31 protein-coding genes and 1 pseudogene (2 of these 32 cut by a window edge) are annotated in these 57671 nt (G+C 67.2%); 14 read left to right on the top strand and 18 right to left on the bottom strand.

The window, feature by feature from the left end:
• The 4 genes from ACFMRZ_RS34450 to ACFMRZ_RS34435 all read right to left on the bottom strand — a co-directional run.
• On the bottom strand, positions 1-50 hold the start of the coding sequence (locus ACFMRZ_RS34450) for a glycosyltransferase family 4 protein (RefSeq protein WP_400182378.1). 1102 nt of this gene lie to the left of the window's left edge; the window shows 50 of its 1152 coding nt (coding positions 1-50); the start codon lies at positions 48-50; the stop codon falls past the left edge of the window.
• A gap of 230 nt (positions 51-280) precedes the next feature.
• Complete coding sequence (locus ACFMRZ_RS34445; RefSeq protein WP_400182377.1) at positions 281-1288, bottom strand: hypothetical protein; 1008 nt, start codon at positions 1286-1288, stop codon at positions 281-283.
• A gap of 129 nt (positions 1289-1417) precedes the next feature.
• Positions 1418-2428 carry an NlpC/P60 family protein gene (locus ACFMRZ_RS34440; RefSeq protein WP_280364340.1) on the bottom strand — a complete coding sequence of 337 codons (1011 nt, stop codon included), beginning with the start codon at positions 2426-2428 and terminating at the stop codon, positions 1418-1420.
• A gap of 219 nt (positions 2429-2647) precedes the next feature.
• A complete protein-coding gene (locus ACFMRZ_RS34435; protein ID WP_400182376.1) occupies positions 2648-3238 on the bottom strand; it encodes a C40 family peptidase in 591 nt (196 codons plus the stop codon).
• Positions 3239-3789: 551 nt separating this feature from the next.
• Here ACFMRZ_RS34435 and ACFMRZ_RS34430 point away from each other — a divergent pair.
• Positions 3790-5799, top strand: coding sequence for a DEDD exonuclease domain-containing protein (locus ACFMRZ_RS34430; RefSeq protein WP_400182375.1), 2010 nt, complete (start codon positions 3790-3792; stop codon positions 5797-5799).
• 204 nt (positions 5800-6003) lie between these two features.
• On the opposite strand, the gene ACFMRZ_RS34425 is transcribed toward ACFMRZ_RS34430, so the two are convergent.
• Complete coding sequence (locus ACFMRZ_RS34425; protein ID WP_400182374.1) at positions 6004-7131, bottom strand: helix-turn-helix transcriptional regulator; 1128 nt, start codon at positions 7129-7131, stop codon at positions 6004-6006.
• A gap of 559 nt (positions 7132-7690) precedes the next feature.
• On the opposite strand from ACFMRZ_RS34425, the gene ACFMRZ_RS34420 reads away from it, so the two are divergent.
• The gene (locus tag ACFMRZ_RS34420) at positions 7691-7966 is read left to right on the top strand and encodes an Lrp/AsnC family transcriptional regulator (RefSeq protein ID WP_195102862.1); all 276 of its coding nucleotides are present in this window, start codon (positions 7691-7693) and stop codon (positions 7964-7966) included.
• 117 nt (positions 7967-8083) lie between these two features.
• On the opposite strand, the gene ACFMRZ_RS34415 is transcribed toward ACFMRZ_RS34420, so the two are convergent.
• The 4 genes from ACFMRZ_RS34415 to ACFMRZ_RS34400 all read right to left on the bottom strand — a co-directional run bounded on the left by ACFMRZ_RS34415 (position 8084) and on the right by ACFMRZ_RS34400 (position 12451).
• Positions 8084-9712 (bottom strand): cytochrome bc complex cytochrome b subunit, encoded by a 1629-nt coding sequence (locus tag ACFMRZ_RS34415; protein ID WP_280364333.1) that lies wholly within the window; start codon positions 9710-9712, stop codon positions 8084-8086.
• Entirely contained in the window at positions 9709-10854 is a 1146-nt protein-coding gene (locus tag ACFMRZ_RS34410; protein WP_280274609.1) for a ubiquinol-cytochrome c reductase iron-sulfur subunit, read from the bottom strand. The genes ACFMRZ_RS34415 and ACFMRZ_RS34410 overlap by 4 nt, the downstream gene beginning before the upstream one ends.
• 35 nt (positions 10855-10889) lie before the next feature.
• Positions 10890-11771: a c-type cytochrome gene (locus tag ACFMRZ_RS34405; RefSeq protein ID WP_400182373.1), complete on the bottom strand. Its 882-nt coding sequence runs from the start codon at positions 11769-11771 to the stop codon at positions 10890-10892.
• Between the two features lie 68 nt (positions 11772-11839).
• Positions 11840-12451: a heme-copper oxidase subunit III gene (locus tag ACFMRZ_RS34400; protein WP_400182372.1), complete on the bottom strand. Its 612-nt coding sequence runs from the start codon at positions 12449-12451 to the stop codon at positions 11840-11842.
• Positions 12452-12712: 261 nt separating this feature from the next.
• Between ACFMRZ_RS34400 and trpD the strand changes: the two genes are divergently transcribed.
• Positions 12713-13768 (top strand): anthranilate phosphoribosyltransferase, encoded by a 1056-nt coding sequence (gene trpD / locus ACFMRZ_RS34395; RefSeq protein WP_280364329.1) that lies wholly within the window; start codon positions 12713-12715, stop codon positions 13766-13768.
• A 17-nt stretch (positions 13769-13785) separates the two neighbouring features.
• On the opposite strand, the gene ACFMRZ_RS34390 is transcribed toward trpD, so the two are convergent.
• Positions 13786-14238 carry a MaoC family dehydratase gene (locus tag ACFMRZ_RS34390; protein WP_400182371.1) on the bottom strand — a complete coding sequence of 151 codons (453 nt, stop codon included), beginning with the start codon at positions 14236-14238 and terminating at the stop codon, positions 13786-13788.
• A gap of 150 nt (positions 14239-14388) precedes the next feature.
• On the opposite strand from ACFMRZ_RS34390, the gene ACFMRZ_RS34385 reads away from it, so the two are divergent.
• Genes ACFMRZ_RS34385 through ACFMRZ_RS34375 form a run of 3 tightly spaced genes read left to right on the top strand, consistent with a single transcriptional unit; the run spans position 14389 to position 17190 of the window.
• Positions 14389-16071 carry an FUSC family protein gene (locus tag ACFMRZ_RS34385; protein ID WP_400182370.1) on the top strand — a complete coding sequence of 561 codons (1683 nt, stop codon included), beginning with the start codon at positions 14389-14391 and terminating at the stop codon, positions 16069-16071.
• On the top strand, positions 16068-16574 hold the full coding sequence (locus ACFMRZ_RS34380; protein ID WP_400182369.1) for a MarR family winged helix-turn-helix transcriptional regulator: 507 nt from the start codon (positions 16068-16070) through the stop codon (positions 16572-16574). Before ACFMRZ_RS34385 ends, ACFMRZ_RS34380 begins: the two co-directional genes overlap by 4 nt.
• Before the next feature lie 46 nt (positions 16575-16620).
• Positions 16621-17190, top strand: coding sequence for a dihydrofolate reductase family protein (locus ACFMRZ_RS34375; RefSeq protein ID WP_280360612.1), 570 nt, complete (start codon positions 16621-16623; stop codon positions 17188-17190).
• A 98-nt stretch (positions 17191-17288) separates the two neighbouring features.
• Here the strand turns inward: ACFMRZ_RS34375 and ACFMRZ_RS34370 are convergent, their stop codons facing one another.
• The gene (locus ACFMRZ_RS34370) at positions 17289-18131 is read right to left on the bottom strand and encodes a hypothetical protein (RefSeq protein WP_400182368.1); all 843 of its coding nucleotides are present in this window, start codon (positions 18129-18131) and stop codon (positions 17289-17291) included.
• A 134-nt stretch (positions 18132-18265) separates the two neighbouring features.
• Between ACFMRZ_RS34370 and ACFMRZ_RS34365 the strand changes: the two genes are divergently transcribed.
• Together ACFMRZ_RS34365 and ACFMRZ_RS34360 are read left to right on the top strand one after the other, a co-directional pair.
• Complete coding sequence (locus tag ACFMRZ_RS34365; RefSeq protein ID WP_400182367.1) at positions 18266-18796, top strand: VOC family protein; 531 nt, start codon at positions 18266-18268, stop codon at positions 18794-18796.
• On the top strand, positions 18789-19595 hold the full coding sequence (locus tag ACFMRZ_RS34360) for a MerR family transcriptional regulator (protein WP_400182366.1): 807 nt from the start codon (positions 18789-18791) through the stop codon (positions 19593-19595). The genes ACFMRZ_RS34365 and ACFMRZ_RS34360 overlap by 8 nt, the downstream gene beginning before the upstream one ends.
• 6 nt (positions 19596-19601) lie before the next feature.
• Here the strand turns inward: ACFMRZ_RS34360 and ACFMRZ_RS34355 are convergent, their stop codons facing one another.
• Positions 19602-20540 carry an AraC family transcriptional regulator gene (locus tag ACFMRZ_RS34355; RefSeq protein WP_400182365.1) on the bottom strand — a complete coding sequence of 313 codons (939 nt, stop codon included), beginning with the start codon at positions 20538-20540 and terminating at the stop codon, positions 19602-19604.
• A 100-nt stretch (positions 20541-20640) separates the two neighbouring features.
• Between ACFMRZ_RS34355 and ACFMRZ_RS34350 the strand changes: the two genes are divergently transcribed.
• Positions 20641-21642, top strand: a complete 1002-nt coding sequence (locus tag ACFMRZ_RS34350) for a zinc-dependent alcohol dehydrogenase family protein (RefSeq protein WP_400182364.1) — start codon at positions 20641-20643, stop codon at positions 21640-21642.
• A 172-nt stretch (positions 21643-21814) separates the two neighbouring features.
• Here ACFMRZ_RS34350 and ACFMRZ_RS34345 read toward each other — a convergent pair whose 3' ends face one another.
• From ACFMRZ_RS34345 to ACFMRZ_RS34335, 3 genes and pseudogenes are all read right to left on the bottom strand, one after another.
• Entirely contained in the window at positions 21815-26005 is a 4191-nt protein-coding gene (locus ACFMRZ_RS34345; RefSeq protein ID WP_400182362.1) for a winged helix-turn-helix domain-containing protein, read from the bottom strand.
• Positions 25932-43433 (bottom strand): PfkB family carbohydrate kinase, encoded by a 17502-nt coding sequence (locus ACFMRZ_RS34340; RefSeq protein ID WP_400183037.1) that lies wholly within the window; start codon positions 43431-43433, stop codon positions 25932-25934. The genes ACFMRZ_RS34345 and ACFMRZ_RS34340 overlap by 74 nt, the downstream gene beginning before the upstream one ends.
• A gap of 1647 nt (positions 43434-45080) precedes the next feature.
• Positions 45081-45338, bottom strand: a pseudogene (locus ACFMRZ_RS34335) (DUF1707 domain-containing protein); the annotation flags it as partial.
• 768 nt (positions 45339-46106) lie between these two features.
• On the opposite strand from ACFMRZ_RS34335, the gene ACFMRZ_RS34330 reads away from it, so the two are divergent.
• The 3 genes from ACFMRZ_RS34330 to ACFMRZ_RS34320 all read left to right on the top strand — a co-directional run bounded on the left by ACFMRZ_RS34330 (position 46107) and on the right by ACFMRZ_RS34320 (position 48434).
• Positions 46107-46904, top strand: coding sequence for a hypothetical protein (locus tag ACFMRZ_RS34330; protein ID WP_400183073.1), 798 nt, complete (start codon positions 46107-46109; stop codon positions 46902-46904).
• A 186-nt stretch (positions 46905-47090) separates the two neighbouring features.
• Entirely contained in the window at positions 47091-47678 is a 588-nt protein-coding gene (locus tag ACFMRZ_RS34325) for a hypothetical protein (protein WP_400183072.1), read from the top strand.
• Between the two features lie 225 nt (positions 47679-47903).
• Positions 47904-48434, top strand: coding sequence for a hypothetical protein (locus tag ACFMRZ_RS34320; RefSeq protein WP_400183071.1), 531 nt, complete (start codon positions 47904-47906; stop codon positions 48432-48434).
• 2581 nt (positions 48435-51015) lie between these two features.
• Here the strand turns inward: ACFMRZ_RS34320 and ACFMRZ_RS34315 are convergent.
• Entirely contained in the window at positions 51016-52590 is a 1575-nt protein-coding gene (locus ACFMRZ_RS34315; RefSeq protein WP_400182361.1) for a hypothetical protein, read from the bottom strand.
• A 6-nt stretch (positions 52591-52596) separates the two neighbouring features.
• Positions 52597-53961 (bottom strand): hypothetical protein, encoded by a 1365-nt coding sequence (locus tag ACFMRZ_RS34310; RefSeq protein ID WP_400182360.1) that lies wholly within the window; start codon positions 53959-53961, stop codon positions 52597-52599.
• 335 nt (positions 53962-54296) lie between these two features.
• Here ACFMRZ_RS34310 and ACFMRZ_RS34305 point away from each other — a divergent pair, with 335 nt between their 5' ends.
• Complete coding sequence (locus tag ACFMRZ_RS34305) at positions 54297-55793, top strand: hypothetical protein (RefSeq protein WP_400182359.1); 1497 nt, start codon at positions 54297-54299, stop codon at positions 55791-55793.
• A 257-nt stretch (positions 55794-56050) separates the two neighbouring features.
• A complete protein-coding gene (locus ACFMRZ_RS34300) occupies positions 56051-57076 on the top strand; it encodes an alpha/beta hydrolase (RefSeq protein ID WP_400182358.1) in 1026 nt (341 codons plus the stop codon).
• A 3-nt stretch (positions 57077-57079) separates the two neighbouring features.
• Here the strand turns inward: ACFMRZ_RS34300 and ACFMRZ_RS34295 are convergent, their stop codons facing one another.
• Positions 57080-57671: the 3' portion of a class I SAM-dependent methyltransferase gene (locus ACFMRZ_RS34295; RefSeq protein ID WP_400182357.1), read on the bottom strand. Its footprint extends 23 nt past the window's final position; 592 of the gene's 615 nt are visible here — the last part of the coding sequence; its start codon lies off the right edge, out of view; its stop codon occupies positions 57080-57082.

Here is a 57671-nt window from a genome sequence, read left to right as displayed (position 1 = left end):
CCCCCCGGCCGCGGCGGGAAGTCGTTGGTAACCAGCAGGGTGCGTGCCATGGGCCCCGAGTCTATTGCCGCACGACCGCCCCCCATCCCCGGGGTAGGCGACCACGAAAACGCCTCAGCTCCAACCACACTCACGCACCCGAGGGGCGAATCACCGAGCCCGAGAACAGCCACCGGACAGATCACCGATCCCCTCGGGCGCCATCGACACACCGACTACCAAGTCCCAGACACCACCTACTGGCAGACACCGCGCACCGAACACTCGATACCTGCGCTGGTCAGGAGGTGATGCGGGACTCGAGCCAGTCGCGCCAGCGGTCGACGAAATCGCGGTAGCCGAGGCCGAGGCAGGCGCGCAGGGTGCCGTCGAGGGCGTCGGCGTCCTTGGGGCCGGTCGCCATTCGGCGGTACAGCTCCACCAGCTTGGGTTCGCCGAATTCGCCCGCGGCGAAGGCATTCGCCGACCAAGCCTGCTCGTAGGCCAGGGCGGCATCGTTGCCCGCCGCGGGAGCGAAGGTCGCGTCGGCGGGCAACTCGGTGGGCAGTTCGCCGGATTTGGCGCGCGCGGCCAGCAACGGCGCCTGCTGGGTGAACGACGCGCGTTCACCACGGCGGGCCGAGTACTCGGCGAAACCCTCGAGCATCCACTGCGGCGACCCGTCGACGGTCCTTGCCCGAGCGGCGACGTGAGTCAGCTCGTGCCGCAACGTATCCCGCAACCCCTGCGGGCCGAGCCTGCGCGCGGCATCGGGTCCGAACACCACCCGCTGCCCGGTCGGCCGGGCGCCCGGCAGGAACGGGTCCGCCACCGAGGCCGCCGCCACGGCGGGCGACACCAGGCCCGTCGCATGGGTCAGCGCCGCGAATTCGGCCGGGCCGGACGCGATCGCCACCACCGCCGTCTGCGCCCAGTCCGGGCCCCACAACTCGGTGATCTCGCTGACGGCCGGACCGATCTCGCGGGCCAGCGTGTCGATGTCGCCGCGCTGACGCGGATGCCCGAGTACCGCGGACAGCCGACCGTCGTCACCCGAAACCTGCTGCGTCACAACGGGCCCGTAGGACTCCATCACCCGGCGCAGCTCCGCCAGTTGCGGATCCGGGTCGATCGGCGCGGCGGCCTCCGCGACCGCCGGCGCCGGCCGTATCCGCGACAGGGCCGCCTTCGGTAGCAGAATCAGCGCCCCTACCGCCGCGGTCAGGGCGACCACCATCGCGACGGTGGCGACGAACTCGAATCGCCGCCGCGCCCCGAACCAGCCACGGGCCCGCCCCCAGGCGGTCACCCCGCGGCCCCGACGGCGGCCGAGCGCACTACTCGCTCTCGCCCGCACGCGGCGCTGTTGTTCCGGCCGTGGCCGGTCCCCCGGTTACTCGCTCGCTCGCTACGCTCGCTCACGCTCACCTCGGTGTGATTACTGCATTCCCATCCAGTATCGACGCGCGGAGTGGTACGGGGTCGAGTCCATCGGAGCCACCGCGACCGGAACGCCGAAGGTCGAGGCGTGCAGCATCAGGCCGTTACCCGCGTAGATGCCCACATGCGAAGCGTCGGAATAGAAGAACACCACATCGCCGGGTTGCAGCTCCTGCCGCCCCACCGGTGTGCCCACTCCCGCCTGCGCCTGGCTGGTGCGCGGCAGGTTGATGCCCACCTGATGGAACGCCCACTGCACCAGGCCCGAGCAATCGAACTGATCGGGTCCGGTGGCGCCCCAGACGTACGGATCGCCGACCCGGGTGAGACCCGCGGCCAGCGCACTGGTGCCGCTGCCGGGAACCAGGCCGCTCAGCAGCCGGTCCCGGTCGAAGCCGGGCGGGAACAGCGTGCCCGACAGTGCCGACTTGTCGCCGGCGGACAACTGACCCCACGCCCCGATCACCTGCGCGATGGAACCCTGCAGGTCGGCACGCTTGCGTTCGAGCTCGGCGCGGACCGTGTCGGCCTGCTGCGCGGCGGCGCGGGCGGAGTCGGAAGCGGTGCGGGCCACCGATTGTGCGGCGGTGGCCGCGTCGGTCGCCTTCTTGTACTGCGCCACCTGTTCGGCGGTCTGGGTGGACATGACGTCGAGGGTCGACATCTGGTCCAGCAATTGCTGCGGCGAATCGCTGACCAGCACCGAGAACAGCCGGTTGGTGCGCGCGCCCTGATAGGCCGCGATGGCGGTGCGGTCGATCGCCGGTTGGTACTTGCGGACCTCGGCCAGCGCGGCGTCCACCGCACCGGTCGCGCCCGCCAGCTTCGTGTCGGCGTCGCGGGCGACGCCCTGCTTGACCTCGAGATCGGACTGCGCGGCCAGCGCCTGCTGGTTGAGCTGCTCGGCCTGGTGCGACAGCTCGATCAGCCGCTGCACGGCGTCGCTGGCACTGGCCGGCTGGGCCACCGGGTCGGCGCCTGCCCCGCCGCCGGAGCAGGTGCCGAACATCAGGACCCCTACCGCCAGCGACCCACCCACCAGGCGTCTGGTTCGGTTGTTGCGGTGCGCTGTCACTGCCTGCCGTGCCCCGTTCTCGCTGAAGTCGAATCCGCGGGTGACCTGCTACGCGGAGGTGGAACTCACGAAGGTCTCGGTAAGGTTACGGAACGGCGACCGTCTGTGTCCAGTAGGCCACAAAACGATCACAGGTTCCGGCCGCGCGAGAACTCAGTAGCGGCGGGCTCCGGCGTAGGGCATCGACGAGATCGGCGCGACGGACACCGGCTGGCCGTAGGTGGAGGCGTGCACCACGTTGCCGTCGCCGACGTACAGACCGGAATGGCTGCCGCCGTAGAACGACACCACGTCACCGGGCTCCAGGTCGCCCTCCGACACCGGCGATCCGGACTCGAGCTGGGCGTAGCTGGTACGCGGCAGATCGACACCGGCCTGCTGGTAGGACCACTGCACCAGGCCCGAGCAATCGAAAGCGTCCGGTCCGGTGGCGCCGTAGGAGTACGGGGTGCCGACCCGGGTCAGCGCGGCGTCGGCGGCGCGCTGGCCGACCGACTGCTGCGGCGCGGGCGCGGGGGCGAAACCGGGCAGTTCGATGCCCGGCGGAAGGACACCCGGCGGAATCTGGGCGAGAACCTCGTCCGGCACGTCGAAGCTTCCGACGCCCGGGACGGTGACCGGCGCGGCCGAGGCGGGCGCCGAGGGCAGCAGCAGTGCGCTGAGGGTTGCTGCGCCAAAGGCTCCGGCCGCAACGGCTCGCTGGGCCGTGCGAGGCAGCCCCTGAACCTGTCGCTTGATCGCCATGATGCGGTACTCCTCATCTGCCCCACGACGCCGCACCCGGTGGTGCGTCGGACTCCGTGAGGTCTCAGGAAGATTACGAGGACATAACGGTGCGTTGTAAAGCCGCGACCGGGCGGACCGAGTTCGATTCATGATTTCGACGCCCGCGCACTGTGACATATCTCGCACCAATCACGAAAAGATAACGCGATGCGGCTACCAGCGGCTTTGTCTCTACAGGCGAGTACGGTCACCGGCCGGTTCGATCTTGTGTTTACGCGGCGTTAATTAGTGGAATCGGCACGTCGACAGTGCCATTCGGCCAGTAAGACAACCGATCGGTTTGCCTAGCGTGATCTGCGCCGTCGACGCGCGGTGACACGCCCGAATCCGTGTCGGAACCTTGACGGCGGCGCGCCGATGATTTATTCGTTTTGTAAATCAATGTGACTCCGGTCACATTTCCGCATATCCCCGCAATCCGAACCTCGCACCTCGAAACCTCGAGGTTGGTCGAGACCATTCCGCGCACCGCGGCGTTCCTGTCGGACCCCCGCCTTACGCTGCACGCCGTGCCCCCGACCGCGTTCGATGCGACGCCCGGCGGTCCACGTCCGGCGCAGCTGGCCTTCGACGATCTGGATACGCCGCTGTTCGACGTCACCTTCGTCGTCGTCGACCTGGAGACCACCGGCACCAGCCCCGAACGCGACTCGATCACCGAGATCGGCGCGGTGAAGGTGCGCGGCGGCGAGGTGCTCGGCGAGTTCGCCACGCTGGTGAATCCGGGATGCGCGATCCCGCCGCAGATCATCCAGGTCACGGGGATCACGACCGCGATGGTGATGGACGCGCCGCGGATCGAGGCGGTGCTGCCCGGATTCCTCGAATTCGCCGCGGGCGCGGTCCTCGTCGCCCACAACGCCCGCTTCGACACCGGATTCCTGAAGGCGGCGGCCGCTCGCTGCGCGGCCGTGTGGCCCGCGTTCCAGGTGCTGTGCACGGTGCAACTGGCCCGGCGGATCCTGGCCCGCGACGAGGCGCCGACCGTTCGCCTGTCGGCGCTGGCGCAATTGCTCGGCGCGTCCACCCGACCGACCCACCGCGCGCTGGACGACGCTCGCGCGACCGTGGACGTGTTGCACGCGCTGATCGAGCGGGTCGGCAATCTCGGCGTGCACAGCCTGACCGAACTGGTCGACTATCTGCCCCAGGTGAGCCGCCGGCAACGGTCCAAGCGCTTCCTGGCCGCCGACCTGCCGGCGGTTCCCGGGGTGTATCTGTTCCGCGGGCCGTCGGACGAAGTCCTCTATATAGGGACAGCGGTGAATCTGCGGCGGCGCGTGCGCAGCTACTTCACCGGCTCCGAAACGCGCACGCGCATGCGGGAAATGGTGGCCCTGGCGACCCGGGTCGACCACGTGCCCTGTGCGCACGGCCTGGAGGCCGGGGTGCGGGAGCTGCGGCTGCTGGTCGCGCATACGCCGCCGTACAACCGGCGCTCGAAATTTCCCAAGCGGGCCTGGTGGCTGACGCTCACGGCCGAGTCCTTCCCCCGGTTCGCGATCACCCGCACGCCGACGTGGGATGCGCTGGGCCCGTTCAATTCCCGCGCCGACGCCGCGGAGATAGCGGCCATCGTGGCCGAATACTGCGGCCTGCGCACCTGCACCGCGCGTCTCCCCCGGCACGCCCGGCACGGCGGCGACTGCCCGCCCGCGGCGGTCGGGGGCTGCCCGGCGAGCGCCGACGGTCGACTGCGGGACGCCGAGGAGTACGCCATTGCACCGCGCGCGGCACGCGACCTCTTCGCCGGACGCAGTGACGCACCGTTGCGGTTGATCCGCGACCGGATCGAAAACTATGCCGCCGCCGAGCATTTCGAGGGTGCGGCCCGGCTACGCGATCACCTGGCCGCCCTCGTGCGCTCCCTGCGCCGGACGCAGCGCCTCGCCGCCCTGGCCCGCATCGCCGAGCTGATCGCCGCCCGCCCCGACGGCTCCGGCGGCTGGGAATTCGCGGTCGTCCGCTACGGCCGCCTGGCCGCCGCAGGCACCGCCGCCCGCGGCATCGCCCCCATGCCGGTCGTGGAGTCCTTGGTCGCGTCCGCCGAAACCGTCCTGCCCACCAGATCGGACGCGGCCACCGGTGATCCGGCAGGCCCGCGCCGCACACCGGACAGGTCGCCGGGGCCCTCACCTCTCCCCCAGTCGGACGCGGCCACCGGCGATCCGGCAAGCCCGCGCCGCACACCGGACAGGGGACAGGAGCCCTTACCTCTCCCCCAGGCTGAAGGCTCCCACCCACCCCTCCAACAACGTCGCGGGCCCGCCGGACTCGACCTCACTCCGCACTCCGACCAACTCGCCGACCCGCGCTACCCACCCCTGCGCGGCGCCTCACCGGAGGAAACAGCCCTCATCACCCGCTGGCTCGACCAACCCGGCACCCGCATAGTCCGCACCACCGACGGCTACCACGAGCCCCGCCTCGGCGCAGGCGCCTGGCTCTCCTGGCTCGACAGAGCCGAATCCGCCACCCGCACAGAATCCCTCGCCCACGACTACACCTCCCGCACCTGACAGGCCGCGTCACGATTCCGGTGCCTGACTCTTCCATTGCGACTCGGACCGCCGGCCCCTGCGGACACAAATCGACTCGAGACGGCATTTCTCGCCATCTCGAACGCGATCGTGACCGCCCAGGCCCGGCAAGTTCAGGCGGGGCCATCGGCCGACCGCCGTGGCGTCATCAGTGACCCCTCCGAGCGAGATAGCCCGTGCCACTCACCCCGTTCCGGAGCCCGAGACCTCCTCCATGAGCATCCGCAACGTAAGCGAGTGCTTCTCCGGGGGAAGAGCATTCAACGCGCCACGCGCCACCCGCACACCCTCAGAGCGATCTCCCGCCCGCACCAACATGAGCCCGCGGTGCATCTCCAGATGAGTCGCGAACCGCGGCAACTCCGAAGGCAGTTCAGCGCGCGCATCCTCCTGCGCCCGCACCGCCAACTTCTCCTCCCCGAGACGCGCCGCCAGCAGTGACAGGAAGACATTCACTCGCCACCACGGAACCGCGTAGTCCGACGTCTGCTCCTCGGAGTACGACCGATCGAATTCGCGACGCCCGGTATCGATCAGCTCCCGCGCCGTCGCTCGATCCCCGCGGATCGCCGCCACGTGCGCCTTTCCCCAAATCGAATTCAGCCGTCCGAGACTGTGCCGCTCCGAAATTCCCAGCGCCTGATCCGCGAAGGCATTCGCCACCGGCAACGACGCGCCTTCATACCCGAGCGCGATGGCGGCCCGCCCACGCACCCACACCCGAATGTCCGTCTCCTCGGACCGGTCGGCAGCATCAGCCGCCATCCGATACCAAGAAATCGCCTTGTTCCCATCGCTCCCCGGATACGTCTTGGCGAACAGAGTCATCAGCCGAGCGGCCACCGCCCACATGCGCGGAGTATCCAACTGCTGTTGCAGGACAACCAGATCAGCCGCCAGCCGCTGTCGAATCCGCGCCGCCCCTTGGCTCATATAGTCCGTCCCGTACTGCGCCAGCTTCGCTTCCCACTCCTCGACAGCCGGTCCCGTGGAATGCAGTCGCGTCGAAAAGCCTTGGGAGAGAAGCTCAGACGCGACAACCGGCGCTATCGACGTAGCCGCGAGATGCGATAGGAATTCACGACGATTCACGTCAGCCTCCAATAGCTCGAGCGGACAATCCAGCACCGTCGCGAGGTGACGCAACCAGAACGGTGAAGGCTCGGTCCTGCCCGACTCCCAATGCCGCGAGATGTATTCACGCGTCATGTTGTAGCCGGACACCTTGGTCAGCTCACCGGCCAGCCTCCCTTGGCTCCACCCTTTGGCAACGCGCAGTTGCTTGATGAGCCTTCCCATGTCCGCCGACATGCCATCCAGCCTGCCACCCTCGTGCCCTCTGTGCGGCGTTGCGGACGGTGATGCCACCCCCGATGCCACTAGCCCGTTCGCAGTGCTCGCACCACCGGGCGACGGGAACACATGCCACCCCACTGCCACTCCTGTGGACCGTGCCCAACGCCGAGTCTGGAGACGGCTCCGCTGTGGAGTTTGTAGCCGACAAGGAAGGCAGCATCATGCGCCACCAGCCGACTGCGTTGGGTTGGGTTGTTCCGGAAGTATCCGACGCGATGTTGTGGGACCGAGCCCAGGTGCAGCGCCTAGCGCGGCATCTCGGATATCTGGTGGTCTGGCCTGAACCATCGTTGATTCCGCTTGCCGACCAGGTGCGAGCAGCCGATGTAGATGTTGTGATCACGCCGTCCCCTCAGCATTTGAGTCCGCTTGCGCTGAACGCGGTGTTGTACGTGGCTGAGATCGAGACTTTGGACCTTGGTCGATGCGGGCCGGATCACGCCCGACTCGGGACGGATGCGCTGAGCGGCGGTGCCCCGGTCCACCTACCCCGGCGCGCAATAGACTCGGAGGCATGATTACCGCGATCGTGTTGATCCATGCCGAGGCTGCTCGGATTCCGGAGACGGCGCAGGCGCTGGCGAGTCTGGAGGGTGTGGCGGAGGTTTACTCGTGTGCGGGGGACGTTGATCTGATTGCGGTGGTGCGGGTGCGCGACCATGAGCAGATTGCGGAGGTGGTGACGGGGCGGATCAACAAGACGGGGGGTGTGTTGCGTACCGCGACGCATATCGCCTTCAAGTCCTATTCGCAGGCGGATGTCGAGGCGGGGTTCTCCATCGGCGAGTGAGTCGACGGCGCTCTCCTTCAGTGAGCAAGCCCGGCGCAGGACACCGTGCGAGAGTAGACCCGCAAAGAAGAACCGGCCCCGAGTCGAAGGACTCGGGGCCGGTTCTCGTTGCAAACCTCAGTGCCCGTGCTTGTCACCCTTGCCGCCGGCCTGCTCCTGGTACTCGGCCAGGATCTCCAGCTGCTTGTGGTGCTCGCCCTTCTCGTAGGCGGTCAGCTCCTCGGCCTGCTCGGCGGGGTCGGCGCGAAGGAACGAACCCAGGCCGGGCTTGCCGGCCGAACCGAGCTTGTTCATCTTCTTCGGCACCGGCGCGCCCTGGTACTCCAGCGGGATCGGGTGGCCGTGGCCGTCGACGGGGCCGAGCGGCTGGTGCACCTCGATGTACTCGCCGTGCGGCAGTCGCTTGATCACGCCCGTCTCGATGCCGTGCTCCAGCACCGCGCGGTCGCTGCGCTGCAGGCCCAGGCACATCCGGTAGGCCAGGAAGTAGGCCAGCGGCGGGGCGACCAGCAGCCCGATGCGGAAGATCCACGTCGTCGCGTTCAGCGAGATGTCGAACTTGAAGGCCACGATGTCGTTGACACAGGCCAGAGTCAGCACCAGGTAGAACGCGATGGCCATGGCGCCGATCGCGGTACGCACCGGCACGTCGCGGGGACGCTGCACGATGTTGTGGATGGCGTCGTCACCGGTCAGCCGCTTCTCGATCCACGGGTAGGCGATCAGCACGGTGAACACCAGACCCATGATCAGCGCCACCCAGAACACCGCCGGAATGGTGTAGCGACCCAGGTACAGCTCCCACGGCGGCATCAGGCGCGCCATGCCGTCGGTCCACATCATGTAGAAGTCCGGCTGCGAACCCGCCGACACCTGAGAGGGGTTGTAGGGACCCAGGTTCCAGATCGGGTTGATCTGCAGCACGCCACCCATGATCGCGACCACGCCCAGGGTGAACATGAAGAACGCGCCCTGGTCGGCGGCGAACACCGGCACGATGCGCGAGCCCACCACGTTCTTCTCGGTACGGCCGGGGCCGGGGAACTGGGTGTGCTTCTGGTACCACACCAGCGCCACGTGCGCCGCGATCAGCGCCAGGATGATGCCCGGGAACAGCAGCACGTGCGCGATGTACAGGCGCGGAATGATGATCTCGCCCGGGAAGTCGCCACCGAACATCAGCCAGTGCATCCAGGTGCCGATCAGCGGGATGCCGATCGTGATGCCCGAGAACGCCGCTCGCAGACCGGTACCCGAGAGCAGGTCGTCGGGCAGCGAGTAGCCGAAGAAGCCCTCGAACATCGCCAGGATCAGCAGCAGCGACCCGATCACCCAGTTCGCCTCGCGCGGCTTGCGGAACGCGCCGGTGAAGAAGATGCGGAACAGGTGGATGATGATCGACGCCGCGAACAGCAGCGCCGCCCAGTGGTGCACCTGCCGCACGAACAGCCCGCCGCGCACCTCGAAGGAGATGTCCAGCGCGGTCTCGAAGGCGCGCGACATGGTGACGCCGCGCAGCGGCTGATAAGCGCCGTCGTAGACGACCTCGCTCATCGACGGGTCGAAGAACAGCGTCAGGTACACACCCGACAGCAGCAGGATGATGAACGCGTACAGCGCGATCTCACCGAGCAGGAACGACCAGTGGGTCGGGAAGACCTTGTTGATCGACCGCTTGACGAACGCCGCCGCGCGGTAGCGCTCGTCCATCTCATTTGCCTGGGCGGCAATTTTGCTAGGACTCATGAACGACGCTCCCAGTAAGCCGGTCCGAGCGGCTCGATGAAGTCGCCGTTGGCGACCAGGTAGCCCTCGGAGTTGACGGTGATCGGCAGCTGCGGCAGCGCGCGGGCGGCGGGACCGAAGACCGGCTTACCCCACTCGGTGGCCGAGAACTGCGACTGGTGGCAGGGGCACAGGATGCGGTTGGTCTGCTGCTCGAACAGCGAGGTCGGGCAGCCCAGGTGGGTGCAGATCTTCGAGTAGGCGAAGTAGTCGCCGTAGTTGAAGCTCTCCTGGCCCTTGCGCTTGACCGCCTTCTGCGCGTCCTCGGTGCGCAGCCGGATCAGCATGACCGCGTTGCGAATTCCGCGCAGCGACTGCAGGGTCTCGTGCTCGTCGCCCCGCCACTCCTCTTTCCAGGGGAAGACGGTCTCCATGGCGCCCGCGTCGAGATCCTCCGGACGCACCAGCACGACGTCCTCGGGACGGCCGGTGTCCTTGCGGATGTAGATGGTCTGGCCCGGGTAGTCCGGCGTCCAGCCCGACACCCACAGCGGCGACTTGTCGCCCTTGGCCCACGGGTTCTTGATCATGCCGCCGACGAACAGGAACAGCGCGCCGACGCCGAGCACGCCCGCGCCCAGCCCCGCGGTGCGGGTGATCATCTTGCGGCGGCCCAGGGTCGAGGTCTCCCCCGCGTCCTTGAGCTGCGCGACCAGGGTGCGCCGCTCCACCTCGGGCGATTTGCCGTCGTGGCGGTCCTGGATCGAGATCTCCTGCGGGATGAACTTCTTGCGGATCAGCACGACCGCGACACCGATCGCCAGCACCGCCACACCCAGGGTGATGCCGTAGAGCGGAGTCGTGAGCGAGTAGATGCCCGCGCCGTCCTCGTGGCGACTCTTGTACTCCCAGGGCCAGAACAGGAACACCCCGATGAGCGCCAGCGCGGCGAGCGTGGACACCGCGAACCAGAACGCCACCTGCCGCTCGGCCCGCTTCTCCGCCTTGGTGCCCGGAACCGGCCAGCGCGGCGCGCGGTAGACGACGTCGACGCCGTCGCGCTTGGTGCCGAGTGCGACCAGCTCCTCCTGCGACATCGCGTCGAGCTGTTCCTCGGTGGGGTTCAGGTCGTCCCCAGGCTTGCCGTCCTCAGGCCGCCCCATGTCGTTTCGCTCCTGTTCGTTGGTCTCGCGCTCGCTCATGAGCGGGATCCGATCCACATCGCCGAGCCGACCAGGGCCACGATGCCGACGACCCAGATGGCCAGGCCCTCGGTCGCGGGGCCGAAGCCGCCGAGACCGTAGCCGCCCTCGGGCTTGGACTCGGTGCGGTCCTTGACATAGGCGACGATGTCGCGCTTCTCCTCCGGCGACAGCTGCCGGTCGGAGAACTTCGGCATGTTCTGCGGACCGGTCAGCATCGCGGCGTAGATCTGCTGCTCGCTGGCGGGACCGAGCGGCGGCGCGAACTTGCCGGACGACAGCGCGCCACCCTTGCCGGTGAAGTTGTGGCAGGACGCGCAGTTCATCCGGAACAGCTCACCGCCGCGGCCGAGGTCGGCGTTGTCGATCAGCGACTCCTGCGCGATCTCGCCGTTCGGGTCGCGCACCACGGTGGGGCCGCCGCCGTTGGCCGCGACGTAGGCGCTCAGCGCGTCGGTCTGCCGGGCGTCGAACTTCTCGGGCTTGCGCTGGATCTGCGAGCTGTTGGCGGCGGCGGGCATGCGACCGGTGGAGACCTGGAAGTACACCGCCGCCTCGCCGACGCCGATCAGGCTGGGGCCGCGATCCTGGACGCCCTGCAAATTCGCGCCGTGGCAGGTGATGCAGGAGGTGTCGTAGATCTGCTTGCCCTCGCGAATCAGCGCGGACTGGTCCTCGTTCGCCGTCGCAACCTGCGCGCGGGGAGTCAGCGCCGACGCCGCGAACCCGGCACCGACGAGACCCATCAGCAGCACCAGACCGCCCGCCAGCCGACGGCGCATCCGGCGCTGCTTGCGGGTCTTGGTGGCCTGGCTGTCCCGAGCGCTGCCGACCCCAGGGCTGGCGGGATCTGGCGCTGACGGAGGAGATGAACTCATCTGTGTCCCTTTGAAGTAGACGGAACCGACTGATGCTGAGGCTGGTGCTCGTCGAAGACTAGGGGGTCCTAGCGGACGAAGTAGATCGTGGCGAACAAACCGATCCACACGATGTCGACGAAGTGCCAGTAGTAGGAGACGACGATCGCCGCGGTGGCCTGGGCCGGCGTGAACTTACTGATCTTCGTGCGGACCAGCAGGAAGATGAACGCGATGAGACCGCCGATGACGTGCAGACCGTGGAAACCGGTGGTGACGTAGAACACCGAGCCGTACACGCTGCTCGAGATCGACGTGCCCTCCCTGACGAGGTTCATGTACTCGTAGCCCTGACCGCCCACGAAGAACGCGCCCATGATGAAGGTGAGCACATACCAGCGCCGCAGCCCGAACACATCGCCCTTCTCCGCCGCGAACACGCCCATCTGGCAGGTGAACGACGACGCGACCAGCACGGCCGTGACCGGGACGGCGAGCTTCAGGTTCAGCTCGGTCGGTTCCGGCGGCCAGTTGCCGTGAGCCTGGGCCCGGGCGACGAAGTACATGGCGAAGAGGCCGGCGAAGAACATCAGCTCGCTCGACAGCCAGATGATGGTTCCGACGCTGACCATGTTGGGCCGGTTCAGCGAGTGCACACGCTGAGTAATGGCCGATCCTGGGGTCCCTACTGCGGTCGTCACGCGGGTAAGTATGACTCGTCGTAGTACGACAGGCTAAGCCGGGTACGAAACTTCCGGTCGCGTGTCGGAAATCGCACGGCGAGACGAGGTCTCGCCACCTCCTCGGCGTGTCCCGCGAATACCCAGTTCGGGAGCGGTCCGACCCGCTCGCGCACCTGCCTTCACCAGGTTTCCCGGGACGGCGACGGCGGGAAAAGAAATCGCCGCGCCCACTAGGCTGCTACCCAGCACTGGATGTGTGAATCCGGACAGGAGACGTTGATGAGCGCGCGCACCTGGCCCCAGATCCTCGGGGCCCTCACCGATGGGGTCGATCTGACCACGGAGGAGGCCGCGTGGGCGATCGATGAGATCTTCTCCGACAACGCCACCCAGGCCCAGATCGCCGCGTTCGGCATCGCGATGAAGATGAAGGGCCCGACCGCTTCCGAGCTGTCCGGCATGGCACAGGGCATGCTCGGCCACGCCCGGCGGGTGTCGCTCGATGTCGGCGCGGTCGACATCGTCGGCACCGGCGGCGACCGGTCTGGCACCGTCAACATCTCCACGATGTCGGCGATCGTGGTGTCCGCGACCGGGATTCCGGTGGTCAAGCACGGCAACCGGGCCGCGTCGTCGAAGAGTGGCGGCGCCGACGTGCTGGAGGCGCTCGGGGTGCGGATCGCGCTGGGCCCCGACGCGGTGGCGCGCTCGGTGCACGAGGTCGGGATCGGATTCTGTTTCGCGCCGCTGTTCCATCCCGCGCTGCGGTTCGCCGGTCCCGCGCGCAAGGAGATCGGCATCCCGACCGTGTTCAATGTGCTGGGCCCGCTGACGAATCCGGCCCAGCCGGGCGCCGGGCTGATCGGCTGCGCCTTCGCCGACCTGCTGCCGGTGATCGCGGGCGCGTTCGCCGAACGCGGCAACAACGCGCTGGTGGTGCGCGGCAACGACGGCCTCGACGAGATCACCACGGCCGACACCACCGACGTCTGGGTGGTCGCGGCCGGGCATCTCACCGAGACGACCATCGATCCCACCCGGATCGGCATCCCCCGGGTGCCGCAGGAGGCGCTGCGCGGCGGCGACGCCGACACCAACGCCGTCATCGCCCGCAACATGCTGGCGGGTCAGCCGGGGCCGGTTCGCGATGCCGTGCTGGTGAATTCGGCGGCCGCGATCGTCGCCTACGAGCTGACGCCGGAGACGGCCGGTAAGGACATCCACGACGCCCTGGGCGCCGCCCTCGAACGCGTCGCGCGCACGGTCGACTCCGGCGCGGCCGCGCAACTGCTGGATCGCTGGGTCACCTTCACCAATCAGTTCGGGACCGACTGACGTCCTGGGCCACCACCTCAGGTCAGGTACCGGACGATGCTCTCGGCGACGCAGGCCGGTTTGTCGGCGCCCTCCAGTTCCAGGGTGACGGTCCGCTCGGCCTGCACCCCGCCGGTGATGTCGCGCACCGAATCGAGCGTGACGCGGGCGCGGATGCGGCCCCCGACCGGTACCGGGGTGACGAAGCGAACCTTGTTGAGCCCGTAGTTGATTCCCATGCGGATGCCGCCCACGGTGGCGGCCTGATTGGTGAGCGGCACCAGCAGCGACAGGGTCAGGAAGCCGTGCGCGATGGTGCGTCCGTAGGGGCCCGTCGCGGCGCGGGCGGGGTCGACATGGATCCACTGGTGGTCGCCGGTGGCGTCGGCGAAGGTGTCGATGCGGTCCTGCTCGATCGTCATCCAGTCGCTGACACCGATCTCGGTGCCCACCGCTGCCCGCAACGCGTCCAGGTCGGGGAAATCGGTCATGAGTGGCGCTCCTTCAATTCATGGTCGCGAACCTTCGCGTCAGCACTTGTACCGTGCCACATCCGTAGGGGCGGAAGCGATCACCTGTCCGAGCCCGGCCGGTACAACCCCCAGATGTTTTACTTGTAAAACACCTGCTAACCTTTTGGAGTGAGCGCCGCCGAACCCCTCCGACAACCCCGTATCCGCCCCCTCCCGCTGTCCGGCGTGCTCCGCGTCAACCGGCCCTCCGACATCTGGTTCAAGCCCGCGACCAGTGTCGCGGTCGCCTTCACGCTGGTGTTGCTGCCGCTGCTGCTCGCCGGGCGCGGCGAGCTGGCGGTCTACGTGATGCCCGGCGCGTTCTGCGCCCTCTACGGACACCAACTGCCCTACGCGGCGCGGATCCGGACCACCGCCTGGGTCGTGGCCGGCATGACCGCGAGCATGGCGGTGGCGCTGATCGGGGCGTCGCTGGTCGACAGCGTGGGCGCGCTGATCGCGATCGCGGCGGTGGTCGCGGGCGTCCAGAAGGCCGTGTGCGATGCCACCCGGATCGGGCCGCCCGGTCACGTGATCTTCGTCTTCGTCGCCTCGGGCACCCTGTTCGCCCCGCAGGAGTTGCGCGAGGTTCCGTTTCATCTCGCGCTGACGATCGCCGCGGGCTGCGTCGGCGCGGCCGTCGCGCTGGCGCCGGCGCTGATCCGGCGTGAAGGTCCCGAGCGCCGAGCGACCGCGCGGGCGCTGGACGCCGCGGCCGCTTACCTCGAGGCCACCGATGACGCCGGATACCGCGCCCGGCACGCCGCGGCGGCGGCCGTGCAGGGCGCGTGGCAGTCGGTGCTCGCCGGCGGGCAGCGCACGCCCGCGCGGCGCACCCTGGAACGTCTGGTGCTCCGCGCCGAGGCCGCGCTCGGATTCGCGCCCGGCACTGCGGATTCCGGGCAACTGCGCGCGTGGGCGCGTCAGGTGCGCGGTCACGGTCCGCTGCCCGCGGTGACATTGCCCGCGGGCAGCGGCGACGAACTGCTGGGCGTGCACGCCGAGCGGGAAGGCCGCCGAGCGCTGCCGCCAAGTCGACTGTTCTCGATGCTGTTGCGGCCGGGGTCACCGCTGCAACCGGTCGCGGTGCGCTGCGCCGTCGGGTGTGCGCTGGCCGGTTACGCCGGGCTGGCGCTCGGCGTCGGGCACCCGTACTGGGCCGTCGTCTCCGCGGCGGCGATCTATCAGGCGAATGTCACGCTCACCTGGCACCGGGTGGTGCAGCGCCTGGTCGGCAATCTCTGCGGGGTGGCATTGTTCGCGGCGGTCGTTCCGCTGGCACGGGTGAGCGTGGTGGCGCTGGCGGCGCTGTGCGTGTTCTTCAGCTTCTGCAACGAGGCGCTGATCACCCGCAACTACTGGCTCGGCTCGGTGACCGTGACCCCGATGGCGCTGCTGGTCACCGAGTTCGCCGCGGCCCGGCCGCCGGTCTCGGAGCTGATCTCCGATCGCGTCCTGGACACCCTCGCCGGTGTCGTCGTCGGCATGGTCGTCGCCGTGCTGATCACCAATCGGCGCTCCGGCGGACGGATGGAACAGGCTCTCGACGCCACCGAGCGCACCACCGACGCCGCCGAGCGCGCGCTCGCGGCGGCCCCGCCCGCCGAACTCGCCGTCGCGCGCCGCCGTCTCACCGCGGCACTGGTGGAGCTGCGCGAAGCGGCCGACACCGCCGCCGGCGAGTGGTGGCAGCGGGCGCTGCCCGAGGAGAGGCTGCTGCGCGCCGAGCAACGCGCCCACCGTACGCTCGCTGCGACGATACGACGGCAGGAGCCGGTGCACGGGTTCCTGCGCGAGGAGCAGCAGGCGTGACGGACGACACCGTAGCCGCGGTGGTGCGGCAGTGGCAGGCCATCCACCCCGAATTGGACACGGCGCCAATGGAACTCATCGGCCGCATCAACCGCTGCGCCGCCCTGCTGCACCAGGCCGAGAGCGCCGCCCTGCGCGATGCGAAGTTGTCCCGCCCCGAATTCGACCTGCTGGGCGCCCTGCGTCGCACCGCTCGCGACCTCACCCCCAGCGAATTGGCAAGGGAGACTTTCTCTTCCGGCGCCGCGGTCACCAAGCGTCTACGCCAACTCACCGACCGCGGCCTGGTCGAGCGCCGCACCGACGATCGCGACCGCCGAGTAGCCCACGTACGCCTCACCACCCGAGGCCGCAACCTCCTCGACACCATCCTCCCCGCTCAACTGGCCTTCGAACGCACAATCCTCGCCGGGCTCACCCAGCAGCAGAGTCAAGCCCTCGCCACCCGACTGGGCGAACTATTGATCCAGCTCGAAGGCCGCCTGGGCGTCCACCGCCGCTGACCGGCCGCGGCCGATGAATTCCGGACGGCCCGGCAGTCTGTACGTCATGGGCAAACTGACATACGGCATGAATATCTCGGTGGACGGTTACATCGTGGACAGCAACGGGGATTTTTCCTGGTCGCAGCCGGACGATGAAGTGCATCAGTTCTGGAACGACCGGGTGGGCGAGACCGCGGTGTCGCTGTACGGGCGCAAGCTGTACGAGCTGATGTCGACGTACTGGCCCACGGCCGGACAGGATCCGGACATCACACCGGTGACGGCGGAGTACGCCCGATTGTGGCTTGCGATGCCGAAAGTGGTGTTCTCGCAGACCCTTTCGTCGGTGGACTGGAACTCTCGCCTGGAGCGAGGCGATGTGGTCGAGGTCGCCAAGCAGCTCAAGGCCGAGACCGACGGCATCCTGGACGTCGCGGGCGCCACCCTGGCCGCACCGCTGATCCGCGCCGGCCTGGTAGACGAGTACCTGGTGGTGGTCAGCCCCGTAGCGGTCGGCAGTGGCACGCCGTTCTTCCCCACACTCGACCGGTGGGTCACTCTCGACCTGGTGGAGAACCGCACCTTCGCCGCAACAGGCTCGGTCCTGCTCCGCTTCGTCCCAACACGCGACTAGGGACACCTCGCCGATCCCGCCCCGCTTCCTTCCGGCACACGACCACAGACGCTTACTCGGACCTGCCCCGATTTGTCGCGGGAGCACGACCGGGGCGCCTACCCGGCGTCGTGGGCGGAATGCCCGGTGCGGAGGTGTTCGGCGGCGGTGTCGAGCCCGGCGGCGTCCAGGTATGCCTCGGTGGAGATCTCGAACAGCCGCCGCCACCGATCCACGCGGGCGTGCCAGTCGATGGGCGGGTCGGTGGGGCGGGCCTCCGCGAGGGCGACCTCCATGGCGGCGAGTTGGTGCCTGCAGTACTCGGGGTCGTACACCTCCGCCCGCAGTTCGGCGGCCGCGACACGCAGCGCCCGCAGCTGCTCGCGATGCTCCTCGCCGATACCGGCCTGCGGGCTCTCACCGTAGGTGTCGGGGTCGAGGTCCGGCCCGTACGCGGCATCGAGGTCGAGTGCCCGGGGGACCTGATCACGATGGCTCGTGCCGCCGGGGTGGCGCACGCGTTCGATGCGCAGGCGTTCGTCGGCGACGGCGATCTGACCGAACGTGACCGCGGCGTCCACGACTTCGTCGTCGGTGACCGGCTGATGGTGCAGCAGTCCGGTCAGGACCGCGACCGCGTTGTCGTCGGCGTCGTGAACCGTGGTGGTGACCGTGACGGGCGTGACGGGGTCGGGCAGGCCGTCGACGCGGGCGTCGAGCACCGCGTCGCGGTGGTATTCGACCACCTCGCCGCACACGTCGGCGAATACCGTCGCGGCGAGGTCGGTGTGGCTGTCGTGGATCCGCGCGGTGTAGGAGTCCTCGGTGTCGAACCGGCCCGCGCCGGACCGGGGCGGCTGTTCCTGTCCGTCGGCGTTGGTCACGATCGTCGTCCACCGGTATTCCACCGATTCCGCGGTCTCCGCGTGCACGCCGGTAGAAGTGGTGCTCGTCTGTGACATCGGGGCTCCCCTGTTGTGCTCGGCGCTGTCGGCCTGACAAGTCACCATGGTGGCAGCCCGCGAGCCCGGCCGCCGAACATTTTGTCTCGAAGACGCTTGACTCTCACGCTACGTGAGGCCCGAGGGTGGGGCTCATGAGTGATTACTACAACGCCTTCGAGGTGAGCCCGGTGCCCGATCCGGGGCCGGATGCGGTTGCGCCGGAACTGTTTCGGGGGATCTACGGCATGCCCGCGTTCGTGACGATTCCGACGAGCGATCTGGCGGCGTCGGTGGACTTCTGGACTCGAGGGCTCGGGTTCTTCGAGTTGTTCGCCATCCCCGGCCGTCTCGTGCACCTGCGCCGATGGGCGTTCCAGGATGTCCTGCTCGTCGCGGCGGCGAGCGTTCCGGCGCAGGCCCCGGCGCTGAGCGTCAGCTTCGCGTGCGTGCTGAACCAGGTCGACTCCGTTGTCGAATCCTGTCGTGCGGTGCGTCCGGATTCGGTCGACGGTCCGCGGGACACGCCGTGGAACACCCGTGATGTCGAGGTGGTCACCCCCGAGAACGCGCGGATCATCTTCACCGCGGCGAAGCCCTTCGATCCGGAGAGCCGGGAGGCGCGGGATCTCGCGGCCATCGGAATCACCCCGCCCGACGGCGGCGACAATGGGGACCATGCCTGATGCCACCGACGCCGAGGGCCTGACCGTCGGTCAGGTCGCCACGCGGCTGGGCGTGACGGTCCGGGCGCTGCACCACTGGGACGAGATCGGCCTGGCGCAACCGACGCTGCGCACGCCCGCCGGCTACCGGCTCTACACCGCCGACGATCTGGAACGCCTGCACCGCATCGTCGTCTACCGCGAGATCGGTCTCGGCCTGGACCGAATCGGAGCCGTCCTGGACGACTCGGCCGCCGACGTGCCGGGTGCGTTGCGCGCGCAGCGCTCGCAGCTCGCCGATCGGATCGCCCACCTCCAGCGGCTCAACGCCGGACTGGATCGGATGATCGAAGCCCACGAGCGCGGCCTGCTGCTGACCGCCGAGCAGCAGGCCGCGATCTTCGGCCCCCGGTGGAACCCGGACTGGGCGGCCGAGGCTCGCCGGCGCTACGGCGACACGACCCAATGGCAGCAATACGCCGAACGCTCGGCCGCCCGAGGCCCGGCGGAATGGCAGGCCGTCGCCGACACCGTCACCGACCTCGAAAACGCCCTGGCCGCCGCGATGGACGCGGGCGTGACCCCCGGCAGCCCGGAAGCGAATCGACTCGCCGAGCGCCACCGCGAGGCATTCACCTCGTCGTACTTCCCCCTCACCCGGCAGATGCAGGTCTGTCTCGCCCGCACCTTCGAGACCGATCCCGGATTCGCCGCCTACTACAACAACATTCGCCCCGGCCTCCCTGTCTGGTTCCGCCGCACCATCGAAGCCTGCGCCCGCGCCCACGGCATCGACCCGGACACCGCCACCTGGCAGTAGCGCCCACTACCCGGGCGCCGTGGTGCGGTAGCGGCCCGGGGGCATGGTGTATTCCCGTTTGAAGGCCTTGGCGAAGGCGAATTCCGAGGTGTAGCCGACACGTTGGGCCACGGCGCGCAGTGGGGTGTCCTCGGCGCGCAGGAGGCGTCCGGCCAGGGTCATGCGCCACCAGGTCAGGTAGGCGAGCGGGGCACGGCCGACCAGGGTGGTGAAGCGACGGGCGAACGCGGCGCGTGACAGGCCGCCGAGAGCGCCGAGTTCCTCGACGGTCCAAGGATGTTCGGGGTTGGTGTGGATCGCGCGCAGCGCCGCGGCGACGGGGCGATCGACGAGCGCGGCGGCCCAGCCGTGGTGCGGGGTTCCGTCGTCCTGAGCGCCCAGCCACCAGGCCCGCAGGATGTACAGCAGCAGGGTGTCCAGCAGCGAGGTGATGATGGCGTCCGAACCCGGTTGCGCCTCTTCGAGTTCCGTGCCGAGCAGTTCCACCGCCGCGCGCAGCGATCGATGCGTGCCGACGCGCGGGGTCAGGTGCACCACATCCGGCAGGTCGGCGAGCAGCGGATGAGCCCGCCGCCGATCGAGTTGATATGCGCCACAGAGCAATACCGTGACGGGGGCGTCCGGCGCGTGCGGTTCGGGTACGGGCCGCGGCCAGGTCCCGTCCGGCAGCGGCCGAACCTCGCGCAGCGGCACGGCGGGATCGCTGGCCAGCGCGTGGCCGAGCCCGTGCGGCAGGAAGACGATATCGCCGGGACCGAGCGGAATCGGCTCGCCGTCCGCGCGCGGCGGCAGCAACCATGCCGAACCCTGCAGCACCACATGGAATCCCGCGCCCTCCGACGCCGGGAAGCGCATGCCCCACGGGGCGAACTTGTCCTGGCGCGACGAGTGCGGCCGCCCGGTGCGCATGGTCGCGACCGCACCGCTGAGCACATCCAAACCCATAGCCACAGGTTATCCGTTGTCGTTGCCACAAGACGAATGGATATTTCTCCGAGACGTCGACGCATAGATCATCTCTCGACAGGGACATAGCGTCGGTGTCATGACAACCGACACGATCTCCGCACGCACCGTCGTCTTCCACGAACTCGGCGATCCCGACGTCCTGACCATCGAGAACCTCGAACTGCGCACACCCGGACCGAGGGACGTGCTCCTCCGCATCGAAGCGCTCGGCCTCAACCGCGCGGAGGCCCTGTTCCGGGCGGGCACCTACTACTACCTGCCGACGCTACCGGCCTCCCGGCTCGGCTACGAGGCCTCCGGCGTGGTCGAGGCGATCGGCGCGGAAGTCACCGAATTCGCTGTGGGAGATGCGGTTTCGACCGGACCGAATATCGAGATGAGCGCGGCGGGAGTGTACGCCGAGCGCGTGGTGCTGCCGGTGGAATCGGTGGTCCCGCGCCCGGCGGGCCTCGACGCGGTCACCGGCGCGGCGACCTGGCTGACCTACTCCACCGCCTACGGCGGAATGCTGGAAACCGGCGGCCTGCGGCCCGGCGACCACGTGCTGATCACCGCGGCCTCCAGCGGCGTCGGCATCGCCGCGTTGCAGACCGCCGCCCGCATCGGCGCCATCCCGATCGCGGTGACCAGGACCGGCGAGAAGCGGCAGCACCTCCTCGACAACGGCGCGGCGCACGTCCTCGCCGCGGCGGACACCGACGTGGTCGCCGAGACCCGCCGCCTCACCGACGGCGTCGGCGTGCAACTCGTCTTCGACGCCGTAGGCGGGCCCGGTCTGGCCGAATTAAGCACTGCCGCAGCGCATAACGGCACCATCGTCGTCTACGGCTGGCTCGATCGACGGCCGATGGCGATGCCCATGAACTGGCCCCTGCACATACACGGCTACGCCAATATGGAACTGTCGGCCACCGCCGACGGCCGCCGCCGCATCGACCACTGGATCGCCTCCGGTATCCGCGACGGTGTGCTGCGCCCCCACGTCGGCGCGGTCTTCGACGGCCTGGACAGCATCCGCGACGCCCATCGGCTGATGGAGTCCAGCACCCACACCGGAAAGATCGTCGTCAAACTCTGAACGCGGTCGGCTCGAGGTAGTGGGACCGACCGGTTGTCAGGCTGGTTCGCAGCGAAGCGGAGGAGCGGATTTGTCCGGGCAACCATGTCGGCCTGCGGGGATTGCGCGCCAAGTTCATCGCACGGGCGTCCGAATCGTCGCGAGCGGTGGAGTGACTCTGCGACGAGAAGGCCTACGGGCGAGCGTATTCGGTGATCCGCGTGAACCGGTCCAGCATCATGTCGTGCCAGTCGCCACGTCCGAGCCGCTCGAACTCGGGACGCAACTCCAGTAGCCGGTCGCGGAACCATTCGAGTTCCGGCGCGGTGACGTCGTGCGCGATGAATTCGACGGTTCGATCGGCGTGTACTCGCAGGAATCGTCGCGCGAATCTGCTCACCGTCGTCGATGAAAGTCTGGTGGCCAAGAACGCGTGGTGCTGATTACTCCAGGCGACCTGTGTCGAGCGATCGGCCATCACCCGATTACCGTCCGGAGAACCGGTCAGCGCATCATGCAGACCCAGACCGACGGAACCGAAGTCGGCCCGCGCGAATTCGGCCTGTAGCGCGGGCGATACCGGCTCGCAGTACACGAGGTGACCGTCCGCGACGATCCGCGGCATCGGCAATCCGAACGCACGGCCCAGCCGGGACGACAGCACCGCGGCGTGTGCATCATGGGAATCTCGCAGGGTCGCGCGCACATAGGTCGCGTCGTCGTCGAAGGTGACCAGTTCGACCTTCCGCACCCCGGGAACCGTCGTCCCGGAATGGAGGAATTGCACTGATCGCTCGCCACTCGCGCGTGCCGCCTGCACCTGTTCGGCGAACCGACGCACGCCCCGGGCGGCATCCCAGGCCTTGCCGTAAACGTCCCGGTAGCGTTCCCCTTGCACGACATGCGATTCCACTTCCGGCCGCAGCGCCGCCAGACCGGCGTCGTTGGATATTCGGTCCAGGACCGGCAGGAACCGCTCGGGAACCATTTTACCCGTCAGGCCCATGTTTTCGACCAGTTCCGCGCGGGCCCGATAGTAGGCCTCGGTGTAGGCGCGAAGGCCCACCGGCTCCGGGACCGCGTATCCGGCGTTTCGAAGTTGTATCGAGGCAATAATTTCCATTGCGTGCGCGCGCGTCTCCTCGGCTGTGCGGAGGGCGATATAGGACTCTCGCGAGAGGGACAGCTGCTCGCGCACGAATTCGATCGTCTCCCGGTCCCGAGCCACCGCGACGTGAATCGCATGGTGCACCAGCTGGGCCATGTGTTGTCCGTCCGACATCCCGATATCGAGTACCAGCCGGCGACGGACCGGTTTGAATCCCGCCGCGGCGGGATCGGCCGTGTGCACGATCTCCACATCGTGCAGCGTGTCCAGCGCCCACGCTCCCACCGCGATGCTGCCGAGTTCGGCGCGAATGCGCTCCATGCGTTGACGAGTCGCTGTCTCGGTGAGATGGAGCGGGGTCGGCCGCGGCGGTTTCGGAGATTCGACCGGTCGTGTGGTCGTCCAGACGTACGACTCACCGTCCGAACGCACCCGCACATGACAGTATTCGACCTGTGCGCCCCGGGCCGCGGCAGCGACCCGGGGATCGGACAACACGATTTGGTGCTCGCCCGGTTCGCTCACGATCACCAGCCGCGCCGGTGCGCCGGGCAGTAGCACCGCGGCACCCGAAATACGTTGCGCTTGCGCGACATTGCTCGTCATCCGGTCGACGACATCGGCGACGACTATGTCCCGCATCGCTTTCAGCCGACCACTCCGGATCGAAGCCTCGGTCTTGTCGAGTTCATCGGCCAGGTCCGACAGTTCCCGCAACTTGTGCTGCGCACGCCGGAGATCCGGTCGCCGTTCCGGCACTCTCGCCAGTTCCGAGTCCAGCGTCGCGATATCGCGCGCGACGTGAGCCCTGATCACCGACGTGGCACCGGCGGCGATACCGTATTCGGCCGCCATTTCCGACAGCCGCCGGGAGAGTTGCCGTTCCATGACGACATCGCTGTCGTGTCGCAGAACAAGCTGCCGCATTCGTTCCGCACCCGCCGGTGTCAATTCGTAACGCCGGGGCTGACCGGCACGGACAGCATCCGCCCGGGACGGGCGGGTCTGGCCGTATTGCTTACGGACCGAAGCTCGGTCCCAGATCTCCCGGTAGTGCAAGCGATAGTCGCGGCGTCCGTCGTTCCAACGGGCGGAGCCGACAGCCTGCTCGGCTGCTCGCATAGCGGACGCATGGGCCTGCTCGTGTATCCGAGCGGGCGTCAGCCCGAATTTCGCGCGACGGGCGACCGCCCTGTCATACGCCGCATCGTAGGCGTCTTCGCTCGGCGCCCGCGGAATTTCGAACCCCAGCGACCGCAACTCGGCCGCCAACTCCATCGACCGCCGGAAGCACACCGTCTCCTCCGCGACCATTGCCCGCACATATTCCGCGCGCGACATCGACAGCGGATCGCGAACCGAACGATTCCGGACGAAATACTCGGCATGCACCGACTCGTGGGCCAGAGTCAGTGCCTGGTCGACATAGTCTCTCCCCGATGTGAAGACGGTGGCAGCATGATATTTACTCTGCCAAGTGCCGAGGACAGAACGATCCTCACCCATGAACACGAAGCGTTCATCGACCCGCATCGATTCGAGCGACGCCAACACCCGGCGACCGACCTCGGTAAGCCGCAGCAACTCCCTGACTTGATCCGATATCGCGTCCACGGCATGACCGCCATACGCCCGCCATTTATCGGAACCGGTCCGTAGATCGTCGGCGCGTTCGTCGAGGTGTGAGTAGGAGTCGACATGCTCGGTCTTCCTTTCCAGCTCGCTATCGCGCGACAGCCGATCGGCGGCACCGCCCGAATCCGCCAGCAGCAGGGACCGCACGAACTCTTGCTGGTTCATCGTCAACGCGCGGAGGTCGATGTCGTGCGGGATGGCCGGCACTCGGCCGAGCCGGTATGCGGCGACGGCCGCGAGAAAGGTCCTGATCACCGAATCGGAGCCGTTCAGCCGCTGCGGTGCCTGAAAAAGCTGATAAGCGACATGCGCCCATGTCTCGACGGTGAAAGCACCGGGCCGGGCGATTTGCTCGAACGCATCTCGGAGTATCCGGTTCCGGTTGGCCTCCGTCGCCGGGACCACGACGACACGCCGAGGGGTCAGGGCCGACCATTTGCCGACCTCGAGGCCGCGCGCCAGGTTCCGCCGCTTCTGATCGATCACTGCTTGTTCGGCGAGCGTGCCGCGAAGGATTCGGTTCCCATCCACCGTCCCGTCGGACACCAGAACCTTGTTCTGCAATTCATCCCCGGTTACCCCCTCCACCCGAAACCGGTCCAAGGCTCGCGCACCGGTAACCTCGTAGATTTCGCTCGCCGGCGTCGGCAGCCCTCCGATCCACCGTCGTTCGCGAGGGTCCCATACCGCCCCGTCGCCAGGAACGTTGTCTCCGAAGACATCGATATTGAAGTCCGCGTCGGTGACAGGAGCATTCAACCTGCTGTTGCGATGGAGGGTGGGTCCCTCGGACCTCGCATCCATCAGATCCCGATACTCCGTCAACCAATCCTCCGTGACCGGCCATCGACCCAGCGCACGCAGGCGGTCGATCAAGGAGTTCGCTGCCCCTGCTTGCCATCCGGCGAACCTTCGAAGTTCAGCGATAACCTTCGCGGCCTCTTCCGTCAACGGCGCGGCCCAGAGCTGAGCCCGCGCTGGAAACGGAAAATCCGACTCCTCGACAATCGCCACGGGTGCGTCGCCCGGCGATTCGAAGCCGTCGCCGCCGTCTTCGCCCGGTCGGGTGCCGATGGGATACTCCGGACCGTCACCGCCCGATTCACTGTCGTCGGACAAACCTGCCTCATCCGGCTGTGGTGTCGAGTCTCCTTCCCGGCTCTGACGTCTCGAGACTTCTCGGCTCGTCTGCGTCCACGGTGTGGGCCGCGGCTTGTCCGGCACCACGGGGGGCGTCGTCGGGAGGCTGAAGCGGTAGCCGGAATCGGCCCACTCGATCAGGTCATTGCCCTTCTCTCCCAGCTTGTTTCGCAGGTTGTTTACCTGGGACTCGAGGCGGTTGGGCTTCGGCGAGACATCACCCCACACCTTGTTTTCGATCTCCTCCCTCGACAGGATGCGGCCGGCGGCCGTCATGAGAGTCGTCAACAGATCGAATTCGGTTCGGGTGAGGTCTATTTCGTGATCCCCGACCCACACCCGGCGTGCACTCGGCGACCACCGGACACCGCCCCGGTCGAGCATTTTCGGATCCGCGGCGGCGTTTATAGCGACCGCATCGGTGTCGTCAGCCTTCCGGGCCTTCTCCGCCGCCGCGCGCTGGTCCGGTCCGCCGCGCTCCGCATCGATGAGTTCGGCCAATCGGCGAACGGCGGACAATTCGAAAGCCGCCAGGAACTCCGGGTCCTGTCGGAAGCTCCGTCGCCGCATCGACCCTCGGCAGTCCACGCAGGAAACGTCCCGTCAAGCACCTCCGCGCCGCGGGAGTCAGACCCAGACGACCGCTCTCCCATTCCGCCGGAGTCATCGTTTGCAGCACCCGCCCGGCAACGTCACGCTCGACATAGGCGGTGTGATCGGACCGGATACCTTCCCGCAGCCGCTCGACCATCACAATATCCGCCACCGCGAAGATATCGTCCACACTGCTCCGGCCACCGGAGACGATCCCGTCGCGAGCCACCCGGTCCATCACCTCGCCGGTGATCGCCTGCGCCACCGCACCATTCGCCACAACACGCCGCACCCGCCCGAAAACAGCGCGCCGGAGCAGATCATCGGTGCCGTGCCGCTCATCCGACCTCTCCGCCTCATCGTCACCACCAGTAGTGGTCGACGGATCATCGGACTCGTCCGCCTCGGCCGACACGACATCGGGCGAGGAATCGAATGACATGGCGATTCGGGCATCGATCAGTGGACTCAGATATCCGACGTTACCGGGCCATTCCGCGATGGGATCGGGGCTGACGTCGCCGTGCCCATGGTCCTCGACGGCCGAGTCCCGGATATCAGCCAGGCACCGTGCCAGCCGATCAACATACTGCCCACGATAACGCGGATCCTGCAGCGCGATAGAAAGCGTACTCCTCGCCCACTGCAACTCTTCTTTCGATGCCGGCCACGCGGTTTCAGCATCCCCACCCCGCGCACTGCGAGTATCGGATCCCACCACCCAGTCCGGAAGCAACTTCCGGGCCCACTCCAGATCCTCTTTCTCCTTTTTCGACCCTCCTTCCTCCGACTCCGTCTGCCCAGGGTCAGCGCCCCGGTCGAGCACACTTCGCGCCCCGGACCCCGCCGCGCCCTCAACGCCCACACCCTGCCACTGGGCCACAGATTCGCCCGTTCGCAGCGCGACCGTATCGCCGAGCAGGGCATCCAGGTCGCGGCTACGCCCGAGCAGATCGAGATCCTCCATCATCTTCCCGGCCAGCACAGTCAAGAAATTGCCCAAGGTGATGGTGTCCAACCGCGACACCATCCGGTTCTCGGGATCGGGCAAATACACACCGTTACGCGCCGCGGAGAGCATCAGTGAGGTGTAGAGCAGCCCGGTGTAATCCAGGAGTTCGTGAGATTTCGGATCCGCAGCCACGATGGGCAACTCGGCCACGACTCGCGCGAACTCACAGTACTGCGGATCCAGCGGCGTGCGTTTCTCCTCGGGGAACAACGCCTCCAATCGCAGCTCAGGGGGAAGGTATCTGGCCGCATAACGATCCACCATCTCCAGCTTGCCGATTGCCACCACGCTGCGTTCATGCCATTTCAGGAATGCTGCCGCCGCCTTACCGGCACGCTGCTCGGGTTCGAGTTTGTAGAATCCTTTGGTGATCGAGGCGATAAAAGCGTCGAACAACTCTGGAGAATCCTTCGACGCCATCAGTCGACCGAACCGCTCCAGCGCAATGCTCGAGTTCTTCTTGCCCGCGCCCTGCTTCATCAACTCTTTGTATACGGCGGCAGGCGACACGGCACCGGAGAGGTCCGGATAACCTGCCGGATCGATCAACTTCTCGGCGGCACCGAGCAGAGATCTCGCCTCGGCTACCTGCTCCACTACTACATCTGTAATTCCATCGACATCATGTGCGCCTTCTTCCAACTCTATCGCATCGTTGATCTTCGTGTCTTTGATAGACTTATACTGATCGAATATTTCTTCCGCGAACGAACGCACTCCATTGGTGATGGGCGACAAGAACCTTTCGAAGAAATATGCCAACCCCGCCCCCGTGGGGACCAGGAATGTGCCCAGTATGGTGAACGGGAGTTCCGCGAGCGCCTGGAACAATCCCTTCAGTGTATACGGTGCGGCGCCGACCCACTTTCGTCTCGCATCGGGCAGCGGGTCCGGCAGATCCAGCCATGCATCGAACAGTTCGATTGCCTGTCGCATGGCGTCGTCCCACTGCTTTTCCTCGTAATTGTGATTTCGCTGCGTCCGAGTAGCTCTTTCCACGCCCGTGTAACGGGACGAAATACGATTCACTTTGGACGAGACAAGGTGCCACCACACCCATACTGCGCCCAGCAAGCCCAACCAAGGGTCACCCAACGCCCACGTGATCAAGGCGCCGGCGCCCGCCGAGCCCACCGGTGACATCCAACCGGTTTTGAGCACCGTCGCATTGCTGGGTGAGTTCACCGGCGATTCATCGGTACGCAACGCGGCAGCCCCGAATCCGTGCCGTTCGATCAGGTCAGCCAACGCACGCATGATCTGATACAGGTCGTAGAGGCGGTCGACCAGTTCGGACAACGCACGCTTATCGGAAACGCCCTGCTCCAGTTCCTTCTTTATCTGCCGAGCCAACAGGGAGGTTTTGCCTCGCAACTCGATGTATTCGTCGAAGATCTCGCCGCGGGCGGCCACCGCTCGTGTCATATTCGTCAGATCGTCGGGGGCCGCGTACAGGGGCTTCATCTCCGCTGATCGCCAACCGTCCAGGACGCCCTTGATGATATTCCGAGCACCCATCCCACCGAGCAGCGCGACGTTGATCGGAATTTCGAACATCCCGAGCGCCAGACTCCCTCCTAACCGCGCCACCGTGTCGAACGTCCTCCCCAGGAAAATTGCATTGAAATTCTTCCGGCGGTCCATCTGGTAGAGGAAATGCAGAGGAGCGGTATCCTCGGCGTTTCTGCGGTGCATATGGCCGTAGTAGGTCCAGTACCGAGAGCGGGCAAGATAGATTGAACCGGTCACACTTCCGGTCGCGCCGCGAAGTTGGTAGTCCATATTATGGGCCAAAAATGCGGTAAGAGAATTGGATGCCGATGCCCCCAGAGCAAACCAGTAATGCAGCACGAACCGCGGTGCGGCTTCGGGATGCTGAGTTTGAGGGGACCGGATTTTGACGGGGCCCCAGTGCCGTTGTATCGACTCCTCGAACCGAGTCGATTCCGCACGTAGCGCAGCGAGGCGTTCTTTCCGCAGCGACAACGGTCCGCGTGCGTATTCGAGCCGACGCAGGACCTCGCGCCGCTGGCGGAAGAAATGCAGCTGTTGCCGGTCCGCTCGCGGCTTCCTTGCCAGCATCGTGTCGTAGGCCTGCCGTATCGCACCGTCCACACGGCCGGCCCAGGTAACTTCGAGCGTTCCTTGCGCGTCACGCGTGTACCGCGGATCCTCCGGCCACACCTTCCCGTACCCGAGATGAATGCTCACGGCCTGGACGAGCACCTTCACGAGCGACTCTGACACCGCGTGCTCGACTTCGAGTGTGAGCGCGCCACGTGGTGCCAGAATCTGCTCGTCCAGAAGCAGCCCGGCGGGCGAACTCACTACCAGCCGACCATGCCTCGGATCGACCCGGATATCGAACTTGGCCTCGGGTGCGTCGGTGAACGTCATTGACACCGAGCGGGCCACATTCTCATGCAGGAGCGGGACTTTCCGGGTCCCTTCGACAGTACGGACCTCCACGCCGTCGCCGTATTGCACGGCCCCATACTCGACGCCCACGGTTGTGACGCCCAGCAGTCGCAGACTCACGTTCGCCACGCTCAGCGCGTATCCGATCAGACCTTGCGCCTTCTCAGGATCGGCGGCGGCTTCGGGCAGCAGCGATTCTTCCCACAACGCGGGATCCCGCCTGGTGGAAACTCCGACCACCGCACCGATCCAGTCGCTACCAGGGGCCGGTTTCGTCAGCCGGACCAGGACCTCGGTGAACTTCGGCTGACGCCGCCCCACTACCGCCGGGTCCGGTTCGTACAACAGAGCCGAGCCGGGCTCGCCCCCGACAGCCGAGTCGGGTTTATCGTCGACCGTGCGGTCGTTCCTGCGCTCGAATTCCCGGAACGCGAAAGTCCGTACACCGCTTCGACGTTCCTCCTCGGTGGTCACCTCTGTACATTTCGGGTACCGATGCAGTATCGGCATGACCCGAGGATCCGTCTCGATCTCCCCGAGGTCGGCGAACGCAGCCGTCTTCCGATGTGCGTTCCCGAGTTCGGCGAACGAATCGGCACCGGCCACGACGGCCCGCGCGAGATCATCGGGATCCGACAGCGTCGCCGTGTCGTGTAACCGCACCCAACCCGGCGAGGAAGCCCGCGGCCACACCACTGACGCCCGCCTTATCTCCGGCCAGCGACTGATTCCCCAACTGGACTCCGGTTCGAGACGCGCGTTCTCGGCTGCCCGCCGCGCTGCTGCGGCACCGATTTCGGGGAACGCTGCCACGCATTCGTCGATAGTAACGCCATTATCGGAATATTTGTCCAGGAACTCTTCCAGGTAGGCGCCCACTGTCTCCATCGATGGCACGACGAGCCCCGATTCGTGGTCATCCATCATTGCGGCGGTCATCTTCGCCGCTGCCGCAGCCTCAGCCAGCGGCGCACCGGATTTCTGCCGAATATATTTCAGATACTCCCCGGTCCGGCGATATCCCTCGGGGAAACGCGGTATTCCCGGTGACAATGCCCGCACATACGCCTCGACGTCCTCCATCGTCGGGCTCTCGACCCCCGCCTCGATCCGTTCGAGCCTACCCGGCTCCCACCCGGTCTTCTCGGTGACAAAGCCCGGTTCCAGCCCGGCACCGAAACGCAACGCCGCCAGACACACCCCCACCCCACCAGCGTCACCACCCTGAATCGCCGCACCCAACTGCGCACGCTCCACCACCGAAGCCGGCAACAACGACGCCAACCCCCGCAGATACCAGAACAACTTCTTTTGCGACAACGGCACAAGCTCCTGGACCCTTTTTCCGGCCTCCGGCCCGATCCCCCATCCGGTCTCCAGCCCGGTCTCCCACGCATCCAACTCCGTCACCGACAATCCCAGTCGTGCCGCGAGCTGTTCGGGCTCGATCCCGGCCCGCTCCCGCACCGACCGCAGATTCAGACCCACCTGAGACGAGGGGCCGGCCAACTCGGGGAAGAAACTCGCGGCGAGAGCCGAATACCACTTCCTGGCGCCGGGCATATTTCGCAACAGTGCCCGCACCTGACCGATGCTCAGCTCCGCCCCGTTTTCCACGTCCTCCCAGGTACCATCAGGTGCGTCGATCAGACGATCCATCCGCTTGAGACTCTGCGTACCGCGAACAGCACGCGCCCAATTCGCGACGGAATCATGGGAATGCGGATGCCGTCGCAGAGCAGCCTTCCGCTGCTGCTCCGCTGTCTCCGCCGGCCGCTGCAGCACCAGATCACCGTCCACTTCAGTGAAGCCGCTGACCCACAATCGCTGCCGGCGGCCGAGCAAACCCGCCTCGGAACGCGGCCCCTCATACAGGACCGTCCCCCTCCCGCCGCCGAGCGGCCGGAGGTTCAGGCCACCCACCTGCTGAGCTATCGCAATCGCGGCCTGGTCCTTCGCCGGATCGACCAGCACACTGAATCGGGTTTCCGGCCGATTCAGCAGGAATGTGCTCAGCAACGCCTCCCCGATACCGAACCCGCGCATGTTCTCATCCACCAGCAGGGTCGTGATATGGACATTGGGCTCCGAACGGCGGGTATCCAACGCACGCCGCCCCTCGGAGTCACGCAGGTCGGAATATCCTGGGAATTCTTGCTTCCGCTGCCCGAGGCACATTCCGACGAGCCGCCCACCGGACACGGCCACCATCGCCCCCCAATGACCCGCCGCATCCGCCCACTCCCCCACATCGAGTCGGGCCAGGTCGTCATCGCCGCTACTCCGGTTCAACTCGACCGCCGAAAGCGCCAGCGAGGTGAGTTCTGCGCCTGTCACGTACCGGAAAGCCACATCGCCCGGGAGTTCACCGAGCGGACGAGCAGACCCGGCCATCTCCGCCTCTGTCCCCGCCCGCCGCCGCAGCACCAGATTCCCGTCCACGGTGGCGAATCCACGCTCCGCCAAACGCCGTTGCCGACCCTGTAACTCTTCGACAGACCGCGAGCCCTGGTACAGCCGGGAGTCGTAGGGTATTTCGTCGTCCCGGTCACGGTGCCCGAACTCACCGAAATCCTCGACCCCTACTCGTTCCACCACTGCGATCGCCGGCTTGTCGGCCAAGCCCACGTACACACTGAACTGCGATTCATCCCGGTGCAACAGGAATTTATTCAACATCGCATCAGCAATACCGAGTCGCCGCATACCCTGGTCCACCACCATCGCGGTGACATGAACATTCGACTCTTCGAAACGAGGCTCCACCACGCCATAATTAGCCGTCGATGTTTTGGATTTCCGCAAAGCCAGATGCGTTCCACTGAGTTCCTGCTTGCGCTGCCCGAGACAGAATCCGACGAGCCGCCCACCCGGACCACCCGCTTCGGCCACCACCGCCCCCCACGCCTCCGCCTCCACTGTCCACGACTCCAGACCGAGCCGCCCCGGACCACCCTCCCAGTTGTCCCTGTCCAGATCCACCACGGAATCCCGCAGCTCAGCAAGCTCCGGACCCGTCACATACCGGAAAACGACATCGTCTTCGGGCCGCCGCTCCGCCTGTGGCGAACCGGGTACGTCATCCTGGTCGACATCCCCGTTCGGCCGCGTGCCGATAGTTCGTCCTTGGAGGCCATCTTCCGGCGAATCATCGGGCGGTGCCGAGTCGTGGGGCGCGTCCTCCTCCGCCCGGACGGTCCCACGACCGTCGAAGCGCCAACCTCCGTCCTCCGATGCGATGAAGCCGTCGTCGCGCAGCAGGCCGCGCAATATCGAGACATAGGAAATGACGGTTGCCGAGCGGATCGTGTTGTGCCAGACACGTTCCCTGAGTTCTTCCACGCTTACGCGCGCCCCGGGCCGCTTCATGAAATACTCCAGCAACTCGAATTGCTTCGGAGTCACCCGCACTTCGACATCGTCGACCCACGCCATTTGCGCCGCCCTCGACCGTTTGACCCGCCCCTCCGAAATCGCATCACCCGGCGGGCTCCTGACCGTCCCGAAGCGGTAGCCTCCCCCCGGCACCGCAGTGATCAATCCGTCTGTGCGCAGCTTGTTCTTGAGTCTGCGCACGAGCACACTGAGCGAATTCCGGTTGAGAAGCGGTTCGCCCCATACCGCCTCCTCGATCTTCCTCCGACTTACCGCGTGCCCCGGTTCCCGGGTCAGGATATCGAGTAGCGCGAATTCATTGCTGCTCAAGCGATTTTCGATGACATCATCGCCGTCGACAACCCACACCCGCCGTCGCGCCGAATCCATCCGGACAGGGCCGACACTGAAGATCGCGGAACCCCACGGCGCATGCCGCTGTGCATCCAGATCCGCAGCGAACGGCATCGAGGTGAGACCACCCGGGCGTGCGATCGTATGGGCCGCGGCCGACAGGGCGGCTCGGATTGCCGCGTCGATGGAGTCGCCCGATTCCAGACGCACGGCGAGTGTCGCGGTGAACGAGTCACTCGCGCCGATCGTTTCCACTACGGCATCGACCGGGTGTGCCGGGTACAGGTGTGTGCGTCCGTCGTGCCACACGGCGCACCCCGCCGCACCGAGGGTGACGACGATCGTGGGTACGCCGAACGCTTGGAACAGGCGCTGGGGCAGCTGTTGCGCGGGGATCGTGGCCGCGTCGTCGTCCACCGCCGCCAGCAGTGTCCGGGCCTCGATCTCGTTGGGCACGAGCACATCTGCCATGCTCACCGTGTCGGTCGAGAACCGTTCGGGCGCCGGTGCCGGTTGCAGCACGACTCTCGTGCCGTTGCGCCGTGCCATCGCGCAGACTTCCGCGATCACGGCGTCCGGAACTTCGGCTGTGATCACCGCGACATCGGCGGCGGCGATGGCCGAGGCGGCGCGCTCGACGTCGGCGGCGGTCAGTTTGACGCCTGGCGAGGTGTGCTCCAGGAACGACGCATCACCGGCCGCGGTATCGAGCAGGCAGACGACGGTTTCGGTCGGTGCCTCGTCTTCGATCCGTACCCAGTCGGCTCCGATGTGCTCGCGCCCGAGCACCTCCTCGATCTGGGTTCCCGGAATGTCGCGGCCGAAGGCTGTCACCAATTGCACCGCGGCACCGAGGCGCGCGGACTGGGTCGCCAGATTCAGCCCTTTCCCGCCCGGATTCATACGCACGGATTCAGCGTCGGCCGAATCACCGGCCCCGGGGAATTCGTGGTAGCCGACGATGAAATCGGCCACGGCGCTACCGAATACGATGAGCCGCGGCTGACCCGACGCTTGGCGGTCCACTTCCGATGGGGCTGTGTCGGTGTCGGGCTCCATCCGGATCGGAGCGTCGTCCGGAAACTCCAGTGGGCGTTCGGGATCCGATTCGGTGGCGGTCGGGCCGATGGCTGCCCAAGTCGGCAATACCTCCGAGAGCAGGGCCGCAGTCTCGGTTACATTCGGAACCGCCGTGCTGCCCGGTTGCGCCAGCCGATGCACCACGACGTCGCGCTCATTCGCCTCGACCGCATCATTGATCGCCCTGACCACATCGTCCGACACCTCGGGTGCGATCAATACCGCGTCGGCGGCCTGGAGGTCCGCCAGATTCTGCTCGATATCCTCGACGGTGACGTCCAGCGCGGAGGGCGCGAACCGCAGCACGGATTCCCGGCCGTCCGCCAAGACGATGCGGATGAACCCGGCGGACGAGGCGCCCGGCGCGACCCGGACTCCGCCGGAACCGATTTCGTGCCGGACGACAGCCTGGGTAGCTTGCCCGAACGCGTCCTCACCGACCGCACTGATGACGGAGACCACCGCGCCGAACCGCGCCAGCGCGACCGCCTGGCGCAGCGCCACCCCGCCGGGAGCGACACGCATCGCCTCGGTGAGAGCCGCCGCGCCGGGCCCCGGCAACTCGTTCGCCTCGATGGTGCATTGGTAGGCAGAGGAGCCGACAACGACAATGCGGGGGTTCTCCGGCTCGACAGACGGGTCGGGCTCGTCGTCCGGCAGGGCAACCGCCAGTTCGGGGGTGACATTCGGCCCGTTGAATCTTGTGACGAGATGTTGAATCGCCCACTGCGGACTGCCGACTTCTACGCCGTTGACCTCCGCATCGGCGAAACCTACGGCCAATGCTTCGACCGGGTCTAGTTCGATGGTGTCCGATATTTTGAGCGCATAGCCGGGCAGTCGCCCGATCCAGAGTTGATAAGGCTCTCGGACCAGACCCAGGCGCTGCAACTCGGCGTGCGTCTCCGCCAGCACCGTCGGCAGCTTCCGTGTGAGTAGACCGCGCTGCGCGTGGTCGATCGCGTGCACGAACTCGTGGATGACGATATCGCGGAATGGTCGATTGCTGACTACATTGTAATTCTCCTGCCTGTCCTCCTCCAGGGCGCTCGCCAAACGGGCCGGATCCGCGGCGTAGTCGAAGGATATTGCTATCCATTCGGTTCGCTCGGGGGCACCTTTCGGGCTCGGAGCAGCGAGCCCGTATGTTCCCGGCCGATCGAGTAGATCGATCCGAAGTCCACGGATATTGGACATCACCTGCAAAGCGTTGTCGGGCGATTGCGCGAACCTGGTCAGCAGATCTTCCAGTGTCGTGACGATCTCCTCGACCACCTCGGCAGCCACCGCGGGGTGATCGAATCCGGAGATGGTGAAGTACGGATGGGCCTGGTTGAAATCCTCGACCAACCGCGCCTTCCGCTGCGACTCCTCGGAGAGCCCGGCGAAGTGCAGTGACTCCTCCGGGTCGACCGGGCCGTGCCGTTCGACAGCGGCGAGCCAGGCGGTAGCCCGATCGTGTACATCGGTCAGGTCGTAGGAATTGAATTCTTCCCGCCATGACGCCAAAATGCGCCGCAGGTCGAGGAACTCGGCACGGGGGATGGTGTGATCGTGCCAGACCGGGCTGCCTCGGTCGTCGAGAGTAACGAACATCGCGGCCGCCGGACCGTGATTTCCGGTGAGCGCGTGCAGGAGTTGTCGCAGTGCCGCGGATCGAGACTCTGGCTCGTGCGTTGCGGTAACGCGTTCACGCACAAGGGATCTGTCCGAGCCAGGGTAGTAGTGGGGCCACGTGACCGGAGCCTTCATCTGCACACCGATCCGCCCGAACAGCCACGCCTCGCGCGCACGCTCGGCGTCGGGATAGGTCTCCCGAATGAGTTCGGTGCCGTTCGCGAACGTCACCGATTCGACCGTCACTTCGGGCGTGCTCTCGACCACTCGGGTCTCGACAATCTCGTGCCGGAGGGCTGCTTCGACACGACCGCCCCGCCCCTGCCCCGCGGACTCATGCGTGTCCCGAACACTCGGAGTCGGGTCGCCTGCGTCGGGCTTGTTTCCGATCCGCCGATCCGGCGCCCAGGAGGGGCCGTCATCCGACAGTGCGACGTCGAGGTCGGGGGCTATCTCCGGCGCTTGGAGGGTGGTGACGAAATGATGGATCGCCCATTGCGGGCTGCCGATCTCGGCATCGCCGGCCTGGGCGAAACCGGCGGCGAGCGCCTCGGGGAGATCGAGGTCGAAGCTGTTCTGGTCTTCGAAGACGTATTCGGGCAGGCGGGTGATCCATTTCTCGTACCGCTCCAGAACCAGGCGCTGGGCCTGGAGTTCGCTCCACGTTTTCTCCAGCATTTCTTGCAGCCGTCGGGTGAGCCGGTTGTCGTGTATGTGATCGATCGCGTACGCGAACTCGTTGGTGACGAGGTCGCGGAACGGGGAGTCATGGCCCTGTTCGAGGTAGGTTCCCCGACTTCGCTGTCCGGATCGCATCCGGGGTACGAGGTCGGATGCGTAGTCGAAGGACAATTCGATCCATCGGGGGCGCCCGCCGGCCCCCGGCACCGCCCAGCCGAAGGCCGGCCGTTCCTCGAAGAGATCGATGCGCATTCCGCGGATACGGGATATCGGTTGTTCACGACCACTCGGTGTCCGCGCGTACCGCGTGAGCAACTCGTCGAGCGTCGTCAGAATCTCGTCGACAGCTTCGGCCGTCAGGTCCGGGTGATCGAGACCGGCAAGGGCGAAATTCGGATGGCGCAGAGCGAATTTCGCGAACAGGCCGGCCTTCTCGTGCTCCTCGCCCGTGCGCCCGTCACGGGTGGACACCTCGGCTCGATTGTCCGGCGAGTGCCGTTCCGCGGCGGCCAGGCCGGTCAGGAGGCGGTCGTAGGTCTCGGCCGATCCGTAGGCGGCGAACCGTTCCTGCCACTGTCGCAGACTGTTCCGGAGTCGTGCGATCCGCGGGCCGGGCACGGTGTGATCGAATTCCGCCGAGTCGGGCACGGACCCGGCCGCCACGGCGTGGAACAGTTCGAGCAACTGCTCGGACTCGGGATTCGACTCCGATGGCCCGGGGGCGGGTTCACCGAACAGCGAATTGCCCGCATCGGGGAACCCGCGGCGCACTCTCGTCGCCAGGCCGGCGTCGTGCGCGACCTGCGTGAGCAACCACGCCAGTTTCGCGCTCCGGGAGTCGGGATACGTCTCCCGGATCCGCTCGGTGCCGTCGGCATAGGTGACCGCCTCCACGGTCATTTGCGGCGAACTTTCGATCAGCCGGCTTCGGACCACAGCGGCCTGGGGAGGCTCGTCACTACGATCTCCGAATATCACCTCGACTCCGCTGGGCAGTTCGATTTCGAGTTCCGGGTTGATCTCCGGCGGCACGCCGGCGGTGACGAAATGGTGGATGGCCCATTGCGGGCTGCCCACCACCGCGCCGTTGACTTCCGCGTCGCTGAAGCCCACCGCCAGCGCCTCGGCCGGATTCAGATCGCGAGGGCGTGATTTCTCCATCGCATATCGCGGCAGGCGGGCGATCCACTGATCGTAGCGCTCCGGCATCATGCCCGCGGCCCGCAATTTCTCCCAAATCTGCTCGAGCATCTGCGGCAGCTCCTGCCGGAGTCGCTCATTCTGCGCTTGGTCGACGGCGTGCACGAACTCGTGCACGATCAGGTCACGGAATGGCTGATCGCTGCCCACATCGTAATGCGTACGCCGGTGTCTCTCGGATTGCCGCAGCGCCCGGTCCCGGTCGAGGGCATACTCGAACGCGATATCTATCGATTCGGTCCCCCTGCCGCCACGGGTTATTGCGTGCCCGCTCACCGGTCGCCCCGAATCCAGAAAATCGATCCGTAATCCGCGAATATTGGTCATCACCGACCCGCGGCCATCGGGTGTCTGCGCGAACTTCGTGAGCAATCCGTCGAGCGTGCGCACGATTTCCTCGACCACATCGTAGGCGATATCCGGATGATCGAATCCTGAGATGGTGAAATAGGGGTGACTCGAGGTGAAATCCTCGACCAGCCGCGCCTTCCGCTGCGCTTCGATCGTGAGTCCGGCGAGGTCGAGCACCTCGCCCCGGTGCGAATGCCGCCCGGCAGCGGCCAATTCGGCCATGATCCGGCTGTACACATCAGTCATTCCGTGCCTGGAGAATTGTTCCTCCCACTGCCCGACCGAGAGCCGCATCTCGGCGATGCGGCGGCTCGAAATACTGTGGTCGAGCCAGGTACGACCACCGCCGTCGTCCGGCACGACGAACTCCGCCGCGCCCGGGCCGAAGCCACTGGTCACCGCATGGAACAGCCCGAGCAGCTGTGCCGCGTCGGTACCCGTCTCGGGATTTTCGGCGACTCCACGGAAGAGGGAATCCTCTTGCTCGGCGATTCTGACAGCCGGTGCCACCGGAGCCCCCATCGCGCGACCGACCTCAGCGAGCAGCCACGCCTCCGTCGCTTGCCAGGGATAGGGGTACGTTTCCTTGATCAGTTCGGTGCCGTTCGCGAAGGTAACCAGCTCGACCGTCTTGTCCGGCGTCCGCTCGATCGTCCGGACCGTCACGACATCGTGCCGGAGGGCTTCGGCGGCCCGGTCGGAGAACCGCTCGGCATCTCCTGCTTGCCGACCGGAAGAATTCCATGGTGTCGGCAACGGATCGCTTGGTCGTGTGCCTATCGGGCGATCCGGTTCTGACTCCCGGTCGTCCGGCGCGTCCGTCGTCGTTGCCCGCGTGGCGTCCGCGGTCCACGGCGTCGACGGAAGAGGAGTGGTCGGCATCCGTCGAGCTTCGGCAGACGGCTCGTCGGCAGCAGGTCCCTCGGCGTGATTTCCGTCGGGAAACAGCTCCATCGCGGCATTCAGCGCATCCGCCGAGATACGGCCGGCCTCGTGGAGCCTCCGCAAGTAGAAGTGGCCGAGACGGTTTCTGCGCCAGGTCGATGCGGCGCGGGTGGGCCCGCCCGCCGGGGCCTCGAACTCCGCCCACGTCATCCGTCGATACAGGCGAGTGGCGTCGATCCACGCGTGGATCGACCGCGACACGAACTCGGCGGGATCGGGCGGTTCCTCTCCGGCCGGATTCATCCGATACGTGTATCCCCACGCTTCGGCGATATCGTTCCATGGAGCAACCTGATTCAGCACCCGATCGAATACTCGGAGCACGGTCAGCTCGGCAACCGGCTGTGAATAATCTACGACGGAACGTTCGAATCCGAATATTCTGTCCGTTTCCCCGCGGGTGGTGCCGTTCGCCTGCTCGAAGGCCCGCATGTACTCGCGCAGCGAGCGGGTGCCTCGAATTTCCGGAAAGACGAAGGACGTGCGAGGCGCACTCTTCCTCTCTCGGATCGAACTCGACTCGATATCAGGGAAAGACTCGACGACCTCGTCCACGCTCACGTCGCCGTCACCGTACTCGTCCAGATAGAACCGGACCATCTCCGGCGACGGCGTCACATTTCCCAGTTCACGATTTCGCACCATGACGTATGTCATGCCGGTCCCGTCCGCAGCTTGCGACAGCATGGCACCGGCCGCTTCTCGCAGCATTCTGAGATAGCTGCCGATGTCGAAGTGCCCCTCGGGGTAGCGCGGAATACTCGGGGCCAAAGCAAGCAGGTAGGCCTCCACCGTGTCCTTCGACAGTTCGGACTCCGAGTCTTCGATCGCCGCTACCGCCGTCCGCGACGTGCTCATTTTCCGAGCGATCTGTTCCTGCGTCAGACCGGCATCCGACCGGAACGCGGCGAGGCACGCACCGATGGACGCATCCGCCCCCGGGGCGCGGGAAGTACCGGCGGCCAGTGCTCGCAGATGCGCCTCCCAGGCCCGCCGCACAGGTGGCAGGTGAACACTCGCCTCGCGGGCGCTGACCGTCGCCGGCTGCACACCGGCCACCGCTGCGAACCGCTCGATAGTCGTCCCGGCCCGAACCCGCCGCAAGCTCGGGCCGACCGCATGGGGAGCCATCTCGAGGCCGGGAAAATAGCGCCGGGCGACAGCGGAGTACATGCGTCGTGCCGCGCCGATACCCCGCAGCACCGCGCGCATCTGATCGAGGGTCAGGTCCGGGACACCCGCGTAATCCCCTGCGGCGACGCCGTTTCGGAGCCGAGCGCCCCACGGGGCGCCGAGAATGTCGTCGATCCGATCGGGCTCCAGCGACAGCGCATGACACAGAGCGCCGACCCATTCGACTGCCCGCTCGTAGTTGTCGGGATGCGGAAGGGAATGGGTCACGCCCTCGGACGACTCCTCGCTCTTCTCAGGCGGCCGGGTACCGATCGGACGGTCCGGCCCACTGTCCGGGACCGCCTCCGCCGACCGAACGGTGATCTCGGCCGCCACCGATCCCAAAAGCACGTCGAGCCGGGTATCCACCGCCCCTCGTTGGGCCGGGGGCTGTGCCGCCCGCGCGTCCGCGAGCGCGTCGAGCGCACGGCATCGGTCGGCCAATTCGCGCAGCCGCGCGGCCGTCTCGTCGTGCGCTGTCATCACATCGGCCAGTTCCTGCAGTGTCCGCCGTCGATCCTCCGTGGCACCGGACAGGGCGGCACGCACGCGCGCCGTCGCATCGGGGCCGGGCCGGAGCGCCGCCTCGTCTTGCGGATACCGCTCGAGGTGTGCTCGGCGCATACCCTCGACCTGCGCCTCGGTGATGGCCTCGCGCCAGCGGAGGTCGGTCAGGGCGTTGTCCACCGCATCGATCGCGCGAGCCCAGGCGTCGTACCGATGGAATTGGCGCACGTTGGTGAGCAGCGACTCGAATGTCTGGAGGGCGACTATGTCATCGGCCTCGGCGAGGGATCCCGCCGCGGGCGCTCCTCTCCGCGCCACTTCCTCGCCTGTCACCGAGGCCGGTTCGATACCCCACAGGTCGGCGAGTTTGTTGCGTAGCCGGTCGATTTCCGCGAGTAGCCGGGCTTCGCCGGGCGAGCCGGGGCGGGCCTGCCAGACCGAATCGACGCCGTAGAACGACCCGATGGGCCCGATTCTCTTGACCGTACTCGCACACGAGTCGACGGCCATGAATCGGAGGCCGGCCAGGTTGCGGCCCAGCAGCGCAATTCTTTCCTCGTCCCGTGTGCCCGGGTAACCACTCCGATCTTGCGCGCCGTCGAAACTGGACCGGGCGACCACGGGCTCTCGGACGGCATCCCTCAGAAGGCTGTCCATTTCGGCCTCGAGTTCCCGTTCCCGGTCGGCCAGTTCCGCGTACTCGGACAGTTGGCGGAGTTCCGCGAATTCGCGCGTCGGCGCGGCCATCACGTCGGATACCTCGGGCTGCGCGGGCACCCACACCCGGCCTTCCGCGCGGGGTCCTTCGACGGCACGCCGCATCAGCTGTTCGCGTTCTTCGGCGGGAAGGTCCGTCCAGTCGGTCACGCCGAGCAGCCCATCCCGGGCGCGCCTCATCGCATTCCGCAGCCGCTCCCGCTCCGCCGGGTCCGAACGGAGCCGCCATAGTAGATAACCATGCTTCTTCGCCGGCGAATAGGCGTCCGGCAGCGCGACTGTCGCCGCGATGAACTGTCGAGCGGATGTGTCGAGCCGCTGTGCCAGATCGGCCAGCCGGTGATACACGCGATCGAGAGCGGCGATCGAATCTCCGGTCGGCGGGGCTCGTTCCCGCCAGGCGGCGAGATCACGAAATGCCGCATCCAATGCGTCGATGCGGCGGGCCCGCTCGTCCAATCGGTGAATCTCGTGCACGAGACCCATCACCTCGGCCATGCGGCGAAGCTCCGGAAAAAGCGTCCGCACCGCCTCGGGCATCCCTTCCCGCGCGAATCGCTTCGCCAGGTCCTCCAAAGTCATCTCCAGCTTGTCGAACGGCTCCAGACGCTCGGCCGGAATGTCGAGAAGCCGCCCGAGTTCACTGCGGTACTCGGCGAATTCGGCGTTCCACCGGCGCCAGACCGGAGACCCCTGTTGTAGCAACTGTTTTACTTCGTCGCCCGCCCCACCCAACGCAGCGAACAGGTCGCTGCGCAGATGCCGAGACCACTCGTCCGCGCTCTCACGGAGTTCGATGAGGCTTTCGCTGCGCAGTGCGGTATCGAAGTCGAACCACCGCATCATTCCACTCAGCATGCTGTCCAAATGCCCTTCGAAGTCCTGCGACTCCTCCCCTGTCCTCGATCCGTTCACCTCCCGGGCAGCGCGCTCGATGCTCCGGGCGTGCTCGGTCAACTCCGCGAGACGTCTTGCGTGGTAGCCGAACTCGTGGGCAGCCCTGACAACGTCATCGAGGCGCCACAGTCGCTGGGCGGCATCGGTGATCGCCGCGCTGTGCAGCGTGGTCGGGAATCTCAGATCCTCGGCCCGTTCGATCCGCCCCTCTTGTGCCAGCAGTTCCTCGAGCGCGGTCCGGGCGGTGTCACGCAGGCGGACGACCCGCCGAAGTGCCTCCGGGTCGAGTGACGCCATGTCGTCATCGAGGTCCGGGCACTGGTCGACGGCCGCGGTGAGCAGCGCGGCCGATCGCCGCTGCTCGATTCGCGCGGCGTTCAGACCGGCCATGAACCTGTCGATGCGATCGATGCGATCGAGCAGACGGCTCCGGATGGCGGCTTCGTCCTCCCCTTCCGAACCGCTACCCGCGGCCGCGTCGTTGTCGAAGCGATGTTCGAGGTCCACCACCGCTCTACTCCGAACCTGAGCGAGGTGTTCGCTCGATTCGTCATCCGGCGGCCGACTCCCGATAGGCCTGTGAGGCACGTCCGCTCGCGCGTTGCCCGCGATGACATCTGCCACGTAGCCACGGGGTGGCAGCTCCGCGTCGAACTCCCGTCGGTTCGGCGCTTCACGTTCCGGACCCTTTGCCACTTCGGGCGAAGTGAATGTCACGACGACGTTGTGGTATTCGCCCCGGGCGCCGTCGAGGTGGTCTATTCGGACGTGCGTGAATCCGCGGCGGTACGCCATGCGCCCGGTGAAGGTACGGGCGGCGGCCTCCTCGGGCGACAGTTCCGGGTTTTGCCGGAGCAAGTCGTTGAACATGTCGATGTTGGTGGTCAGACCGTCGAACGCAGCTGTCCAGAAGTCCTGGATCCCGGTGACCAGATGACCGACCTCGGCCTCCATCTGCGCGACCATCGCAAACCCGCGCGGTGTTCGTTCGCTCGCCCGCACCTGCATGCGGAGAATGCCGTCGGCATCGACCGACGCGAAAATGCCCTCCGGCGGCAGCGGCCGACCGTCGGCATCGACAGGGGGCGACAATCCGTAGTCGTTGTCGTACCGCCGGACGGCTTGCATTCTGCGAGTGTTGTATTCGACTATCGGATCGCTGCGGTGCGTGCCGTCGGGCGCGTCTTCGTCCACCTCCGAGACCAACCGCTCGTGCCGATCGGTGTAGTGGAGCAGGAAATGGAGCCGTCGCCATCGGATGGAAGCCGCTCTCTCGGGAGCTGTCGCGTGCTGTAGGCGGTCGGTAAGCCGTGCGAATTCCGCACGCAGGTGCCCGATATCACGCGCACCGCCGACTCTTCGGTCACCCAGGTCGCTCAGCGGTACCCGGCACAACTCGGCCCACCGATCGCGCAGCTTCTCCACCCGCGCCAACTCGTCGAGCAGACGCCGTGCCGCCTCCGCATCGTCAGGCTGATCCGCGGCGGGCTTTTCCGTTTCCGTGTCGATTTCCGCGATGCGACTCGACTCCAGATAGGAGAGCACCGCGGTCACGAGTTGTTCGAGTGCGGACCCGGTCGCCGCCGTCTCCCCGAGCAACCGCCATTCGGCGAGCGCGTCGCCGTCTCTTGTCGACACCACCGCCGCATCGCCCGCCCCGGTTGCGGGCATGCTCATCAAATCAGCGGCCTGCGCAGCGGGAGTGATATCGAGTTGCTCGCCAATATGCGGCAGATCCGGGCGCGTGGGTTCGCGCAGCAGGATTCCGCGCAGGACCCAGGAGCCGAGCCACGGAAGCTCGGTGCCATGCATCCGCTGCCAACCGTCGCGGTCCAGCGACCGCAATCGGCCCAGGAGCGGTTGCAGCACTCGTTCCACACGCCGGTGCCCGTCCGGCTCTTGCCCGTTCCAACGGGCGAGTTCGGCCTCGAGTTCGTCGCGTTCGCGTTCCCACTCCTCGGAATAGCCCGGATCGGAGACCGATTTCGCCGTGTCCTGGCGGACCGCGTGGGCCAGCAATCGACTCAAGTTCCGCACCGAATCATCGCGGCGCCGTTGCCATTTCATCGACGGTGCGGAGCCGCTGTCGGACTCGTCATCGCCGTACAGGAAGGGGAGGTGGGCCAGCTCCTTGTCCAGCCGGGTGAGCGGTCGTGGCCCGGCGTGCTCGTCCGACCGGCTGCGCCGCGGTTGGCCGTCGTCGGGTGGGCGGTGGCCGGCGCGGGCGAACCGGTCCGATTGCTGCGGTGGTGGCGATTCCCGTTGCCGCCGCTGGGAAATCGACACAACGTTGCCGTGCGGCAGGGCTTTGCCTTCGTCATCGAATTCGATGGTCCAGACCCGACTGTCCTTCTTGCCGAGTCCTTCGATCTGCCCTTGCTTCTCCTTCCACTTGTCGAACGGGACGGCTCTTTTCAGCAATGCATTCGGTCCCGCCAGGTCCTCCGGCGTGATCGCCGTGCGCTTGGTGCCGGAATTGATGTCCAGGACAACCACTTCCGGTGTGCCGGAGGCGCCGATTCTGCTGTGCATCAACACCAGATGCGTCCGGACTTTCCCGGCGTATCTCTCGTCGGCCGACTCGTTCGGCAGCTGGGGCAGGCCCGACAGCGCCTGCCGCAGGTCGGCATGCTGGGCGGCGGCTCGCACCCGCGCGATGCGCCGGTTGTAGTCGGCGAGGTCGAGCAGGCCATCGGCGAGGTGGCGGGCCAGCCGTTCGGCCGCGTCCTTGCGGTCCCCGTCGACGACGCGGGTGTCGAGCCAGTTGTAGACAACCCAGCTGGCGGCTCCCGGTCGTTGCGCCAGCGACGCGGCTACCGTGTCCAGATCACCGGAGGAACGGAAAGTGCCTCCGCCAGAAGCCCGTTGGACGTCCTCGTTGCCATGGCCTGCCAGCGGGGAGTAGCTCGGCATCTCATACGGACTCGCGTGGGGCTCGTACTCGTACAGCACCTCCATCATCGTCACGGCGTTGTTGACGCAGCCGTTCGGGTTCCGCCGGTGAACGCCGACGACAAGGTCGAGCAGGGCGGTGAGGGCGAGGTATGTCGATGCCGCCGCGACCACGGGCCCGGCGGGCTCGGCCTTGTCGGAAGATCCCACGAGCTGCGCCGCCGCGTCGGCCACCACCGCGCGAGCGATGGCGGCATCGGCCTCGGCGAGCGGCCGGACCGTCGGCGGCAAGGCGTCGGTGAAATTCTCGCGCGCCTCGTCCACCTTTTCGCCGACCCGGCGTATCCCCTCCGCGCCGAGAACCTGATCTCGCTCCAGTCCGAGCTCGTCCGCCAGGCGGTCGCGCCGAGATTCGAGCCGCTCCAGCGCTTGCGCGTCGGAGAGCATCGGGTCCAGGACGATCGCTGCGGGCGCCGCGTCGTCGAGATGCTGGTTCAACGCCTCCACGACGGCAGTCGGGAGGCCCGCCTGAAACCGGTTCAGCGCCTGTACGGCGGCCGAGGTGTCCGCTGGCCGCGGCGATGATTCATCGTCCTCGTCGTCTTCGGCCGCCATGACGACCGGGACCGTCACGGGGATCCCCAGCCACCCCGCGAGCCGTGCGTAGCGATCTTCCGGACGTTCCGGTCGGACAGTGTCTACGCCGTCGCGGGCTCCGGGCGCGAGCACGGCCGAGTGGGCCGGTTCGGAGGTGGGAAGGTCAGCCGGGGCCTGCGGAGGCAGGTTGGCGTGCTGTGCGCGACCGGACGCCATCAGGTGTTGTTCGACCGCGCGCATCTGCGTCGGCGCCGCGTCTTCCCGCAGGACGCGTTCGGCCTGTTCGACAGCGCGGTCCGCCCGGTCCAATTCGGCGCGGCTGGCGGGGGTGTGCTCCGCCGCGTGCGCGACGGCCGCCGCCCGCCGCGCCGCGACGGCGTCGGTGAACATGACGACCTGGTCGGTGACGCCGTGATTCTCGACGACGCCGTAGTAGTCCTCCGGCGAGAGGTACTGCATGAACGTGCCCGGTGTGCCACCCTCCTCCCGGTCGGTGGTCGTGCCGCCACGGGACGCACGGCCCACGCCCTGTTCGAATGCTCGTTCCCCGCGGGATGGCCCACCATCCATCCGGCCCAAGGTCCCGCCCAGCGCAATGGATTCCGGCGTGGGCTCCCAGTCGGTGCCGCGCATGGATTTCTTGTTGACGAACGCAAGGCTGCCTTCCTCGCCCCACATATGCTTGATGAGATGGTTGTTCAGTTTGTCGGCGAACAGTTTTGTGCCGGGCTCGCCCGGCACAGCGCCGTGGCCGCACTTCTCGACCAGCAAGTCCGCCAGACGTCGAACAAACGTCCGGCTGCCAGATACGCCCCAGCCGTCGACCGGATGGCCGGAGAGGCGTTCGGCAAACACGGCGCTGCTCCGCTCGCCGAGCGTGTCGACCAGCAGTTCAGCGACCTTTTCGGGCGTCGACTGATTGGCGAGGTCGTCGTCCCAGCGGGCGTCCATAGCCAGATACTCGAGCTTGATCCTTTCGGCGGCCTGTAGCTCGGGCACCGAGTCGAAACGCTGTTCGACTCCATAATGGGCCGCCGCCGTATCGAGCATGGACCTGATCACTTGGGCCGGGGGTGCCTGCGTGATCCGTTGCCGCAATGCCGCCACCTCGTCGGCCGGGGCACCGGCGCGCTCGAACGCGTCGAGCATCGGATACGCCCGCTTCATGGCCTCCACATGTTCGTGGGTGAACTGATCGACCCAGTCGACCAGGCCCTTCTCGTGGTCGTCCTTGTCCTGCCATCCGTGCAGCCGGATCCGTTCCCCGTTCGCTCCTTCGCGGACATCGTCGCCGCGGATGTTCCGCTGGTCCATGTGCTCGTTCAGCTGTGGACGACCGTGCTGTTCGACTCCGACGATCACGCCGTTCTCATCCAGGATCGGCGTCAATCGCAGTTCGCCGACCACGTCACGGCCCATCTGCGCGAGCTTGCCGTGCCGGGTATCGTCGTTGAGCGCGTAGTGGCGTTCCAGCTGCGACACGTAGTAGGGCGGATTCTCCGCCACGCCCGGAATCCCGTACCGCTCGTACAGCTCGCCTTCGACGATCTTGAGCGTGCCGGAGTACCCCGTCGGCCGTCCCAGGTAGCTACTGCCGATGAGCTGGTCCACCGAGATGTACATGGCTTCCTCTGGCAGGTTGGCCTTGACCGGCACTCCCTCCTTGAGGTCCATGAACTGGCCTACCAGACCCTGCGTTCGAGTCTCGGTACCCTCCTCCCGGTTGGCCTGCAGCTGATCGTTGGTGTCCGACGCCAGCAGTAGGACCCTTCCCGGTTCCCCCGGGGCGTCACCGCGGCCTTCGATGTAGTCACTGTTTCTGACCCGTGCCCACTCGGCCAGCGCGGCACTGGTGTACATCTCGGCGTCGGCCGCGGTCACGGGTTCCCCGGACACCCGGTTGAGCTTGGCGATCGCCGCCGGGGTCAGCGTCGCCTGCCAGAACCCGCGGGTGCCCTCCGGCCTGCCGAAGTCCTGCGCGGTCAACCCGTGCGGCAGCCGCTGCGCGGTCTTGAAACGCTGCCAGACCTCTTCCAGGCGAGCGACCACCTCGGGGCTCTCGTCGCCACCGGCGCCGGGCGACAGCACCGCCTCGCGGCCGTCGACCACCGTATCCATCTCGTCGAGCGTGTGGACCTTGTTCCCACGGCCACCGGGCAACGGCTCGAACCGCTCCCGCAGACCGTATCGCTCCGCCGCCTCGTCGAGGATCTCCTTGATCCGATCGAGTTGCGGCCGATCGCCTTTGAGCCGGGGAAACAGACTCTCACGAAGCGCCTTGATCGTCTCATCGGATGCTCCCGCCTCGTGCAGGCGATCGAGAAACGCCTTGCCCCTGCGCAACACCAGGAACTCGGCGTTCTCCGGTGTGCCGACGAACATCTGGCCCACACCGGGTTTCGGCTCCGGGAACTCCCCGTTCTCGGTCATATCGGCCAGCCGGTAGGTGTCCACCGGCAGATCGCCGTGCTCGGACCTGGTGACCTGCTCCACCGACGCGATCGTCTCCAAGACCAGTGAATCGCTGCTGGTCCACACGTTGGCGACGCCGTGCTGGATGGCGTCGTCGATCGTTTTCACGGTGGTGAGCAGCGTCTTGCCCTCGCCGGTCTTCATGTCGGCCAGCTCGAGCCCCCACGCGATACGCTGCGTCACACGCATGTCTTTGCCGGTGGTGAGTTCGGCCCACTTGCGCATGGCGAGATAGCGCTCCGCGCGGGTCCCCCCGACGATCCCCTTCAGCAGTGCCTCCGGCGACATCGGAACCGTCACCGGGTCGGCCGCATCTCCCGCGGCCAGCATCTCTTCGTAGTAGGAGGTGGCCAGCTCGTCGGTCGACATCATGGCCCGCAGACGTTTGTCCGAGGCGGCTCGGAACGCGTCGGCGCGGTCGACCACTCCCGCCTCGTATGCCGCGATATCCGCCGCGCCCGCCTCCGCCGCCGAGCGGAACCGGGCATCTATCGCCCGCACCCCGTCCGACACCAGGCTCCGGTGCGCCGCGCGGTAGGCCGTCGTGCACCGCTCCAGGTCATCCGCCGCCGTCCGGACGTTGGCCTGCGCCACCTCCGCGTGTTCGGCCAGCGCATGCCGCCAATACTGTTCCCGAGCGGCCACTTCGGAACGGAAAGCCCTTCTGCCCCACCGTGATACCACCTCATTGCGGGCGGTCTCGGCCGCCCGCAGTCGGACCGCGTGGTCATCCCGCCCCGGCACGGCGCCCTGCCCGATCACGGCCCGCAGCAAGGCCTCCCGCTCGACCATCGCCACCCGCAACCGCGTCCGTGCCCGCTCGATACCTTGCTCCAGCCCGGCAAGGTGCGTGGCCTCCGGCTCCGCGCCCTCCCGATAGCGTCGATACTCCTGCCTGCTCTTTTCCAGGGCGGCGCCCGCCGCGTCGACCTTGTCCTGCACTGACCGGATGCTCTCATCCACATGACCGCGCACACCCGCCTCGTAGGCGGTGACCGCCGCCTCGTGGGCATCGCGACTCGCCGCCCAGTGCGTGCGCGCCGTGGCCACCGCGTCGCGGCCCGCCCGCATGCGCTCACCGGTCTCGGCCTCGACACCGCGCCGTTGTTCGTCGGCCGCCGCGATCGCGGCTTCCGCTTCCGCCCTTCTCTCGTCGACGCGTTCCTCGACCGCCTCCCGCACCGCGGTCTCGTGCGCCGCCCACGCTTCCGCCACGGCATGCCTGGCCACCTCCGACTCGAGCGCCGTACCGCCCTTCTCCAACTCCGTCAGCGCCCCGTCCAGGTGTTTGCGGGCATCCACCACACGCTGGTCGTCGACGGTCACCTGGTGGGTCAGTTCGGCCCGCAGCTTCGCCGTCGGCGTATCCGTCGCCACGGAGGGAACGCCGCCGGAACGGGAATTCGCTGCGGCAGAACGGTTCTCGGGCAACGCCGGGCGCGGCGCGTCCGAAGCGATCGGCGCGGGCTGCCCGCGCGTGACGGCCTGGGCCGCGAGCCGGTCCAGGATCGCTCGATCCGCCGACCGGCTGTCCCGCCCCTCTCCGGCATCGGCGATCGTTTCGTCACGCGAGTCCTGACCGAAGGACACATCCGGCCGATCGAAGCGGCCACTGCCATCGGTTTTCGGCGCTGCGAGGGCTTCGGCTCGCGCGTGCGCGCCGGCGTGCATGGACATCGCTCCGCCGACCGCACCGTTGAGCAACTCGGCGAGCGCCTGGTCGAAATGTTCGGGCCAGCCGGTGATCAACGCCGCCGCGCCCAGGCCCGACACCGCACCCGCGGTCCCGTGCACCAGCCCCAGCAACAACCGGCTGTCCCCCACCCGGGGAAAGATCTTCGGCACGTACCGACCGGCCAGCACACCACCGACCGCACCACCGGCACCCCCCGCGCCCATGGCGACGATCGACGTCAGGTCGATGCCCCTCGGATTCTCACCATTGGCACCGATCAGGCTCCAGTCCCGGTCCCCCGCCGCGACCTGCAACAACTGGACACCCCCGTCGACCGCCATCGGGAACGCGGCGGATTTCCCCACCACGGCGGCGAGCTGAAGCGGCCCCAGCCCCGTCAGCCTGGCCACCGCGTTCGCCGCGCGCTCCGCGAAACCCCGCTTCAGCGCCGCCCGCATCACCTCGACCTCGGCACGCCCGGTGACCAGCATGGACTCCACGGTCGACGCCGCCGCCACCTGTCCGGCGGGACCGGCCGCGGCCGCTACCGCCAGCGCGCGGTAGATTTGCCAGGCCAGCTGTGCGCCGAACGCGAACATCACACACAGCGTCTTCTCCGCCTCGTTGGCTGCCCCGTCCGCCTGATCGGCCAGGATCAGCGCCTCGTCGTGCAGCCGGATCGCGCCCTTACGATGCAGCAGCAGCATCTCGCGCACCTGGTCACCGAACGTACCGACCGCGTCGAGTTGCGCCAGCACCCCCGTCGCGTCATCGGCGTGACCGAGCATCGCCGCGGCCTTCTCCCGCAACTGGGCGGCCATCCACCGCATCCGGGACACATCGGCCCGCGGCAAGTCCCCGCCGAATACCGCCATCTCGACCGGCCACCGCACGAAGTCGGGCAGGCCTTCGAACAACTCCCGCGCCTGCACCAACGGATTCGACGACAAGATGTCAACCACCGGCACCGCTCCGCCCCGGCGGGGACGCCGCGGCCACCAGCGCCGAATGCAGAACCTGTGCCTGCGCGCTCGCCCGGACGCCGTGCAGCACGACATCGGCGAACGCGCAGCCCAATGCCCGCTGTCCGTCGAAATCGTCCGCACCGCCGAAGATTTCGTTCAGCTCGTCGCGCCAGCGCCGGTATCCGCGCACGACCTCGCCGAGCGTGGTGTACCGCCCCGCCGCCCGGCGCAGATATTCGGCGATCAGGATCCGCTGCACGCGCCGCCCGACAACGCCCGCACCGACCGAGTCGAGCGCCGAGGCCAGTTCGCGCACCGTCGCCGCGTAGACCTGCAGGTCCGGCGGTGCCGACGCGCGGGCCACGCTCTGGTCCAGCGTGATCGACCGCACGGCGGGCGTCCGATCGTCACGTGACTCGCGCTCCCATCGCACCGGAGATCCGTCGCCACCCAGGTCGGCCACGGCGACACGGTCGAGTACGACAGCCGGGTAGTCGGTCAGCACACGATCGACGGCTGCCGCGAACTCACGAACAGCCGTGTCTTCCAAGCCTGGGAGGTCGAACCCGGTGACCTGGACACCGTGCCGTTCGGCCAATGTCCGCGCCAGCCATCCGAGCACCGCCGACGCACCGGACCTGCCGACCGGCCGTTCCGCGGTCCGGTCCCGGCCGGGTCGACCCTGTCCTCGCTCTCTCGGCGGCGGAGCGTCGGACCGAGGGGCCGGCGGGCGACCCGACTCCTCTGCCGCATGCGCGCCGGGCGCTGTGCGCGGTGGCGTGGTCCACGGTGTCGCCTGCCGCCCTGCCCCGGCCGCACGACGAGAATCGCCTGCGGACAAGCCATCCCGTGCCCGCGGGGAGTTGTTCTCGGCGAGCGGAGGCGGTACCGCGGCGGGCAACCCGCTACGTTCCTCGGGTCGTCTGTCGCCGGTGGCCGGGCTCGCGGCGCCCGGGGACGGGTGCGACGAATCGGAGCCACCTCGCGGAGTGGCCTGCTCGCCCGCCTCGTCCGATCCCGCATCCGGGGTCGGCTGCTCGGTGCCGGCCGGCTGACCCGAGGGGTCGGAAAGCGGCCCGCCGGAAGAGTTTTCGACTTCGGTGGTTGCGGTTTGCGGTGGCGCCGGAGGCGGGGACGAAGCGGGCGTCGCGGCAGGCGACACGTTCGCACCGGATGTCAGGGGCGGCGCGACCTGTGACGGCTGCGGTGCGCCGACCGCGGGACCCGGGTCGCCGCGGCTCGACTCGCCGGGGTCTCGATCTGTCCGGCCGGCGATGTTCTGGTCCGCGTCCTCGACACTGTGCGTGGCGTCGATGAGCCCCCGGGCTGTCTCGCGCAGACTCTCCTGCATCGCCCGAAGGTTTGCCAGCAACTGATCGGCGCCCGGCGTGAAACTCTCGGCGAACGCCACGCCCAGGTCGTCGTCACCCCAGCACCCGTCGACCTCGGCCAGGCTGTCCCGCAACCCGGCGTATGTCCCGCCGACGCGGTCACCGAGATCACCCAGCAACGCCCCCTGCCGGCGAATACGGTCGGGGTCGAATTGGAACTCGCTGTGCGCCATGCCGATTCAGACGCGGTCGTCACGGCGATGCCAGTACCGCTGCTCGAACCCGGCCACGTACTCCGATATCGCGACCGACTCGGTCGACTGCTCCACGACACCGTCGTCGGCGACGTAGAACACCGCACGGTCCAGAACGAATTCACCGTCGGGCACCGGCGAATGCACTATCCACCCGACGCCGAGCCGAACGGCCGTCAACGCCGACAGCGAATATCCGGTGACGTCATGGCCCCGGCCCCGGATGTGATCTCGGACCAGGGCGATCGCCTCCGCCTCGGAGAGGAAGCCATCGCCGACTGCCCCCAAGCCCGCGATGACGAACTGGAACAGCGCACCATCGAGATCGAGCCCGGCGCCGTCACCGAAAACGCTCCGAATCTGCTCCCGAGTCACCGCGCCTGCCTGTGCCGCGGAAATCAACGGCTCTATCGACTCGGGCACCGCGCCCGGCACGTCGCTCAGCAGGTCGGAAATTACGCCTGCCGCGGTCTCGACAGTCCAGACCGCGGGAATCGCCTCCGCACACTCCGGCACCGGAGCCGACCCGCCCCGGTACCACCGCCCCGCGTCCCACCAGTAACAGAACGACAGCGACCCGGTAGCCACGCGGGCGTTGAGGACCGGGTCCGCCACCCAATACGGCGCGCCCGCAAAGATTTCCGACATGTCGCCGCCATCGTTGTAGGCGGCCTCCAGTACGGGCGCATTCCACACGCCACCCGACAGCACCGCCCGCCCGCCCGGCAACAGCGCCAGGGTCGAACCGCTACGCCGTGCACCTTCGAACACACCCACCGACGGGCAGATCCGAGGCCCCCGCGGGGACCCCACCGCCACGAAAGCCGCGGACAACACCGCCCACCGAGCCCACAGCTCCCGCAGATCCAGCAGCTCGTTCACCGGTACCGGCCGCACACCCATCGTCCGGTCCGCCCGTGCGCTCTCGGCAGCGCGGCCAGGCGGCCGCGACAGCGGCTCACCACGCCCGATATACGCCGCCAGCCACACCGGCAGGCGATTTCGCGGATGGCTTTCCAGGTCGGCGAGATACGCATCAGGTGCGAACAACTGCTCGCCGGGAAACGGCTCCGCACCGCGGTCGCACTCGACCTCGACGTGGGCATCGTCCGCCCGCACCAGCAAGCGCCACCACGGTCCGTCCGCGGATCGAGCCGACAACTCACGGTGCCGACGCACCGCACCCCACACCTCGGGTGGCACCTGACACCGCACCGACCGCGTCCCGTCGTCGACAACCAGCACCGCGGACTCGCTGACGACCGTCATGGCGAACGACGCCTCCAACTGCCGCCAGCCGGGCGGAGCGGCCGCACGTAGCCCGCGCACGATCTCACCGGTCAACTCCACAGACGCCTCTTCCTTCCACCCCGCCACTGACGACCCGCTCCTCGAACATGAAGTCGACCCAGCTCTGTCGCTGCGATCCTGTCCCACCGCGACGCATCGCGAAACACGCAAATCGCCAGTCGCCGAGCACACATTTGCGGCGATCGACAAGCCGTCGGACGATGTGTATGAATACAGGTCATTGACGACACGTCGAGGGAGGCACCGTGGACGTCAGCGTGACCGAGCCGGACAGCCCACTCGCCGAAGCGCTTTCGTTCGTGATCGAGAAGGGCCCGTATTGATACAACGCCTTTCGCCTCGGCGGCGCAGCGCCGGACATCGAGAGCGGGATAATGCCTGTCGAGCCGGCCGCGGACCCCGGATCGGTTCATCAGGCGCTCAGTCTGCTGGCCGTCGCGGAGTACCGGCTGATGTACGAATTGTTCTGGTTCTGGCCGGCGGGCCCGGACGACCCAGCTTTGGAGCGGCTCGCCGACGGCGATCCGGCGGCAGCGCGAGAGATTTGGGAGACCGACCGCCACGACTCCGGCCCCGCCGCGGTGCTGGCGACCCATAATCTCGCCGTCCTGAATCAGATCGAGGCCTCGGAGTCGCCGGCCGGGAACACTTTTCATCCGTGGCTGGACGGGATCGATCTGTGGGACGAGGCGTTGCGGACGGACACTTTCTGGCAGTACCTGGAAGACCGGATGGGCGCGATCGACGAACAACCGCCCCGCCACGGCGTCGCTGAGCTGCGTCGTCTCCTTCCGGATGCGCTGCTCGAATTGTTCGCGCGATTCTTTTCGCGGTCGGCTCGGCAGCACGACGCGGAGGCGCTGAACGCCCAGTTGATAGCGCTGGACGAGCTGATCCACCGCGACAGCGATCCCGCGAGCGTGTTCTCCGCACAGCTTCTCGACAAGGCAGCGCAGGCCGTCGCCCACCAGCTCGCCGACGCACTGGTGGACACCGTGGAGAAGATCGCCGACCTCTTCATCGCGACGACCACCGATCACAGCCGCATCGACCAGGCGATCGCCGGTGCCGGGTTCCTGCCCGCGGGAATCCGGGATGATCTCGGCTTCATTCGCCGGGAGGTGACCGGCGCCGACCCCATCTTCGACCGAGAAGGCTTGGGAGAGTTGACCGCCCGGGTTCTTCTGGATATCGGACAGGCGGTGCTGGAACACGCGGAACCCGTCCTCGAAGCGCTCGCCTATCTCGGTGGGCGTTCCACCGTCGCCGCGGCGTTCCGATGCGTGTGGCATATGACGATGTGGTGTGATTCCGAGGCGGCCCGCGGTGGCGAGGTCACCGTGTTCCGCGAAGGACTGCTGGCCCGCGCCCGGGCCTTGGACGCGCGGATGGGCGCCGAGGCCGCGCCGCATGCGGCCGTAAGCGATTGCGCGCCGGTCGAAGTCGTACTCCATATCACCGCGATCGATGCCCTGATCTACATGTCGCGCAACACGTATGTGCATGCGCCGGAGGAGTACGCGCGCGACGCGGCCGACAAGATCGCACTCATGACCGATCTCTGTGCCATTCCGGTCCGGGAGCTACGTGGGCTCGGGCACCCGGGCGACGAACGCATTCGGCGGGTAATCCGAGACCTCGCCCTCGACATGATGGTGACGCTCGCCGGCTATCTCGGTGTCGTCGGGAACAACAAGGAATACGCTCGGCTCTATCACCGCGCGGAGTCACTTGTGGATGTCGCTCCGATGCGGGACGCGCTCGATACGCTGAACGCCACACTCGACTGGGGCAAACGAACGCCACTGATCGACGCGCATCGCCGGGCAGTCCGTGGTGGGATATTCGGGATACGGCGCGGGCGGGGATAGCCGTTCCAGCGCATCAGTTCAACAGATCCGCCACCGCGCGGCTGTCGGCCACCGCCGCCGGGCGCCGCCGCATCAACCACTGGATCTCCTCCGGTATCCGCGACGGCGTGCTGCGACCGCGCGTCGTCGAACTCTGACCGCGACAGCGTATTTCACGGGATACGGCACGGCTCCGGAGCAATTGCAGGCGCGCCGGAGGTCTTGCGTGTCGCAATGCCGGGGGTTAGCCTGCGTCACCGACGAAAGGAGCCTCCCGCGTGCGAGCCTCGATACGGACCGCGGTGGTATGTCTTGTGGCGACACTGCTCTCGTTCGCGGGAAGTGCGGCCCAGGCCGACGAGACCTCATCGCCGGATGGCTGTCGATCCTTCTTCGTGCCGGTTCCGCAGGGGCAGTTGGCCGCGACGCTGTGCCTGCCTACGGACTCGCCGACCGATACGGTCATGGTGTTGATGGCCGGGTCCAATTACAACGGCACCTATTGGGATTTCGCGTACCAACCGGAGACCTACAATTTCCGGCAGGCGATGAATCGCGCCGGATACGCGACGCTCGTCGTGGACCGGCTCGGCAATGGGGCCAGCACCCGGCCGCCCGCCCTCTCCCTGACGGCCTCGGCCACCGCCGACGCCCTGCACGGGATCGTGCAGGGATTGCGGCAGGGTCTGGCCGGAGCCCAGCCGTTCGGCAAGGTGATCACCGTGGGGCACTCGCTGACGTCGGGGACCTCGGTGATGGAGGCCAGCGCCCACCACGACGTCGACGGTGTCGTGCTGACCGGATATTCGCATTCGCTGAACATCGGCGAGACCCTCGGGGTCATCTCCACCTATCACCGGGCCACCGAGGAACCCGAATTCGCGGGCCGCGGTTACGATTCCGAATATCTCGTCTCCCGGCCCGGCGCCCGGCTGCACGACTTCTACGCGCCCGGCAATGTCGATCCGGAGGTGCTGGCGCTGGACGAGAAGACCAAGGAGGCCTTCTCGCTCACCGAATATCCCGACGGGCTGCTCTCCACCCTGCCGGGTATGTCGAGCCTCATCAGCGCACCGGTCCTGATCGTCAACGGCGGCCTGGATCGGTTGTCCTGCGGCATCGACTACGCGGTCTGCGCGAATTCCGCCACTCTGCAAGCCTCGGAGGCGCCCTTCTTCGCCCCGGCCGCCCGGTTGAGTACCTTCGTGCTGCCCGGCAGTGGGCACGCCCTCAATCTCGCCCGCAATACCGTCGAATATCAATCGGCAGTGATCAATTGGGCGAATTCGACGATCGGGCGCTGAGGGTCACTTCGCGCGAGAGAGTACCGCGACGAGGAAGCCGGAGTCGTCGGTGAAGGGGCGCAGGTCCCAGGTCGAGAGCCGCAGATCCGTTGTGAGCCCAGCGGTTTCGGCATCGGCCAGGAATTGCGGGAACTCGTAGCCGCGGTCCGCGCCGAAGCCCACGACGACCCGACCGGCCGGTGCGAGGTGGCGGGCGAACCCTTCGAGCACTGCCTCCCGGGTAGTCGGCGCCAGAAATGTCATCACGTTTCCCGCGCACACGATGACATCGAATCCTTCGGCAATTCCCCGGGCAGTCAGATCCAATTCGGCGAGATCTCCGACCATCCAGGTCGGACCGGGATTATCCTGCTCCGCCGCGGCGACCAGCACCGGATCGACATCGACACCCACGACGACGTGCCCGGCGCGATGCAAATACCCACCGATCCGCCCCGGCCCACACCCCGCATCCAACACCCGAGCCCCCCGCCCCACCATCGCATCGACCAGCCGCGCCTCCCCGAAAATATCCCGCCCCTCCGCCGCCATCCCCCGAAACCGCTCCACATACCACGCCGAATGCGCAGGATCAGCAGCAGTAATTTCCTCCCAC

It is taken from the genome of Nocardia sp. N2S4-5 (assembly GCF_044628355.1).
Lineage (GTDB): Bacteria > Actinomycetota > Actinomycetes > Mycobacteriales > Mycobacteriaceae > Nocardia > Nocardia wallacei_B.
Note: the sequence above shows the minus strand (reverse complement) of the source record. Positions and strands in the feature narration are given on the sequence as shown.

Bases quoted from the DNA above. Each gene is read 5' to 3' on its own strand.
- ACFMRZ_RS34440 (WP_280364340.1), bottom strand. From the start codon at position 2,428: ATGTTCGGCACCTGCTCCGGCGGCGGGGCAGGCGCCGACCCGGTGGCC.
- ACFMRZ_RS34435 (WP_400182376.1), bottom strand. From the start codon at position 3,238: ATGGCGATCAAGCGACAGGTTCAGGGGCTGCCTCGCACGGCCCAGCGA.
- ACFMRZ_RS34425 (WP_400182374.1), bottom strand. From the start codon at position 7,131: ATGTCGGCGGACATGGGAAGGCTCATCAAGCAACTGCGCGTTGCCAAA.
- ACFMRZ_RS34420 (WP_195102862.1), top strand. From the start codon at position 7,691: ATGATTACCGCGATCGTGTTGATCCATGCCGAGGCTGCTCGGATTCCG.
- ACFMRZ_RS34415 (WP_280364333.1), bottom strand. From the start codon at position 9,712: ATGAGTCCTAGCAAAATTGCCGCCCAGGCAAATGAGATGGACGAGCGC.
- ACFMRZ_RS34410 (WP_280274609.1), bottom strand. From the start codon at position 10,854: ATGGGGCGGCCTGAGGACGGCAAGCCTGGGGACGACCTGAACCCCACC.
- ACFMRZ_RS34405 (WP_400182373.1), bottom strand. From the start codon at position 11,771: ATGAGTTCATCTCCTCCGTCAGCGCCAGATCCCGCCAGCCCTGGGGTC.
- trpD (WP_280364329.1), top strand. From the start codon at position 12,713: ATGAGCGCGCGCACCTGGCCCCAGATCCTCGGGGCCCTCACCGATGGG.
- ACFMRZ_RS34390 (WP_400182371.1), bottom strand. From the start codon at position 14,238: ATGACCGATTTCCCCGACCTGGACGCGTTGCGGGCAGCGGTGGGCACC.
- ACFMRZ_RS34375 (WP_280360612.1), top strand. From the start codon at position 16,621: ATGGGCAAACTGACATACGGCATGAATATCTCGGTGGACGGTTACATC.
- ACFMRZ_RS34370 (WP_400182368.1), bottom strand. From the start codon at position 18,131: ATGTCACAGACGAGCACCACTTCTACCGGCGTGCACGCGGAGACCGCG.
- ACFMRZ_RS34365 (WP_400182367.1), top strand. From the start codon at position 18,266: ATGAGTGATTACTACAACGCCTTCGAGGTGAGCCCGGTGCCCGATCCG.
- ACFMRZ_RS34360 (WP_400182366.1), top strand. From the start codon at position 18,789: ATGCCTGATGCCACCGACGCCGAGGGCCTGACCGTCGGTCAGGTCGCC.
- ACFMRZ_RS34355 (WP_400182365.1), bottom strand. From the start codon at position 20,540: ATGGGTTTGGATGTGCTCAGCGGTGCGGTCGCGACCATGCGCACCGGG.
- ACFMRZ_RS34350 (WP_400182364.1), top strand. From the start codon at position 20,641: ATGACAACCGACACGATCTCCGCACGCACCGTCGTCTTCCACGAACTC.
- ACFMRZ_RS34340 (WP_400183037.1), bottom strand. From the start codon at position 43,433: ATGCAGGTGCGGGCGAGCGAACGAACACCGCGCGGGTTTGCGATGGTC.
- ACFMRZ_RS34325 (WP_400183072.1), top strand. From the start codon at position 47,091: ATGTTCGTGGGTGAACTGATCGACCCAGTCGACCAGGCCCTTCTCGTG.
- ACFMRZ_RS34315 (WP_400182361.1), bottom strand. From the start codon at position 52,590: ATGGCGCACAGCGAGTTCCAATTCGACCCCGACCGTATTCGCCGGCAG.
- ACFMRZ_RS34305 (WP_400182359.1), top strand. From the start codon at position 54,297: ATGCCTGTCGAGCCGGCCGCGGACCCCGGATCGGTTCATCAGGCGCTC.